This window comes from Sphingomonas metalli (assembly GCF_014641735.1).
In the GTDB taxonomy this organism is placed as follows: Bacteria; Pseudomonadota; Alphaproteobacteria; order Sphingomonadales; family Sphingomonadaceae; genus Sphingomonas; species Sphingomonas metalli.
Map to the genome: position 1 here is coordinate 225,786 of NZ_BMIH01000003.1, position 55,332 is coordinate 281,117.

The 55,332-nt window shown below is 69.2% G+C and carries 53 protein-coding genes (2 of these 53 running past the window's edge); 29 read left to right on the forward strand and 24 right to left on the reverse strand.

Annotated features, from left to right (window positions below; translation table 11 throughout):
• Positions 1–765, reverse strand: partial view of a TonB-dependent receptor gene (locus IEX18_RS11340; protein WP_229664538.1) — the start only. The gene continues 1,497 nt to the left of window position 1, outside the view; only the first 765 of its 2,262 coding nucleotides appear in the window; its start codon is at positions 763–765; the stop codon falls past the left edge of the window.
• A gap of 113 nt (positions 766–878) precedes the next feature.
• Here IEX18_RS11340 and IEX18_RS11345 point away from each other — a divergent pair, with 113 nt between their 5' ends.
• Positions 879–1,535, forward strand: coding sequence for a TetR/AcrR family transcriptional regulator (locus IEX18_RS11345; protein WP_188658885.1), 657 nt, complete (start codon positions 879–881; stop codon positions 1,533–1,535).
• A 128-nt stretch (positions 1,536–1,663) separates the two neighbouring features.
• Here the strand turns inward: IEX18_RS11345 and IEX18_RS11350 are convergent, their stop codons facing one another.
• Entirely contained in the window at positions 1,664–3,466 is a 1,803-nt protein-coding gene (locus tag IEX18_RS11350) for a DUF885 domain-containing protein (RefSeq protein ID WP_188658886.1), read from the reverse strand.
• Between the two features lie 130 nt (positions 3,467–3,596).
• Between IEX18_RS11350 and cobA the strand changes: the two genes are divergently transcribed.
• From cobA to IEX18_RS11375, 5 genes are all read left to right on the forward strand, one after another.
• The gene (cobA, locus tag IEX18_RS11355) at positions 3,597–4,388 is read left to right on the forward strand and encodes a uroporphyrinogen-III C-methyltransferase (protein ID WP_188658887.1); all 792 of its coding nucleotides are present in this window, start codon (positions 3,597–3,599) and stop codon (positions 4,386–4,388) included.
• Positions 4,385–4,681 (forward strand): DUF2849 domain-containing protein, encoded by a 297-nt coding sequence (locus IEX18_RS11360; protein ID WP_188658888.1) that lies wholly within the window; start codon positions 4,385–4,387, stop codon positions 4,679–4,681. The genes cobA and IEX18_RS11360 overlap by 4 nt, the downstream gene beginning before the upstream one ends.
• 151 nt (positions 4,682–4,832) lie before the next feature.
• Positions 4,833–6,458: a nitrite/sulfite reductase gene (locus IEX18_RS11365; RefSeq protein WP_188658889.1), complete on the forward strand. Its 1,626-nt coding sequence runs from the start codon at positions 4,833–4,835 to the stop codon at positions 6,456–6,458.
• Entirely contained in the window at positions 6,451–6,882 is a 432-nt protein-coding gene (locus IEX18_RS11370; protein WP_188658890.1) for a DUF934 domain-containing protein, read from the forward strand. Before IEX18_RS11365 ends, IEX18_RS11370 begins: the two co-directional genes overlap by 8 nt.
• Positions 6,875–7,633 (forward strand): phosphoadenylyl-sulfate reductase, encoded by a 759-nt coding sequence (locus IEX18_RS11375; protein ID WP_188658891.1) that lies wholly within the window; start codon positions 6,875–6,877, stop codon positions 7,631–7,633. The genes IEX18_RS11370 and IEX18_RS11375 overlap by 8 nt, the downstream gene beginning before the upstream one ends.
• Positions 7,634–7,679: 46 nt before the next feature.
• Here IEX18_RS11375 and IEX18_RS11380 read toward each other — a convergent pair whose 3' ends face one another.
• Together IEX18_RS11380 and IEX18_RS11385 are read right to left on the reverse strand one after the other, a co-directional pair.
• Positions 7,680–8,378, reverse strand: a complete 699-nt coding sequence (locus IEX18_RS11380) for a hypothetical protein (RefSeq protein ID WP_188658892.1) — start codon at positions 8,376–8,378, stop codon at positions 7,680–7,682.
• A gap of 166 nt (positions 8,379–8,544) precedes the next feature.
• A complete protein-coding gene (locus IEX18_RS11385; protein ID WP_188658893.1) occupies positions 8,545–10,200 on the reverse strand; it encodes an electron transfer flavoprotein-ubiquinone oxidoreductase in 1,656 nt (551 codons plus the stop codon).
• A gap of 130 nt (positions 10,201–10,330) precedes the next feature.
• Here IEX18_RS11385 and IEX18_RS11390 point away from each other — a divergent pair, with 130 nt between their 5' ends.
• The 3 genes from IEX18_RS11390 to moaB are packed head-to-tail and all read left to right on the forward strand — an operon-like array spanning position 10,331 to position 13,733.
• Positions 10,331–11,071 carry a uracil-DNA glycosylase family protein gene (locus IEX18_RS11390; RefSeq protein ID WP_188658894.1) on the forward strand — a complete coding sequence of 247 codons (741 nt, stop codon included), beginning with the start codon at positions 10,331–10,333 and terminating at the stop codon, positions 11,069–11,071.
• On the forward strand, positions 11,068–13,206 hold the full coding sequence (locus IEX18_RS11395; RefSeq protein ID WP_229664539.1) for a lytic transglycosylase domain-containing protein: 2,139 nt from the start codon (positions 11,068–11,070) through the stop codon (positions 13,204–13,206). Before IEX18_RS11390 ends, IEX18_RS11395 begins: the two co-directional genes overlap by 4 nt.
• Positions 13,206–13,733, forward strand: a complete 528-nt coding sequence (gene moaB, locus IEX18_RS11400) for a molybdenum cofactor biosynthesis protein B (protein WP_188658895.1) — start codon at positions 13,206–13,208, stop codon at positions 13,731–13,733. Before IEX18_RS11395 ends, moaB begins: the two co-directional genes overlap by 1 nt.
• A 3-nt stretch (positions 13,734–13,736) precedes the next feature.
• Here the strand turns inward: moaB and IEX18_RS11405 are convergent, their stop codons facing one another.
• Entirely contained in the window at positions 13,737–14,069 is a 333-nt protein-coding gene (locus tag IEX18_RS11405; protein ID WP_188658896.1) for a VOC family protein, read from the reverse strand.
• A 94-nt stretch (positions 14,070–14,163) separates the two neighbouring features.
• Between IEX18_RS11405 and IEX18_RS11410 the strand changes: the two genes are divergently transcribed.
• Together IEX18_RS11410 and IEX18_RS11415 are read left to right on the forward strand one after the other, a co-directional pair.
• Positions 14,164–15,234: a PA0069 family radical SAM protein gene (locus IEX18_RS11410; RefSeq protein WP_188658897.1), complete on the forward strand. Its 1,071-nt coding sequence runs from the start codon at positions 14,164–14,166 to the stop codon at positions 15,232–15,234.
• Between the two features lie 73 nt (positions 15,235–15,307).
• Positions 15,308–15,520, forward strand: coding sequence for a hypothetical protein (locus IEX18_RS11415; RefSeq protein WP_188658898.1), 213 nt, complete (start codon positions 15,308–15,310; stop codon positions 15,518–15,520).
• Between the two features lie 319 nt (positions 15,521–15,839).
• On the opposite strand, the gene dnaE is transcribed toward IEX18_RS11415, so the two are convergent.
• Together dnaE and aspS are read right to left on the reverse strand one after the other, a co-directional pair.
• Complete coding sequence (dnaE, locus tag IEX18_RS11420; RefSeq protein WP_188658899.1) at positions 15,840–19,328, reverse strand: DNA polymerase III subunit alpha; 3,489 nt, start codon at positions 19,326–19,328, stop codon at positions 15,840–15,842.
• 278 nt (positions 19,329–19,606) lie between these two features.
• On the reverse strand, positions 19,607–21,409 hold the full coding sequence (gene aspS, locus IEX18_RS11425; protein ID WP_188658900.1) for an aspartate--tRNA ligase: 1,803 nt from the start codon (positions 21,407–21,409) through the stop codon (positions 19,607–19,609).
• Positions 21,410–21,587: 178 nt separating this feature from the next.
• On the opposite strand from aspS, the gene rnd reads away from it, so the two are divergent.
• Positions 21,588–22,763, forward strand: a complete 1,176-nt coding sequence (gene rnd / locus IEX18_RS11430; protein ID WP_188658901.1) for a ribonuclease D — start codon at positions 21,588–21,590, stop codon at positions 22,761–22,763.
• Positions 22,760–23,062, forward strand: coding sequence for an I78 family peptidase inhibitor (locus tag IEX18_RS11435; RefSeq protein WP_188658902.1), 303 nt, complete (start codon positions 22,760–22,762; stop codon positions 23,060–23,062). Before rnd ends, IEX18_RS11435 begins: the two co-directional genes overlap by 4 nt.
• Positions 23,063–23,088: 26 nt before the next feature.
• Here IEX18_RS11435 and IEX18_RS11440 read toward each other — a convergent pair whose 3' ends face one another.
• The 4 genes from IEX18_RS11440 to IEX18_RS11455 are packed head-to-tail and all read right to left on the reverse strand — an operon-like array spanning position 23,089 to position 28,563.
• The gene (locus tag IEX18_RS11440; protein WP_188659414.1) at positions 23,089–24,582 is read right to left on the reverse strand and encodes a Ppx/GppA phosphatase family protein; all 1,494 of its coding nucleotides are present in this window, start codon (positions 24,580–24,582) and stop codon (positions 23,089–23,091) included.
• A 2-nt stretch (positions 24,583–24,584) separates the two neighbouring features.
• On the reverse strand, positions 24,585–26,741 hold the full coding sequence (locus IEX18_RS11445) for an RNA degradosome polyphosphate kinase (RefSeq protein ID WP_188658903.1): 2,157 nt from the start codon (positions 26,739–26,741) through the stop codon (positions 24,585–24,587).
• Positions 26,738–27,358, reverse strand: coding sequence for an HdaA/DnaA family protein (locus IEX18_RS11450; RefSeq protein WP_188658904.1), 621 nt, complete (start codon positions 27,356–27,358; stop codon positions 26,738–26,740). The genes IEX18_RS11445 and IEX18_RS11450 overlap by 4 nt, the downstream gene beginning before the upstream one ends.
• Complete coding sequence (locus IEX18_RS11455) at positions 27,355–28,563, reverse strand: heavy-metal-associated domain-containing protein (protein WP_188658905.1); 1,209 nt, start codon at positions 28,561–28,563, stop codon at positions 27,355–27,357. The genes IEX18_RS11450 and IEX18_RS11455 overlap by 4 nt, the downstream gene beginning before the upstream one ends.
• 62 nt (positions 28,564–28,625) lie before the next feature.
• Between IEX18_RS11455 and purM the strand changes: the two genes are divergently transcribed.
• From purM to IEX18_RS11475, 4 genes are read left to right on the forward strand one after another with little or no spacing between them, the layout of a single operon-like run.
• Positions 28,626–29,735: a phosphoribosylformylglycinamidine cyclo-ligase gene (purM, locus tag IEX18_RS11460; RefSeq protein WP_188658906.1), complete on the forward strand. Its 1,110-nt coding sequence runs from the start codon at positions 28,626–28,628 to the stop codon at positions 29,733–29,735.
• Positions 29,732–30,319, forward strand: a complete 588-nt coding sequence (gene purN, locus IEX18_RS11465; protein ID WP_188658907.1) for a phosphoribosylglycinamide formyltransferase — start codon at positions 29,732–29,734, stop codon at positions 30,317–30,319. Before purM ends, purN begins: the two co-directional genes overlap by 4 nt.
• Positions 30,279–30,650, forward strand: coding sequence for an MmcQ/YjbR family DNA-binding protein (locus IEX18_RS11470; RefSeq protein WP_188658908.1), 372 nt, complete (start codon positions 30,279–30,281; stop codon positions 30,648–30,650). The genes purN and IEX18_RS11470 overlap by 41 nt, the downstream gene beginning before the upstream one ends.
• Complete coding sequence (locus IEX18_RS11475; protein WP_188658909.1) at positions 30,647–31,228, forward strand: hypothetical protein; 582 nt, start codon at positions 30,647–30,649, stop codon at positions 31,226–31,228. The genes IEX18_RS11470 and IEX18_RS11475 overlap by 4 nt, the downstream gene beginning before the upstream one ends.
• A gap of 189 nt (positions 31,229–31,417) precedes the next feature.
• Here IEX18_RS11475 and IEX18_RS11480 read toward each other — a convergent pair whose 3' ends face one another.
• The 5 genes from IEX18_RS11480 to IEX18_RS11500 form a co-directional block, all read right to left on the reverse strand.
• Entirely contained in the window at positions 31,418–31,939 is a 522-nt protein-coding gene (locus IEX18_RS11480; RefSeq protein WP_188658910.1) for a GNAT family N-acetyltransferase, read from the reverse strand.
• On the reverse strand, positions 31,939–32,361 hold the full coding sequence (gene ndk, locus IEX18_RS11485) for a nucleoside-diphosphate kinase (protein WP_188659415.1): 423 nt from the start codon (positions 32,359–32,361) through the stop codon (positions 31,939–31,941). The genes IEX18_RS11480 and ndk overlap by 1 nt, the downstream gene beginning before the upstream one ends.
• A gap of 97 nt (positions 32,362–32,458) precedes the next feature.
• The gene (locus tag IEX18_RS11490; RefSeq protein WP_188658911.1) at positions 32,459–33,250 is read right to left on the reverse strand and encodes an SDR family NAD(P)-dependent oxidoreductase; all 792 of its coding nucleotides are present in this window, start codon (positions 33,248–33,250) and stop codon (positions 32,459–32,461) included.
• Positions 33,247–34,299: a phosphotransferase family protein gene (locus IEX18_RS11495; protein ID WP_188658912.1), complete on the reverse strand. Its 1,053-nt coding sequence runs from the start codon at positions 34,297–34,299 to the stop codon at positions 33,247–33,249. Before IEX18_RS11495 ends, IEX18_RS11490 begins: the two co-directional genes overlap by 4 nt.
• Positions 34,296–35,558: an acyl-CoA dehydrogenase family protein gene (locus tag IEX18_RS11500; protein ID WP_188658913.1), complete on the reverse strand. Its 1,263-nt coding sequence runs from the start codon at positions 35,556–35,558 to the stop codon at positions 34,296–34,298. The genes IEX18_RS11495 and IEX18_RS11500 overlap by 4 nt, the downstream gene beginning before the upstream one ends.
• Positions 35,559–35,684: 126 nt before the next feature.
• On the opposite strand from IEX18_RS11500, the gene IEX18_RS11505 reads away from it, so the two are divergent.
• From IEX18_RS11505 to IEX18_RS11535, 7 genes are all read left to right on the forward strand, one after another.
• On the forward strand, positions 35,685–36,950 hold the full coding sequence (locus tag IEX18_RS11505; protein ID WP_188658914.1) for a TetR/AcrR family transcriptional regulator: 1,266 nt from the start codon (positions 35,685–35,687) through the stop codon (positions 36,948–36,950).
• Entirely contained in the window at positions 36,947–37,732 is a 786-nt protein-coding gene (locus IEX18_RS11510; RefSeq protein WP_188658915.1) for a tryptophan 2,3-dioxygenase, read from the forward strand. Before IEX18_RS11505 ends, IEX18_RS11510 begins: the two co-directional genes overlap by 4 nt.
• Before the next feature lie 25 nt (positions 37,733–37,757).
• Positions 37,758–38,453 (forward strand): glutathione binding-like protein, encoded by a 696-nt coding sequence (locus tag IEX18_RS11515; protein WP_188658916.1) that lies wholly within the window; start codon positions 37,758–37,760, stop codon positions 38,451–38,453.
• Positions 38,450–39,226, forward strand: a complete 777-nt coding sequence (locus tag IEX18_RS11520; RefSeq protein WP_188658917.1) for an acyl-CoA thioesterase — start codon at positions 38,450–38,452, stop codon at positions 39,224–39,226. Before IEX18_RS11515 ends, IEX18_RS11520 begins: the two co-directional genes overlap by 4 nt.
• Positions 39,227–39,348: 122 nt before the next feature.
• Positions 39,349–39,858: an EF-hand domain-containing protein gene (locus tag IEX18_RS11525; RefSeq protein WP_188658918.1), complete on the forward strand. Its 510-nt coding sequence runs from the start codon at positions 39,349–39,351 to the stop codon at positions 39,856–39,858.
• Positions 39,859–39,949: 91 nt separating this feature from the next.
• Positions 39,950–40,669 (forward strand): response regulator, encoded by a 720-nt coding sequence (locus tag IEX18_RS11530; protein ID WP_188659416.1) that lies wholly within the window; start codon positions 39,950–39,952, stop codon positions 40,667–40,669.
• A gap of 41 nt (positions 40,670–40,710) precedes the next feature.
• Entirely contained in the window at positions 40,711–42,027 is a 1,317-nt protein-coding gene (locus tag IEX18_RS11535) for a HAMP domain-containing sensor histidine kinase (protein WP_188659417.1), read from the forward strand.
• Between the two features lie 121 nt (positions 42,028–42,148).
• Here IEX18_RS11535 and IEX18_RS11540 read toward each other — a convergent pair whose 3' ends face one another.
• The 6 genes from IEX18_RS11540 to IEX18_RS11565 all read right to left on the reverse strand — a co-directional run bounded on the left by IEX18_RS11540 (position 42,149) and on the right by IEX18_RS11565 (position 50,151).
• On the reverse strand, positions 42,149–43,201 hold the full coding sequence (locus IEX18_RS11540) for a LacI family DNA-binding transcriptional regulator (protein ID WP_188658919.1): 1,053 nt from the start codon (positions 43,199–43,201) through the stop codon (positions 42,149–42,151).
• Between the two features lie 74 nt (positions 43,202–43,275).
• A complete protein-coding gene (locus IEX18_RS11545) occupies positions 43,276–44,562 on the reverse strand; it encodes an MFS transporter (RefSeq protein ID WP_188658920.1) in 1,287 nt (428 codons plus the stop codon).
• Positions 44,559–45,152 carry a GNAT family N-acetyltransferase gene (locus IEX18_RS11550; RefSeq protein ID WP_188658921.1) on the reverse strand — a complete coding sequence of 198 codons (594 nt, stop codon included), beginning with the start codon at positions 45,150–45,152 and terminating at the stop codon, positions 44,559–44,561. Before IEX18_RS11550 ends, IEX18_RS11545 begins: the two co-directional genes overlap by 4 nt.
• Positions 45,149–45,823, reverse strand: coding sequence for an ABC transporter ATP-binding protein (locus tag IEX18_RS11555; RefSeq protein WP_188658922.1), 675 nt, complete (start codon positions 45,821–45,823; stop codon positions 45,149–45,151). Before IEX18_RS11555 ends, IEX18_RS11550 begins: the two co-directional genes overlap by 4 nt.
• A complete protein-coding gene (locus tag IEX18_RS11560) occupies positions 45,816–47,066 on the reverse strand; it encodes a lipoprotein-releasing ABC transporter permease subunit (protein ID WP_188658923.1) in 1,251 nt (416 codons plus the stop codon). Before IEX18_RS11560 ends, IEX18_RS11555 begins: the two co-directional genes overlap by 8 nt.
• A gap of 622 nt (positions 47,067–47,688) precedes the next feature.
• On the reverse strand, positions 47,689–50,151 hold the full coding sequence (locus IEX18_RS11565) for a TonB-dependent receptor (protein WP_188658924.1): 2,463 nt from the start codon (positions 50,149–50,151) through the stop codon (positions 47,689–47,691).
• 239 nt (positions 50,152–50,390) lie between these two features.
• On the opposite strand from IEX18_RS11565, the gene IEX18_RS11570 reads away from it, so the two are divergent.
• Together IEX18_RS11570 and IEX18_RS11575 are read left to right on the forward strand one after the other, a co-directional pair.
• Positions 50,391–50,864 (forward strand): Hsp20 family protein, encoded by a 474-nt coding sequence (locus tag IEX18_RS11570; RefSeq protein ID WP_188658925.1) that lies wholly within the window; start codon positions 50,391–50,393, stop codon positions 50,862–50,864.
• A gap of 95 nt (positions 50,865–50,959) precedes the next feature.
• On the forward strand, positions 50,960–51,694 hold the full coding sequence (locus IEX18_RS11575; protein ID WP_188658926.1) for a glutaredoxin family protein: 735 nt from the start codon (positions 50,960–50,962) through the stop codon (positions 51,692–51,694).
• A 330-nt stretch (positions 51,695–52,024) separates the two neighbouring features.
• Here the strand turns inward: IEX18_RS11575 and pyrG are convergent, their stop codons facing one another.
• Both pyrG and secG read right to left on the reverse strand, forming a co-directional pair.
• Entirely contained in the window at positions 52,025–53,677 is a 1,653-nt protein-coding gene (gene pyrG, locus IEX18_RS11580; RefSeq protein ID WP_188658927.1) for a CTP synthase, read from the reverse strand.
• An 86-nt stretch (positions 53,678–53,763) separates the two neighbouring features.
• Positions 53,764–54,156, reverse strand: coding sequence for a preprotein translocase subunit SecG (gene secG / locus IEX18_RS11585; RefSeq protein ID WP_188658928.1), 393 nt, complete (start codon positions 54,154–54,156; stop codon positions 53,764–53,766).
• Between the two features lie 253 nt (positions 54,157–54,409).
• Between secG and IEX18_RS11590 the strand changes: the two genes are divergently transcribed.
• The 3 genes in view from IEX18_RS11590 to argC are tightly spaced (at most 25 nt apart) and all read left to right on the forward strand, a layout consistent with a single transcriptional unit that may run on beyond the window.
• The gene (locus IEX18_RS11590) at positions 54,410–54,751 is read left to right on the forward strand and encodes a MarR family transcriptional regulator (protein ID WP_188659418.1); all 342 of its coding nucleotides are present in this window, start codon (positions 54,410–54,412) and stop codon (positions 54,749–54,751) included.
• Between the two features lie 25 nt (positions 54,752–54,776).
• Positions 54,777–55,061: an SH3 domain-containing protein gene (locus IEX18_RS11595; protein WP_229664540.1), complete on the forward strand. Its 285-nt coding sequence runs from the start codon at positions 54,777–54,779 to the stop codon at positions 55,059–55,061.
• Positions 55,058–55,332: the 5' end (the start) of an N-acetyl-gamma-glutamyl-phosphate reductase gene (gene argC, locus IEX18_RS11600; protein WP_188658929.1), read on the forward strand. The gene runs 655 nt beyond the window's last position; the window shows 275 of its 930 coding nt (coding positions 1–275); its start codon is at positions 55,058–55,060; its stop codon lies beyond the right edge, outside the window. Before IEX18_RS11595 ends, argC begins: the two co-directional genes overlap by 4 nt.

The following is a 55,332-nucleotide window of genomic DNA, read 5'->3' on the forward strand; positions in this document are numbered from 1 at the left end:
GAATTCGGCCGAGACGCGCGCCGCCAGCACGTCCTTGTCATATTGGTCGACGCCGGTGGTCAGGTTGCGGCCATAGCCGTCGCGCTTGTAGCGGGCGATGGCCCCGCCGATCGACAGGCTGTCGGTGATCGGCACCGCGATCTGGCCGACCAGATCGAGCTGGTCGTAGCTGCCATAGGCGACCCGCGCCGTGCCCGACAGCTCATGACCCAGCTTCTTGGTGACGTATTTGATCGCGCCGCCGATCGTGTTGCGGCCGTAGAGGGTTCCCTGCGGCCCGCGCAGCACCTCGACCCGTTCGACGTCGAAGATGTCCAGCACCGCGCCTTGTGGCCGTGCGACATAAACGTCGTCGATATAGAGGCCGATGCCCGGCTCGAACCCCCAGAGCGGATCCTGCTGGCCGACGCCGCGGCTGAAGGCGATCAGCGTCGAGTTGGAACCGCGCGCGATCTGCAGGGTGAGGTTCGGGGTCTTGTCCTGCAAGGCGGTGATGTCGACCGCCCCCTGCCGCTCGAGCTGGTCGCCCGAGATCGCCGACATCGAGATCGGCACGTCGATCAGCGTCTCCTCGCGGCGGCGGGCGGTGACGACGATGTCGGCCGGGCTGCTCTCTTCGGCCTGGACGCTCGCCGCATTCTCGGCTGGGCGGGCATCGGGTGTGCGCGGCGTTTCGGTGATCTGGGCCGAGGCCGGGATCGACGCCGCAAGTGCGACGGTTCCTGCACCCAGGTTCAACAGCAAACGAAGCGACCGACGGCCCATTCTCATCCTCCCTCTTCGCGACCCGGTTGCGTGGTCCCGCCCCGGCTTGTGCGTCGTTGCATCACGCTATACTGAAACCTGAACCGGGTTTCAACTTCGGAGATGACAAGAGGATGAAGGGGGAGGCAGACAGGCCGGGGCCGGACGCGTCCGCGCCGTCGTCCGATCCGAAGGCGCCGCGGACCGAACGCGGCCGGCGCACCCGGCGCGCGCTCCTCGACGCCGCGGCGGCCGAGTTCGGCGAGCGCGGCTTTCATGACGCCTCGATCAGCGGGATCACCGCGCGAGCCGGGGTGGCGCTCGGCAGCTTCTACACCTGGTTCGATTCGAAGGAGGCGCTCTTCTGTGCACTCGTCGGCGACATGTCGGAGCAGGTCCGCGCCCATGTCGCGCCCCATGTCCGCAGCGCTCCCGACGGCCTCGCCGCCGAACGCGCGGGCCTCGCCTCGTTCCTGGGCTTCGTGCGCGATCACAAGGAGATCTACCGCATCATCGACGAGGCCGAATTCGTCGATCCCGCCAGCTTCCGCCGCCACTATGCCGGCACCGCCGAGCGCATCGCCGCCCGCCTCGCCGCCGCTGCCGGACGCGGCGAGACCCGCCCGCCCGCGGATCCCGCCGAGACCGAGGTGCAGGCCTGGGCGATCATGGGCATGAACGTGTTCCTCGGCCTCCGGTACGGCGTGTGGAGCGAGGATGCCGATCTCGACGCGGTTGCCGACGCGGCGGCGGATATGCTGAAGCGGGGACTGGGGCCGGGGGAGAGTTAGACCTCCCCGCACTCCCCCGTCACCCCGGACGGGTTCCGGGGTCCATCGCGCGGTCTACGCTACGGCCCGTGCGTCCGCGACCCGGTCTATGCCGGGACAAGCCCGGCACGGCGGCCGTGGAGGCAAGCCTATTTGCGCGCCATCCAGTCACGCAGCTTCTTCTCCAGCACCGGCATCGGCAGCGCCCCGGTGTCGAGGACCTCGGCATGGAAGGCGCGGGGATCGAAGGCACCGGCCTGCCGGGTCTGCGCCTCCGCCTTCAGCTTCAGGATCGTCAGCTGCCCGATCTTATAGGCGAGCGCTTGACCCGGGATGGCGATGTAGCGCTCGACCTCCGCCGTCGCGTCCGTCTTCCCCATAGGCGAGTTGGCGAGCATATAGGCGATCGCCTGATCGCGGCTCCAGCCCTTGGCATGGATGCCGCTGTCGACCACGAGCCGCATGGCGCGCAGCATCTCGTCGGACAGGCCGCCCATCCGCTGATAGGGATCGGTCTCCATGCCCACCGGCTTCCACAGGGTCTCGGCGTAGAGCGCCCAGCCCTCGACATAGGCGGTGTTGCCGCCGAACCGCATGAAGGCGGGCAGTGCCGCATTCTCCTGCGCCAGGCTGATCTGGAAATGATGCCCCGGCACCGCCTCGTGCAGGTAGAGCGTCTCCATCCCCCAGGTGTAGCGGGTCGGCAGGTCGTAGGTGTTGTAGTAGAAGATGCCCGGCCGCGATCCGTCTGGCGTACCCTGCTGGTACGAGCCGCCGGCATCGGTCTTGGCGCGATAGTCCGGCACCGGCCGGATCTCGAGCGGGGTCTTGGGGATCAGCGAGAACTGCTCGCGCACGCGCGCGTCGATCCGCTTGCCGATCGCCTCATAGCCCGCGCGCAGTTCGGCCGCCGTCTTCGGCTGGAACCTGGGATCGGTGCGCAGTTCGTCGAAGAATTGGGCCAGCGTGCCCTTGAACCCCACCGCGGCCTTCTGCGCCTCCATCTCGCGCGTGATCCGCGCCACTTCCGACAGGCCGAGGCTGTGCACCGCCTCCGCCTGGAGCGGCAGCGTCGTGTTCGCCTCGATGTCATAGGCGTAGAGCGCCGCGCCGCCCGGCAGGGCCGACAGGCCGACCGTATCGCGCGCTTTGGGCAGATACTCCGTCTTCAGGAAGTCGCGAAACTTGGTATGCGCCGGAATGATGACATCGCGCACCTGCGCGGCATAGGCCGCCGTCAGCACCGCGCGCTCGGGCGCCGGGATGGAGTCGGGGAACATGGTGACCGGCGCGTAGAAGACCGATCCCTCGACGCCCTGCGCGATCAGCGCGTCGAACTGCGCGATCATGTTGTTCACGACGAGCTTGGGCTGGACGACGCCCTTGGCCATCCCCTCGCGCATCAGCTCGATCGCGCGATCGTAGAGGGCGGCATAGCCGGCGTTGCGCTTCAGATTGTTGCGATAGTCGGCCAGCGTCTTGAACGGTGCGCCGCCCTTGCCGCTGGCGAAGTCGGGATAGAAGGTCTGGAAGCCGCTGAAATGGTCTACCGGCATCAGCCGCGTCAGCGCCAGGATCTCCGGCGCGAAGCCGCGCAGCGCCACCTCGGTCTGATTGCGGAAGACGTCATAGGCGATTTGGTCGGTCGGGGTCAGCCTGGCGCGATCGATCGCCTTGAGCGCGGCGAGGTCCGCCTCCAGGTTGCGCTTGCTCAGCGCGGTGCGCGCGTCGGACAGATAGTCGCCGAACTGATCGGCGTAGCGCATGTCGCCCCGGAAGATCGCGCTGATCGGGTTCAGCTTCAGGTCGCGCTCGTCGCTGTCGTAGAACAGCCGCTTCAGCCGCGCATCCTCCGGCCCGTCGCCGGGCACGGGTGCGGGCGGCGGCAGCGCCTGGCCCAGCGCCGGCGTGGCGGTGGCGAGAAGCAGGGCGGAAAGCAGGATAGAACGCATGGATATCCTTTGTCTGGAAAGCGGTTACGCGGCGTGCCTATCGCCTCGGACGCCGGTGCGAAAGCAGGACTAGCGCCCTCCCAAGCTTATGTCGCTTTTGTCACGGCCGCGAAGCGCCCATCTGCTGGCCATGGCGACGTTACTCGATCCCACGGAGCGCGGCCGGGTCATCCTGGTCGGCGCCGGGCCCGGCGATCCCGGCCTCCTCACCGTTCGCGCGGTGGAGGCGCTGAAATGCGCCGACATCGTCGTCCATGACGGGCTGATCGATCCGCGCGTCCTCGATCTCGCGCCGGCGACGGCGCAGCGGATCTCGGTCGCGAAGAGCCGCTCGAAGCACACGCTGCCGCAGGAGGCGATCAACGCCCTGATCGTGGCGCATGTCCGCACCGGCGCCCTGGTCGTCCGGCTCAAGGGCGGCGATCCCTTCATCTTCGGGCGGGGCGGCGAAGAGGTGGAGGCCGTGCGCGCTGCCGGCCTGCCCGTCGAGGTCATCCCGGGCGTGTCCGCTGCCCTAGGTTGCGCGGCGGAGGCGATGCTGCCCCTCACCCATCGCGATCACAGCTCGGCGGTGTCGTTCGTCGCGGGCCAGTGCAAGGGCCTGTCCGATCAGGACTGGTCGGGGCTCGCCGGTCAGGGTCGCACGCTGGTGATCTACATGGGCGTCGCGACCGCGTCCGACATCGCGGACAAGCTGATGGCGGACGGCGTCGCTCCCGACATGCCGGTCGCGGTGCTCGAGAAGGGCACGCTCGATGGCCACCGTGCGCTGCGCACGCTGCTGGCCGACCTCGGCCCGATGGTGACGCGCGAGAAGGTGCAGAGCCCCGCGATCATCGTCGTGGGCGAGGTGGTCATGCTGTCCGACGCCCAGGACCGGCTCGGCCGCTGGGCGCGCGTCGCGGAGGGGCTGTCGGCATGAAGATCCTGACCGGCAACGATCTTCCCACCGGCGACGTGACCTGGTGGACCGGCTCCGGCTGGTCGCGCCATATCGAGGATGCGGTGGACGTCGGCGACCATGGCGAGGCGATCGCCCGCGCCGAAGAGGGCGCAAGGCGGGTCAACGTCCCCTATGTGATCGAGGCGACGGCCGGCCCGGATGGCCCGCGCCCCGCCCATATCAAGGACCGCATCCGTGCGCTCGGTCCGACCGTGCGACCCGACCTGACGCTGAAGCCAGCCGATCCGCACGCCGGCGGCTGGGTCATATGATGTGCAATCAAAGCTCCTCCCCGGCACGGGGAGGGGGACCGCGCCCGAAGGGCGTGGTGGAGGGGGATCGGCCCCAGGCGCACCATGCGTGGAGTTACCCCTCCACCATGCTGCGCATGGTCCCCGTCTCCGCTTCGGGCAGGATGTTCTGATGTACCAATACGACCAGTATGACCAGTCGATCGTCGACGCCCGCGTCGAGGAGTTCCGCGACCAGGTCGCACGCCGCCTCTCCGGCCAGTTGACCGAGGACCAGTTCAAGCCGCTGCGCCTGATGAACGGCCTCTATCTCCAGTTGCACGCCTATATGCTGCGCGTCGCCATCCCCTATGGCACGCTGTCGTCGCGGCAGATGCGAACGCTCGCCTCGATCGCCCGCGACTATGACCGCGGCTACGGCCATTTCACCACCCGCCAGAACCTGCAGTTCAACTGGATCAGGCTGGAGGATACGCCGGCCATTCTCGCCCGGCTCGCCGCAGTGCAGATGCATGCCATCCAGACCAGCGGCAACTGCATCCGCAACATTTCGTCGGACCAGTTCGCCGGCGCGGCCGCCGACGAGCTGGTCGACCCGCGTCCCTATGCCGAGCTGCTGCGGCAATGGTCGACCTTTCACCCCGAATTCACCTATCTGCCCCGCAAGTTCAAGATCGCGGTGATCGCCGCCGAGGAGGATCGCGCGGCGATGCGGCTGCACGATATCGGCCTTCGGCTGGTGCGGCGCGACGGCGTGATCGGGGCGGAGGTCTATGTCGGCGGCGGCATGGGCCGCACCCCAATGATCGCGCCGCTGATCCGCGACTTCGTGCCCGCCACCGAGCTGATGAGCTATCTCGAGGCGGCGCTGCGCGTCTACAATCGCTACGGCCGGCGCGACAACATCTACAAGGCGCGGATCAAGATCCTCGTCCACGAGATCGGCGCGGACGAATATCGCCGTCAGGTCGAGGAGGAATTCGCGCATGTTCGCACGCTGGGCATCGACCCGCCGGCGGCCGAGCTCGACCGGATCGCAGCGATGTTCGCGCCGCCCGCCTTCGCCGAAGACGCGCCCGAAGGCGTGGACCGCAGCGATCCCGACTTCGCCGTCTGGCTCGACCAGAATGTCCGCCCGCATCGCCAGCCGGGCCATAGCGTCGTCACGATCAGCCTGAAGCCGATCGGCGGCATTCCTGGCGACGCCTCTGCGGAGCAGATCGACTGCGTCGCCGATCTGGCCGAACGCTATTCCTTCGACGAGATCCGCGTCACCCATGCGCAGAATCTCGTCCTGCCGCATGTCCGGCAGGCGGATCTCCATGCCGTCTGGTCGGCGCTGCGCGAGGCCGGGCTGGCGGAGGCCAATCTCGATCTCGTGACCGACATCATCGCCTGCCCCGGCCTCGACTATTGCAGCCTCGCCAATGCGCGGTCGATTCCGCTCGCGCAGAAGCTGGCGGTGCGCCTCGCGCCGCGGCAGCATGATTTGGGCGAGCTCAAGGTGAAGATCTCGGGCTGCATCAACGCATGCGGCCATCACCATGCCGGCCATATCGGCATCCTCGGCGTCGACAAGAAGGGGACGGAGAACTACCAGCTCTCCTTCGGCGGCTCGGGCGCGGAGGATGTCAGCCTGGGCAAGATCACCGGTCCCGGCTTCGACGAGGACGGCGTGGTGGAGGCGATCGATCGCGCCACCCGGACCTATGTCGCCCTGCGCGAGGAGGGCGAGCGGTTCCTCGACACCTATCGTCGTGTCGGCATGCAGCCGTTCAAGGAGGCGATCTATGGCTGATACGGTGCTGCGCTTCCGCGACGACGCCGCGCACGAGGAGCCGGCGATCACGCTCGATGCCTTTCTCGTCCAGCAGACCAACGCCACCGCCGTGCGGCTGGAGGCCGGCGACGATGCGCGCGCGCTCCTGCCCCATCTCGATCGGCTGGCGCTGGTCGAGGTGAGCTTTCCGACCTTTCGGGACGGCCGCGGCTATTCGGCGGCGCGCATCCTGCGCGAGGCGGGCTATGAGGGCGAATTGCGCGCGGAGGGCGACGTCCTCGTCGACCAGCTGCCGCTGATGCGGCGCTGCGGCTTCGACAGCTTCGCCCCGCAGGCGGAGATCGACGCGGCGGCCCTGGAACGGAGCCTCGATCGCTATGACTATCGCTATCAGGGCGCGGCCGACGCGGCCGTCCCCGTCTGGAAATTGCGCCATGGGTGAACCCTTGCGGCAGATCGACCTGATCGACGTCACTCCGGCCTTCTCCGCCGAGGACGCCGCGGCACTGGAGGCCCGCTTCGCCGGCGTCCCGGCGCCCGAGATGCTGCGGACGCTGCTGACGGGCGAGCTGGCCGGGCGTATCGCCTCCGTCTCCTCTTTCGGTGCGGAGTCGGCGGTGCTGCTCCACATGGTCTCGGCCATCGACCCGGACGTGCCGGTGATCTTCACCAACACGCAGAAGATGTTCGGCGAGACCCTCGCCTATCGCGACGAGCTGTCCGAGCGGCTGGGGCTCACCGACCTGCGCGTCTTCCGTCCCGATCCGCGCCTGCTGGCGGCGAAGGACAAGACCGGCCTGCGCTGGTCGTACGACCCGGACGGATGCTGCGAGCTGCGCAAGGTCGAGCCGCTGGCGCGCGCCCTGGCGCCGTTCGATGCCTGGATCTCGGGGCGCAAAGGCTTCCAGTCGGGCACCCGCCTGGCCCTGCCGCGCTTCGAGATCGATCAGGGCCGGCTCAAGATCAACCCGCTCGCCGACTGGAAGAAGGCCGATCTCGACGCCTATTTCGCGGCGCACGACCTTCCCCGCCACCCGCTCGAGGCGCAGGGCTATCTGTCGATCGGCTGCGCGCCCTGCACCAGCAAGGTGCGCCCCGGCGAAGACCCCCGCGCCGGTCGCTGGCGCGGCTGGGACAAGGTGGAATGCGGTATCCACCAGCCGGTGACGCCGGGCGAGGATCCGATCTTCTGATCGCGTTTCCGGCGAACGGACCTGCGCCGTTCGCCGGAGGCGTGCCTCAGAACCGATAGCCGATCGAGGTCATCAGGATCGGATAGACCTTGTACTTGTCGACATCGTCCTGAAGGCTGCGGCGCTCGTCTTCGAGGCTCGCGCGGAAGTTGGGATCGTTGCGCAGCGTTCCGGTCGAGGTGAACTCGCGGATCCGCACCGCGCCCTGGAACAGCGCGCCCGCCTCGAAGCCGAACATGAAGCCGCGGCGGTTGCCGCCGCTCCAGCCGAGCGTCAGCGCCGGCGCGAACTTCTTCACCTCGGCGCGGCCGGACAAGGTGCCGACCTGCGCGGCGGTATAGGTCTCGCCGCCCACCTCGATCGTGCTCTGGCCGTTCGAAAGCTCGGCATCGAGCCCGGCATTGCTGCGGTTGGCGCGCGCGCCGCCGGAGATGCGGAACGAGCCGCCGAACGGGTAGATGTCGACCATCCCGCCGAACGACTTCAGCCGCAGCTTGGCATCATAATCGGTGTCGTCCGACGAGGCGCTGCCGTTGATGCTCAGGAAGGTTGCGCTGCCGCGGATGCCGATATGGTCGTTGATGCGGAAGCCCAGCTCGGGCCCGATCCCCAGCGTGCCGCCGACGATCGCCGCGGTGACGGTGGAGCGGGGCCCGCTATCCTCCGCCGCCCGCTCCTGCGCCGCGACCGGTGCCGCAAGCGCAACGATCCCCACCACCGCAAGCGCGATGTTCGTCTTCGTCATAGTCTGTCCTTTCCCCCGCCGGGGCGACCCCCCGCCCCGGCCTGTCGAAACGCCCGCCCGAGGGGCGACCGCTGCGCACGGCCATGCAATGCCGTTGGGGCGCGCGTCATGATCCATTTGGATGATGACAGGCGGAACGGCATCGCGCCGTTCGCGCGGGGAAAACTCACATATTCGGGTAGTTGGGACCCCCGCCACCCTCGGGCACCACCCAGTTGATATTCTGTGTCGGGTCCTTGATGTCGCAGGTCTTGCAGTGGACGCAGTTCTGCGCGTTGATCACGAACTTCGGATCGCCCTCCTCCACCCCGACGACCTCATAGACCCCCGCCGGGCAGTAGCGCTGCGCGGGCTCGTCGTAGAGCGGCAGGTTATGCTCGATCGGGATCGAGGGATCGCGCAGCGTCAGATGGACCGGCTGATCCTCTTCGTGGTTGGTGTTCGACAGGAACACCGACGACAGCCGGTCGAAGGTCAGCACGCCGTCGGCCTTCGGATAGACCGGCGGCTTGACGAGATCCTTGCGCCACAGCGTCTCGTTGTCGGGATGGTGGTGCAGGGTGAAGGGCATCTTCAGCCCGAAATGCTCCAGCCACATGGTGATGCCCGACAGGCCCGACCCCATGAAGTCGCCGAACTTCTTGACCAGCGGCACGACGTTGCGGACGACCGACAGCTCCTTCTTCAACCAGCTCGTTTCGAACGCCGCCGGATAGGCGGACAGCTCGTCCCCCTCACGTCCTGCCTGGATCGCCTCGAACGCCGCGTCCGCCGCCATCATCGCCGACTTCTGCGCCCCATGCGTGCCCTTGATCCGCGGCACGTTGAGGAAGCCCGCCGAGCAGCCGATCAGCGCACCACCCGGGAAGACCAGCTTGGGAATCGACTGGAGCCCGCCGTCATTGATCGCGCGGGCGCCGTAGGAGACGCGCTTGCCGCCCGCGAGCAGCTCGGCGATCGCCGGATGCGTCTTCCATTTCTGCATTTCCTGGAAGGGCGACAGATAGGGGTTGGTATAGCCCAGCCACGTCACGAACCCGATCGACACCTGCCCGTTCGCCTGATGATAGATCCAGCCGCCGCCATTGGCATCGTCGCCCAGCGGCCAGCCTTGCGTATGGATCACCTTGCCCGGCACATGCTTTGCCGGATCGATGTCCCACAGCTCCTTTACGCCCAGGCCATAGACCTGCGGATCGCTGTCTGCGGCGAGGTCGAAGGTGCGGATCAGCTCCTTGGTCAGGTGGCCGCGCACCCCTTCGGCGAAGAAGGTATATTTGGCGTGCAGCTCCAGCCCCGGCTGCCAGTCGGGCTTGTGTGTGCCGTCGCGCGCCACGCCCATGTCGCCGGTGGCGACGCCCTTCACCCGCCCGTCCTCATGGAACAGGATCTCGGCCGCGGCGAAGCCCGGGAAGATCTCCACCCCCAGCGCCTCGGCCCGCCCCGCCAGCCAGCGGCACAGATTGCCGAGCGAGCCGGTATAGGTGCCCTTGTTGTGGAGGAAGGGCGGCGTCCAGAGATGCGGCAGGTTGAACTTGCGCTTCGCCGTCAGCACCCAGTGATGGTTCTGCGTCACCGGCGTCTCGGCCAGCGGGCAGTCGCTGTCGCGCCAGTCGGGGATCAGCTCGTCGAGCGCGCGCGGATCGATCACCGCACCCGACAGGATGTGGGCGCCGACCTCCGAACCCTTTTCCAGCACACAGACCGACAGCTCCGCCCCGGCCTGTTCGGCGCGCTGTTTCAGGCGGATCGCCGCGGACAGGCCCGCCGGCCCCGCCCCCACGATGACCACGTCATAGGGCATCGATTCGCGCTCGCTCATCACACTCTCCAACCAGGCCGTAGCGTCACCGGCGGATCACTCCGCCGGGCGCGGGCCGCTGTCCGTCTGTCCCGATCGGCAGTCCGCCAAGTTGACCCGCAGGTCAACTGTCGAGCATGAAGCCGCCTGCATGGACGCGTACCCGCCCCTCGACACCGCAGACTATGCGAGCGCGCTGGACTGGTGGCGCGATGCCGGGGTCGACGTTCTGGTCGAGGACGCGCCGCGTGATTGGCTCGCGACGCCGATCGCACCGCCGCGGCCTGTTGTTGCTCCCGCCGCCGCGGATGCCGCGCCCGCGGGCACGGCGATGCCCGACACGATCGAGGCGTTTGCCGGCTGGCGGCTCGGCCCCGATGCGCCGGAGGCGGGCTGGAGCGGTGTGTCGCTCGCCGCATCCGGCCCGATCGATGCGCGCGTGATGGTGCTGGTCGACTGCCCGGAACGCGAAGATGGCGATGCCGGCACGCTGGTGTCGGGCGCGGCCGGGCGGCTCCTCGATCGGATGCTGGCGGCGGTCGGCCTTTCGCGGGAGACGGTGCATCTCGCTGCCGTCTGCGCCCGTCGTCCCGCCTCCGGCCGGATGCCACGCGACATTGAGGCGCGACTGGGCGAGGTAGCGCGCCATCACGTCGGCTTGGTCGCGCCCGAACGGCTGCTGTTGCTCGGCGATGCGACGAGCCGTGCGGTGCTGTCGGCAGAACGACCGGCGGTACGGGGCGGTTTACAGCCCTTCAATCATAAAAGGGGACAAACGGGGGTTGTCGCCAGCCTGCATCCGCGCCTGCTGCTCGAACGGCCGGCGCTGAAGGCGGAAAGCTGGCGGGATCTGCAGTTGCTGGTCGCGGGGATGGAAGAGCGGAAGGCATGATGCGAAACCTGTTGATGGCCGCGACCCTCGTCGCGCTGCCCTGCGCGGTTCAGGCGGCTCCGTCCGTTGGCGTCGGCGATGATGGCGACGCCCGCACCGTCGCGCCGCTGCCGCCGCAGCTCGAACCCGCCCAGCGCGACGCCTATCGCGCCGTCTTCGCCGCGATCCGCTCGGGCCGCTGGCAGGACGCACAGCTCGCGCTCGACGGCATGGCGCCCGGCCCCCTGCACAGCGTCGCCCGGGCCGAACTCTATACCGCCAAGGGCTCGCCCAAAGTGCCGGTCGAAGCGCTCGTCTCGCTCCTCAACGAAGCGCCCGAACTTCCGCAGGCGGAGGCGGTACGCCGCCTCGCCGCCGCGCGCGGGGCCACCGATCTGCCGCCGCTCCCAGTCGCGCAGCGCCTGATCTGGAACGACGGCGCGCCGCGCCGCGTCCGGGCCAAGGCGACCGCCAGCGACCTGATCGCGGCCGATCTCGCCCAGAAGATGCAGCCCTTCGTCAAGGCGGACGATGGCCCTTCGGCTGAGGCGCTGCTGATCTCCACCAGCGGACTTTCCGGCGAGGCGCTGACCGAATGGCAGGCGCGGATCGCCTGGATCTACTTCCTGTCGGGCAATGACGCCAAGGTCCGCGAACTCGGCGCACAGGCGGCGGCGGGCGTCGGCGACTGGGCGGTGCAGGGCCGCTGGATGGCGGCGCTGGCGGCGTGGCGACAGAAGGATTGCGCCGCCGCCGAAGAGGGTTTCGAAGGGGTCGCGGCCCGCGCCGGCGACGTCGATCTGCGCGCCGCCGGGCTCTATTGGGCGTCACGCGCGGACATGGTTTGCGCGCGCCCCGATCGCATTCAGGGCCGACTGAAGGCGGCCGCGCAATTCGGCGAGAGCTTCTACGGGCAGCTCGCGCGCCAGGCGCTGGCGATGCGCGAGCCCGCGGTCAAGGCGCCGGGGATCGGCCCGTCCGACTGGGCGCGGATCGACCGTCGCCCCAATGTCCGCATCGCCGCCGCGCTGGTCGAGATCGGCGAGAGCGACCTCGCCGACGACGTGATCCGCCAGCAGGCGAAGATCGGCAACCCGGCTGAATTCGCCAGCCTGATCCGCCTCGCCGAGGCGCTCGACCTGCCCGCGACCACGCTGTTCCTCGCGCACAACCTGCCCAATGGCGTCACCGCCACGGCCGAGGCGCGCTACCCGGCGCCGAACTGGACGCCGGACAGCGGCTGGCGGATCGACAAGGCGCTAGTCTACGCCCATGCCCTGGAGGAATCGCGCTTCCGCAAGGCGGTGACGAGCCCGGCCGGCGCCTATGGCCTGATGCAGATCATGCCCGCCGCCGCGACCGACTTCGCTCGCGAGCGCGGCACGGCGATCGACAAGGCGGCGCTCACCCGCCCCTCCACCAACATGGACATCGGCCAGCGCGACCTTGAACGGCTGCGCGACATGGGACTGACCGGCGGACTGCTGCCCAAGGTGATTGCCGCCTACAATGCCGGCCCCAAGCCGGTGGGCGAATGGAACAGCCTCGTCCATGACGGTGGTGACCCGCTCCTCTATATCGAGAGCATCCCCTATTGGGAGACGCGCGGCTACGTCACCACGGTGCTGCGCAACTACTGGATGTACGAGGCGCGGACCGGCAAGCCTGCGCTCGCCAGCCGGGCGGCGCTCGCGCAGGGCCTGTGGCCGCGCTTCCCCGGACTGTCCGGCGCGACGGCGGTGCGCATGACCCCGGCGCGCGAGGCGCGGACGATGGTCGCCGCCGTCCAGCCGCAGCGCTCTGCGCCGCGTGTCGCTGCGCCGGTCGTCGTCGCGGCGACCCGCGCGACCATGCCCGCACCGGCCGCCGCCGCCCCGCTGGTCGTCGCCGCGACCGAGCGCGCTCCCGTGGCGCCGCTGACCGTCGTGTCCGCGCGTACCGCTCCGGTCCTCGCCGCCACCCCGACCCCGCCGATCGGCACCACGGCGCGGGTCGCCGCGATCGTCAAGGCCATCCCGAGCGCCGTCAAGGCCGCAGCCGGTGCGGTGGCCGACAGCGAACTGCTCAAGGCCGCCGGCGCGGCAATGGCGATGCAGCCCCAAGCGCTGGTCGGCGCGCTCGCAGACACGATCAGCATCGGCGGCAAGCCCGACTGATGCCGATCGACGAAAGCCGCACCTTCGTGCCGGTGCGGATCGCGGTGCTCACCGTTTCCGACACGCGCGGGCTTGCCGAGGATCGCTCCGGCGACGCGCTGGTCGCGCGGCTGACCGAGGCCGGGCATATGCTGGCCGATCGGGCCATCCTGCGCGACGATGCCGACGCGATCGTCGCCCATCTTCATCGCTGGATCGACGACCCGGCGATCGACTGCGTCCTGACCACGGGCGGCACCGGCGTCACCGGCCGCGACGTCACACCCGAGGCGGTCGAGCGTGTCGCGGACAAGATGATCCCCGGCTTCGGCGAGTTGTTTCGCTGGCTCAGCTTCCAGACGATCGGCACCTCGACCATCCAGTCGCGCGCCTGTGCCTGCGTCGCGCGCGGCACCTATGTCTTCGCGCTGCCCGGATCGACCGGCGCGGTGCGCGACGCCTGGGACGGCATCCTGCGCGATCAGCTCGACAGCCGTCATCGCCCCTGCAACTTCGTTGAGCTGATGCCCCGCCTCACCGAGCGCTGACCGTCAGCCGCTCTGCATGGCCGCCAGCTCGTGTCCGTCGACGTCGCGGAAATGGAAGCGGCGTCCACCGGGAAAGGCGAAGATCGGCACCACGATCGTTCCGCCCGCCGCCTCGACCGCGCCGAGCGTCGCCTCCAGATCGGCGACCCGGATGACCGGCAGCGGCGCGCGGACCTTGTCGGGCGCGGCGTCGAGGCCGAGATCGGTGTCCCCGCTCGTCGTGGCGGCGTAGTCCGGCCCGAAGTCGCTGAAGCTCCAGCCGAACGCCTCCGCATAGAAGCGCTTCGCCGCTGCCCGATCGCCGACAGGCAGTTCCAGATACTCCAGACGTCCCATGTCTCGCCTCCCTTGTTCGAACTATGTTCTAGCGTTGATTGGGGCTCGTCGCAATGTTCTTGAACTGTTCCACGTGGAACAATAGGACCGCGATATGGCGAGTCCCCGGCCCCAGCGCGGCGCGACGCAGAATGCGGAAAGCACGCGCTTCAATTTACCCCAGACCGACTCGGATGGTGACTGGCTCGATGCGCGCGAAGCGATCGACGGCGCCCCGCCGCCGCTCCGTACGACCGTGACGGTCGAGCGGCCGCGGACCATCATCAGCCGCAACGCCTCTCCCGATGTGCCGTTCGACCGGTCGATCAATCCCTATCGGGGATGCGAGCATGGCTGCATCTATTGCTTCGCGCGTCCCAGCCACGCCTTTCACGACCTCTCGCCGGGGCTCGATTTCGAGAGCCGGCTGTTCGCCAAGCCCGACGCCGCGGCGCTGCTCCGCGCCGAACTGGCCAGGCCGGGCTATGTCGCGCGGCCGATGGCGCTCGGCACCAATACCGATCCCTATCAGCCGATCGAGCGCGAATGGCGCATCACGCGGTCGGTGATCGAGGTTCTGGCGGAGACCGAGCATCCACTGACTATTACCACCAAGTCCGACCGGGTGACGCGCGATCTCGATATCCTCGCGCCGATGGCGGCGAAGGGACTGGCGGCGGTATGCCTGTCGGTCACCTCGCTCGATCCGAAGATCGCGGGCACCGTCGAGCCCCGCGCTCCGCATCCGGAACGCCGGCTCGCGGCGGTGCGCAGGCTGGCCGATGCCGGCGTAGCGACCTATGTCTCCATCTCGCCCGTCATCCCCGCCATCACCGACCACGAGATCGAGCATCTGGTCGAGCGCGCCGCCGAGGCTGGCGCCCGCCACGTCTTCTTTCTCCCCGTACGCCTGCCCTGGGAGGTCGCGCCGCTGTTCCGGGCTTGGCTGGACACGCATTTCCCGGACCGTGCAGGCAAGGTCATGGCGACGATCCGCTTCATTCGCGGCGGGCGCGACAATGATCCCGACTTCTTCACGCGGATGCAGGGTTCCGGACCCTGGGCAGAGCTGATGCGCACCCGCTTCCAGATCGCCGTCCGCAGGCATGGGCTGAACGCGGAGCGGATCGCACTGCGCTCCGACCTCTTCCGTCCGCCCGCCGGTGCGCAGGGCGAGTTGTTCTGACGCAGCCATCGCGGCTGCCGATCGTTCTGCTTCTATCGCCGGCCTCAGCCGGGACGATCGAAGGAGAGCCACGATGCACGAGACTCCGAAGGGCGCGAACCCGATGCAGGATCGCGATCAGCAGCAGGGCATGGATCGCCAGCAGAACCAGCAGGGCGGACAGGGCAATACCCAGCAGGGCGGCGGCAGCGCCGGCGAGGGCGCGTCCGGACTGCAGGAAGAATCCGGCGCGGGCTATGGCAACAATGCCGGCACGCAGGGCAGCGAGGGCGAGCGCGGACGGTAAGATCGTCCGTTTCGATTTCCCGGCGCAGGCTGGAGCTTTGGTACATGGCACCCTGCCGTCCGCCAGAAAGCTCAGCCTGCGTAAAACCTTTGCGAAAGTCGCTTCGTCATGCCGGGCTTGTTCCGGCTTCCACGGTTCCGCACAAGATCAAGCCATTGACTTGTGGCACGGTGGATCCCGGAACACGTCCGGGATGACGCGTGGAAGAGGACGTTTTGCGACTTTTGCAAACGTCCCGCCTGCGCTGGGATGACGTCGGGATAAGGGCGTTGCTGCCTTCTCACCGGTCGCGCTGATCCGGCCAACGCACTGCAATGCATCACCCCACCAAGGCCAACCGCGTCTCCGAGGCCTTCAGCTCCGCCCCCGCCACCCCCGGCAGCGCCTCGACATGCTCGACCAGCTCGGCATCCAAGCGGAAGTCTCGCCCGAGCAGCAGCGCATAGCCGCCCTCGGCCACCGCCCGCACCTCTCCGCGCGCGCCGCGATGCGGCTCGAGCAAGGCCGCCAGCGCAACGAAGGCCCGCGCATCCGACACGGTCACGTCCAGCACGAAGCGCGCCGCGTTGGCCAGCGTCTCGAAGGGCTGCACCCGCTTGATCGAGACGCGCGGCGCTTCCTCGCCGGGGCGGCGATCCAGCTCCACCGTCATCAAGGCACAGCCGCCGATCCGCGCGGCGTCTTCCAGATCCTTTGCCACCGCATCGTCGAAGCAGGTGGCGAGGAACTGGCCACTGGCGTCCGAACACTGGATCATCATGTAGCGCTTGCCCCGCGCGGAGGTGCGCCAGCGCGCCTCCTCGACCAGGACCGCCATCGTGGCGCCCGCGCGCGTGCCGTCGTCCGGAATGGTCAGTTCGGACAGCGAGGCATAGCTGCGCGCGCCATGGATGCGCGCGAGATGCGCGTGGCGATCGACCGGGTGCGCGGAGAAATAGAAGCCGAACGCCTCCTTCTCCTGCTCCATCCGCTCCGCCAGCGTCCATCTGGCGGGAGGGATCTTGATCGCGTCGTGCGCGCTGCCGGCGTCTCCGAACAGTCCGCCCTGCCCGCTCGTCCGCTCGGCATGGGTGCTCGCCGCCACCGCCAGGATCGTCTCCGCCGCGGCATGGACGCCGGCGCGATTGGGATCGAAGCCATCGAACGCGCCCGCCGCCGCCAGCGTCTCCAGCTGCCGCTTGTTGAGCAGCCGCGGATCGACGCGCCGCGCAAAATCGTCGAGCGAGGCGAAACGCGCCGACCTGCGCTCGGCGACCAGCTTCTCCATCGCCCCCTCGCCCACCGACTTGAGCGCGCCGAGCGCATAGCGGACGGCGAGTCCGTCCTCCCGCACCTCGACGTCGAAATCGGGCTGGCTGGCATGAATACAGGGGGGTAGCAGCGTCACGCCGCTACGGCGCGCATCCTCCACGAACACGCCCAGCTTGTCGGTGAGCGCCATGTCGAAGCACATCGAGGCGGCGTAGAATTCGTGCGGATGATGCGCCTTGAGCCATGCCGTCTGATAGGCGAGCAGCGCATAGGCGGCCGCGTGCGACTTGTTGAAGCCATAGCCGGCGAACTTGTCGATCAGGTCGAACAGCTCGTTGGCCTTGGCCTTGGCGATGCCGTTCGCGCTCTGGCAGCCCTCGACGAAGGTCGCGCGCTGCGCGTCCATCTCCGCCTTGATCTTCTTGCCCATCGCGCGGCGCAGCAGGTCGGCGCCGCCCAGCGAATAGCCCGCCAGGATCTGCGCGGCCTGCATCACCTGTTCCTGATAGACGAAGATCCCGTAGGTCTCCTTCAGGATCGGCTCCAGCAGCGGGTGTGGGTAGACGATTTCCTCCGTCCCCTGCTTGCGCCGGCCGAAGCTGGGGATGTTGTCCATCGGACCCGGGCGATAGAGCGACACGAGCGCGATGATGTCGCCGAAATTGGTCGGCCGCACCGCCGAGAGCGTCCGCCGCATCCCCTCCGATTCGAGCTGGAACACGCCGACCGTGTCGCCGCGCTGGAGCAGCTTGTAGGTTGCCTCGTCATCCCATTCGAGCGCGTCGAGCTGGATCGTGACGCCGCGCTTGGCGAGGAGCTGCACCGCCTTCTGCAGCACCGACAGGGTCTTGAGGCCGAGAAAGTCGAATTTGACGAGGCCCGCCCCCTCGACGAACTTCATGTCGAACTGGGTAACCGGCATGTCCGAGCGCGGATCGCGATAGAGCGGCACCAGCTGCGCCAGCGGCCGGTCGCCGATCACCACGCCCGCGGCATGGGTGGAGCTGTGGCGCGGCAGGCCTTCCAGCTTGGTCGCCAGATCCCACAGCCGGCGGACCTGATTGTCGTTGGCATATTCCTTGGCCAGCTCCGGCACGCCGTTCAGCGCCCGCTTCAGGTCCCAGGGATCGGTCGGGTGGTTGGGGACGAGCTTCGCCAGCCGGTCGACCTGGCCGTAGCTCATCTGGAGCACGCGGCCGGTATCCTTCAGCACCGCCCGCGCCTTCAGCTTTCCGAAGGTGATGATCTGCGCGACCTGGTCACGGCCATATTTCTCCTGCACGTAGCGGATCACTTCGCCACGTCGGGTTTCGCAGAAGTCGATGTCGAAGTCGGGCATCGACACGCGCTCGGGGTTCAGGAAGCGTTCGAACAGCAGGCCGAGCTGAAGCGGATCGAGATCGGTGATCGTCAGCGCCCAGGCGACGACCGAACCTGCGCCCGAACCACGGCCCGGACCCACGGGAATGTCGTGGTCCTTCGCCCATTTGATGAAGTCGGCGACGATCAGGAAGTAGCCGGGGAAGCCCATCTGGACGATCACGTCCACCTCGAAGCGCAGCCGCTCGCGATACACGTCGCGCCAGCCCGGCTCGCCCTCGGGCTCGCCCTTGGCCAGCCGCAGCTCGGCGATCCGGTCGAGCCGCGCCTCCAGCCCCGCCTCGGCGTCCCGGCGCAGCATCGCCGCTTCGCCCTCGCGGTCGCCGGCGAGGCTGGGCAGGATCGGCTTGCGATACGGGGCCATCACCGCGCAGCGCTGCGCCACGACCAGCGTATTGGCGATCGCCTCCGGCACGTCGGCGAACAGCGTCTTGAGCGCCTCGGCCGGCTTCAGCCAGGCATCGGGACAGCTCTTCGGCCGATCCTCCGTCTCCACATAGGTCGAGTTGGCGATGCACAGCATCGCATCATGCGCGTCGCCGAAGCTCTGCTCGGCGAAGCAGCAGGGATTGGTCGCGACCAGCGGCAGGTCGCGCGCATAGGCGAGATCGATCAGCGCCTCTTCGGCCTGCATCTCGGTCGCGTCGCCGCGGCGGCACAGTTCGATGTACAGCCGGTCGCCGAAGATCGTCTGGAGCCGGTCGCAAAACGCCTCCGCCCGGCCGGGCTGGTCTTCGGCGAACAGGCGGGCGAGCGTTCCCTCCCCGCCCGCGGTCAGCGCGATCAGCCCCTCGGCATGGCGGGCCAGCACCTCGATTGACACATGCGGCGCCTGCTCGATCGGCCGTTCCAGATGCGCGGCCGACACGAGCGCGCAGAGATTGTCGTAGCCGGTCGTGTTCTGCGCATAGAGGGCGATCCAGTCGAGCGGCGCAACGACGCCCTCGGGCATGTCGGGGCGGCACAGGCCGAGCAGCGTGCCGATGACCGGCTGGACGCCCGCCTTCTTCGCCGCATCCGAAAAGGCCATGGCGGCATAGAGGCCGTTGCGATCGGTCAGCGCCGCGGCGGGGAATGCCTGTTTCTTGGCCTGCGCGGCGATCGCCTTGGGATCGATCGCGCCGTCGAGCATCGTGTAGGAGGAGAAGATGCGGAGCGGCACATATCCGGAATGCATCGGCCCAACCTAGGGGTGCGGGGATGATTCGGCCAGCGTTGTGGGCCGGGGTTGCGACGGGGCGTTTTGGGTCCGGGAGATGCGGCGGGTCAACCGCAGTGGGCAGTCGCTCGATGGACAGGAGCGCAGCCGCACACGGGCGTCACCCCGGACTTGTTCCGGGGTCCACCTCGCCGCGAGACCGTCGGCGTGAGCGTTTGCGGGACGGTGGATGCCGGAACAAGTCCGGCATGACGGAGGGCGAGGCGACGTCAGACGGCGAAGTCTGTCGCTGGCGATTACCCCGCCGCAACGACCCCCGGCTTGGGCGCATCCGCCGTCGAGCGCAGGTGCAACTCGCGCAGCTGCCGGTTGTCCGCCGGCGAGGGCGCGCCCATCAGCAGGTCCTCGGCGCGCTGGTTCATCGGGAAGAGCGTGATCTCGCGCAGGTTCTGCGCCCCGCAGATCAGCATGACGATCCGGTCGACGCCGGCCGCCATGCCGCCATGCGGCGGCGCGCCGTACTGGAAGGCGCGGTAGAGGCCGCCGAACCGCTCCTCGACATCGGCCTTGGAGAGGCCGACCAGTTCGAACGCCTTGACCATCAGCTCCGGCGACTGGTTGCGGATCGAGCCGGAAGCGATCTCATAGCCATTGCAGACGAGATCGTACTGATAGGCCTTGATCGTCAGCGGGTCCTGCCCGTTCAGCGCGTCCATCCCGCCCTGCGGCATCGAGAAGGGATTGTGCGCGAACTCGACCTTCTTCTCGTTTTCGTCCCATTCGTAGAAGGGGAAGTCGACGATCCAGCACAGGCGGAACGCGCCCTGTTCGATCAGGCCGAGCTGGTCGGCGACGCGGGTGCGCGCCGCGCCGGCCAGCTTGGCGGCCTGTTCGGGCTTGCCGGCGGCGAAGAACAGCCCGTCGTCCGGGCCGAGGCCGAGTGCGGCGTAGAGCGCCTCCATGCCTTCGGAACCATGGTTCTTGGCGATCGGGCCGCCGAACTCGCCGCCCTTGCGGGTGACATAGCCCAGTCCCGCATGGCCCTCGGCGCGGGCCCATTCGTTCATGTCGTCGAAGAACTTGCGGCTCTTGTCCGCCGTGCCCGGCGCGGGGATCGCGCGGACCACGCCGCCGCCGCCCACGATCCGCTCGAACAGGCCGAAGCCGCTCGTGGTGAAGTGCTCCGATACGTCGGTGATGATCAGCGGATTGCGCAGGTCGGGCTTGTCGCTGCCGTACTTCAGCATCGCCTCGTCATAGGGGATGCGCGGGAACTGGCCGGTCGGGGTGACGGTGCGGCCGTCCGCGAACGCCTCGAAGATGCCGCCGATCACCGGCTCCATCGTCTCCCATACCTCTTCCTGCGTGACGAAGCTCATCTCGAGGTCGAGCTGGTAGAATTCGCCCGGCAGCCGGTCGGCGCGCGGATCCTCGTCGCGGAAACAGGGGGCGATCTGGAAATAGCGGTCGAAGCCCGCCACCATCAGCAGCTGCTTGTACTGCTGCGGCGCCTGCGGGAGCGCGTAGAACTTACCGGGATGAATGCGGCTCGGCACCAGAAAGTCGCGCGCGCCCTCGGGCGAGGAGGCGGTGAGGATCGGGGTGGAATATTCGGTGAAGCCCGCGGCCTCCATGCGGCGGCGCATGTCGGCGATCACCTTCGTCCGGCGCACGATGTTCGCGTGCAGCGTCTCGCGGCGCAGATCGAGGAAGCGATAGCGCAGCCGGATATCCTCCGGATATTCCTGCTCGCCCGCGACCGGCATCGGCAGCTCGTCCGCTGCGGACAGCACCGTCGCGGCGCGCGCGAACACCTCGATCGCCCCGGTCGCCAGGTTGGGGTTCACCGTCGCGTCCGACCGCGCCTTCACCGTGCCGTCGATCGTCACGACCGATTCGACGCGCACCCCTTCGAGGATCGGCAGCGCCGGCGAATCCGAATCGGCGACGATCTGGGTGATGCCATAATGGTCGCGCAGGTCGACGAACAGCACGCCGCCATGGTCGCGCTTGCGATGCACCCAGCCCGACAGGCGGACGGTCTCGCCGACGGCGGCAGCGTCGAGGGCGGCGCAGGTGTGGGTGCGATAGGCGTGCATCGGGTTCTTCTTTTCAATCCGTCATCCCGGCGCGGGCCGGGATCTCGTGAGGCAAGGGTGCCGCCAGCCACCGAAAGATGCCAGCCTGCGCTGGCATGACGATGGAGGAGATGGGGTTGCCCCTCCCCCTCTCACCCCCTCTTTGTCAACCCGTGCGCGTCGGTCTATGGGCGGTCGGATGCACGTCCATCCGCTTATCACCGACAGCGCCACGCTCGCCGATCTCTGCTCCCGCCTCGCCCAGGCCGATTTCGTCACGGTCGACACCGAGTTCATGCGCGAGAGTACCTATTGGCCCGAACTCTGCCTGATCCAGATCGCCGACACGCAGGAGGCGGCCGCGATCGACCCGCTGGCGCCCGGCCTCGACATGGGTCCGCTGCTCGACCTGCTGGTGAACAACGAGGATGTGCTGAAGGTCTTCCATGCCGGCGGGCAGGATATCGAGATCATCTACAATCTGACCGGCAAGACCCCGCATCCGCTGTTCGACACGCAGGTCGCGGCGATGGCGCTGGGTCAGGGCGAGCAGATCGGCTATTCGAATCTGGTCGACAGCTGGCTGGGCATCAGCATCGACAAGGGCGCGCGCTTCACCGACTGGTCGCGTCGGCCGCTCGATGCGCGGCAGATCGAATATGCGATCGGCGACGTGACGCACCTGTCGCGCATCTTCCCCAAGATGCTCGAGCGGTTGAAGAAGACCGGCCGCGGCGCATGGCTGGACCAGGAGATGGAGCGACTCGCCGATCCCGCCAACTATGCCAACGATCCCGATCTCGCCTGGAAGCGCGTCCGCATTTCAGGCCGCAAGCCCGAGGTGCTGGGCCGGCTCAAGGCGCTGGCGCGCTGGCGCGAACTGGAGGCGCAGGCCAAGGACCTGCCGCGCGGCCGGATCGTCAAGGACGAGACGCTGGGCGACCTCGCCGGCAATCCGCCGCGCAAGCAGGCCGATCTCGCCAAGGTGCGCGGCCTGTCGGCGACCTGGGCGGGGAACGACATCGGCGCGCGGCTGATGGCGGCGATCGAGGCTGCGGTGCCGCTGTCCGCCGACGAACTGCCGCCCCGCGACGACCGCAAGCCGGGGCTGGGCAAGGACGGCGCGCTGGTCGCCGATCTGCTGAAATTGCTCCTCAAGATTCGCGCGCGCGACATCGACGTGGCGTCGAAGCTGCTGGCGCGCAGCGAGGAGCTCGAGGCGCTCGCGGCGGGCGTCCGCAAGGGACTGCCGATGCTCGAGGGATGGCGCTACGATCAGTTCGGGCGCGATGCCGTGGATCTGGTCGAGGGGCGGCTGGGTTTCACCGTCAAGGCCGGACGGCTGATGATGACCCGAGCAGAGGAGCCTGCATGACCACGGTCGCCACCTATGGCCTCACGGCCGCCGCGATGATCGCCGCTCTGGCCGGCTGTGCGACGACGCCGCCGCCACGCGAGCCCGCCGGCCCCTGTCGGGTCGATGAGGCTGTACGCATGCGCTACGTCGGCACCCGCTTCCGCCTGCCGATGCGCGACGAGATGCGCTACGCGACCGACAGTCGCATCGCGCGCGTGATCCGCCCCGGCGACATCACGACGCAGGACTTCCGCGAGGACCGGCTGAACATCCTGGTCGATGATGCCAGGCGGGTCGAGGGCCTGCGCTGCGGGTGATCGCAGCACCCGCCTGAGGTACGTCCCTATCCGATCAGCACCGGCTTGCGCGCAAGCGCGGTCGCCAGAGCCGAGTGTCGCTTCTCCACCGTCTCGGCATAGAGCGACCGGTCCTCCGGTCGCAGGGCCAGCGCCACCGCATCGCCGTGGAGCGCGAGCGACGAACGGGTGAGCGGGCCCGCCAGCCCACCCGACAGCCGCTGGCCGAGCCGCATCGCCAGTCCCCAGTCGACCGCGCGGCGCAGCGCCTCGGGCGGGGCGAGGCGGGGGAGCGGCGCGGGATGGCCCATGCCGCCGCCCAGGCTGGTGAACAGCGCCTGCGCCAGCATCGCGCGCTCCTCCGCCTCGATCGCCACCCAATTGCCGTGGAGCGCGATTTCCAGGCCACGTTCCGCCCGGAACTCGGGATTGGCGCGCCAGCCCACATCGGCGAGGAGGCACGCGGCATGGCGGATACGGCCATGGGAGGGCGCGTCGCTGGCAAAGAGCGGTGCGATCCACCGGTCGAGCAGGTCGCCATGTTCGGGAAAGCGGCCGAGCACCCGCCCCTCTTCGCGCGCGCCGACGATCAGCGGATCGAGCGCGCGCGTCTCCGCATCCATCGCCGCATAGAGCAGCCCTTCGCGCAGGCCATAGGCGGAGACGATCGTCGTGCGGCTCTCCAGCCGGCGCAGCAGCACGCCGAGCAGCGCGGCGGCATCGGCCAGCGTCGCGGTGCGGCCCGACGACAGGCCGGGGATCGCGCGCAACTGCGCCTTGTCGAGATGCGAGATGCTGCGGGCCAGCCGCGCGATCGCGGCGGGCTCCAGCGCATATTGGTGCGCGATCGGCAGCGGATAGACGTTGCGCACCATGTCGAGCCGCGCCAGCGCCCGCCACGACCCGCCGACGAGGTACAGCGGCAGGCCCTTGCCGCGACCGGCCCAGCCGGCCTTCGCGATCAGCTTGCCGACATGGGCGTCGAGCGGCTTGCCGCGCATGCCGGCGATCCGCAGCACGCCGAGCGGGAAGGACACGCGATCCGCGATCCGGCCACCTGTTACCCGCACGAGCTCTAGGCTGCCGCCCCCCAGGTCGCCGACGATCCCGTCGGCATCGGGGATGCCCGACAGCACGCCATGGCCGGCACCCGCCGCCTCCTGCTCGCCGCTCAGGATCTCGACGGACAGGCCGAGCGCCTGCGCGGCCTCGATCAGGTCCCGGCCATTGGCAGCGTCGCGCACCGCGGCGGTGGCGACGGTGCGGACGGTCGCCACATCCATCTCGCGCACGACCGCGGCGAACCGGGCGAGCGCCTGCCGCGCCAGCGCCAGCGAGGCGGAGTCGATCGCGCCCGTCGCCGCCAGCCCTCGGCCGAGGCCCGCCATCACCTTCTCGTTGAACAGCACCGCGGGTAGCCGCGGATGCCCTTCATAGACGACGAGGCGCACCGAGTTGGAGCCGATGTCGATGATCGCGACGCGGGCGCGATCGACGAGGGGCTCCGGTCGCGGCCCGGACGGGGACTTGCGCGGGAACAGGCTCACGAAATCGTCCGCAGCAACAGTGTCGGCACCTTCTCCAGCGCCGCGCCGCGGCCCGACAGCGACGGATTGGTCATGAAGTAGCGGTGGAGGTTGAAAGGCCGTTCGCCGGGGATCACACGGACATATTCCCCGTCCGGCCCCAGGATCCAGCTCTGCTCGTCGTCCAGGAGGTTGGCCACCATCACCTGGTCGAGGATCTGGTCGTGGACGGTGGGATTGGTGATCGGCAGCATATATTCGACGCGCCGGTCGAAGTTGCGCGGCATCCAGTCGGCCGAGGAGATGAACAGCTTCGCGCCGTCGTTCGGCAGCGCCTTGCCGTTGCCGAACGCCCAGATGCGGCTGTGCTCCAGATAGCGGCCGACGATCGACTTCACCCGGATATTCTCCGACAGGCCGGTCACCTGCGGGCGCAGGCAGCAGATGCCGCGGATGATCAGGTCGATCTGCACCCCGGCGCCGCTCGCCTCGTAGAGCTTGTCGATGATCTGCGCGTCGACCAGCGAGTTCATCTTGGCCCAGATCGCCGCGGGCCGCCCGGCACGCGCATGGGCGATCTCGTCGTCGATCAGCCGGGTCAGCCGCTGGCGCAGGTCGAGCGGCGACAGGCCGATGCAGTTCATGTCGCGCGGTTCGACATAGCCGGTGATGTAGTTGAACATCTGCGCCGCATCGCGCCCGATCGCCTGATCGGCGGTGAAGTAGCTGAGGTCGGTATAGATGCGCGCGGTGACGGGGTGGTAGTTGCCCGTTCCGAAATGGCAGTAGGTGCGCACGCTGCCATTCTCGCGGCGAACCACCATCGACACCTTGGCATGTGTCTTCCAGTCGATGAAGCCGTACACGACCTGCACCCCGGCGCGCTCCAGCTGCGAGGCCCAGAGGAGGTTCTGCTCCTCGTCGAAGCGCGCCTTCAGCTCGACCACCGCGGTCACCGACTTGCCCGCCTCGGCCGCGGCGACCAGCGCCGCGATCACCGCCGACTGCTTGCCCGCGCGATAGAGGGTCTGCTTGATCGCGATCACATCCGGATCGGCCGCCGCCTGCTTCAGGAAGGCGATCACCACCTCGAACGTCTCATAGGGGTGGTGGACGACGATGTCCTTGGCGCGGATCGCGGCGAAGCAGTCGCCGTCGAACTCGCGGATGCGTTCGGGGAAGCGCGGGGTGAGCGGCGGGAACTTCAGGTCCGGCCGGTCCTCGTCGACCAGCATCGCGAGGTCGGCGATCCCGAGCAGCTGGCCGCTCTCGGTGATGATCGCCTCGGCCCCGCCCAGCTCGCTCTTCAGCAGCGCGGCGAGCGGATCGGGCATGCCCGTCTCCAGCTCCAGCCGGATCACCCGTCCCCGCCGGCGGCGCTTGATCGCCTTGGCGAAGTAGCGGACCAGGTCCTCCGCCTCTTCCTCGATCTCGATGTCGCTGTCGCGCAGCACCCGGAAGGCCGCGGCGCCATGGACGACATAGCCGGGGAAGATCAGCGACGCGAAGCGCTTCACCACCGCCTCCACCGACACATAGCGTGCCTCCGTGCCCGGCAGGCGAACGAAGCGCGGCGTCGTCGCGGGCAGCATCAGCACCTCGCGGATCGGCTCGCCGTCGGCGATCCGCTCGAGGTCGAAGATGATCGACAGCCCCTTGTTCGGAATGAAGGGAAAGGGGTGCGCGGGATCGAGCGCCTGCGGGGTCAGCGTCGGGAAGATCTGGTCGCGAAAATGATCCTCCAGCCAGCCACGCGCCGCCTCGTCCACGCCGTCGCGGCGCAGCACCCAGATGCCCGCCTCGTCGAGCAGGTTGCGCAGGTCGGCCCAGATATGCTGCTGGCTCTCCATCAGCCGGTCCGCCTCGGCGACGATGCCGGCGAGCTGCTGGCCCGGGGTCAGGCCGTCGACGGAGCGGCGATCGACGTCCTGCGACTGCTGGCCCTTGAGCCCGGCGACGCGGACCATGAAGAATTCGTCGAGGTTCGACCCGCAGATCGACAGGAAGCGCAACCGTTCGAGCAGCGGGTGCGAATCGTTGCACGCCTCCTCCAGCACGCGGCGGTTGAAGGCGAGCCAGGACAGCTCGCGATTGAAGTAGCGGTCGTTCGGCTCGGGCGCGCTGGCATCGTCCTCCGGCTGGGCGAGCGGGGCGATGTGGGCGGGGCGGGTCATGCGTCCTCCGGTAGGCCGGTCAGGAAGCCGGCTTCGATCAGCAAGGTTCGGGCCAGCGGAATTGTCAGACGACGGCGACGTTCCCATGACAGTCGGTCGAGGGCGATCGCGATCGCCTCGATCCGGGCGTGCGTGCGCTCAACGCGCGCGACCAGCCATTCGACCAGATCGGGGGGCGCGGGCAGGCCGCGGCGTTCCAGATGCCGTGCGATCAGCGCGCGCGACAGAGCATCGTCGGGCGCGCCGATCGCCGCATGCGGGCTCGCTGCCAGGCGGGTCCGCAGGTCGGGCAGCGACACCGGCCAGGCCGGCGGCAGGGCATCGGCGACGATCAGCAGCGGCTGAGCGTCTTCCTGCGCGCGGTTCCAGGCGTGGAACAGCTCGACCTCCGGCACCGTCGCGGCATCGTCGATCACCCGGGCGCCGCTCTGCCGCGCGAACAGTCCCGCCAGCAGCGAGCGGCCGCTGCGGGCCGGGCCGGTCAGCAATGCGGAGCGGACCGGCCAGTCCCGCCAGCCCTCCAGGGTGCGGACCGCCGCCTCGTTCGATGCGGTGAGCAGGAAGGCCTCGTCGCGCGGGTCGGTCGGCCAACCAAGAGGCAAGGCCATCTGGTTCATCCGGCCGGCGCCGCGGGCTCGCTGCGGCGGATGCGCAGCGTCGTTCCGGAGACCGCGACCTGATAGCCCCGCGCCTCCAGCGCCGCCTGGAGTGCGGCGAGATCGCCATCGGTGACGACGCGCATCAGCGAGACCCCGCCCAGCGCCAGGCTGGTCGTCGCGACGGAGCGGACGCCGGGGATGGCGCGAACCAGCGCCTCGCTGTTGGCGACGCTCGACACGCCGGGCGTATCGTACTGGATCGTCAGGGTGGTGCCGGTCGACACCGCGACCTCGCCGCTCTCCCCCTCGACCGGCGCCGCCTCGGGTTCCGGCGTCGGCGTGGCATCGGGATCGGGCGGCGGCGTGAGCGCCTGGTCGGGCGCGAGCCGACCCTGCCGCAGCGCCTGCTGGTAGAGGCCGTCGAGCCGCGCCACGCCGACGTCGAGCAGCTGTGCGATCCCCTCGGCACTGCCGACCCGCAGGGTGAAGCGGCCGAGCAGCGTGTCGTCCGGCCCGTGCCGCGCCTCGAACACGCCGATCACCGGCCCGCCCGGCCACTGGCGATAGAGGCGCACGGCCGGGATCAGCACGTCGGCCGCGCCATATTGGTCGAGGATCCGCCGCCACCAGCCACGTCCCGGACGCGAAACCTGGCCCGCGTTGAGCAGCAGGGGATCGGCGCCCGTACCGGCGGGCCGGACATAGTCGATGCTGCTGTTGCCCGTGCGGAACCGGGCCCAGGCCTGCTGCCACTCACTGCGCGCCTCGAACACCTGGCCGACGCCCGCAGACCATTGCAGCGGCACCACCAGCATCGGCACCGAGCGACCCTGATCGGGTGCGATGCCCAGGATCGCGCCGGCCCGCGTCCGGTCGAACAGGACGCCCAGCCGGGCGATGTAGCGGGTCGGCCCGATCTGCTCGTTCTCGACGACGATGCCGGAGACGAGCTGGTCGAGCGTCGCATCCGAAAGGAGCGCGCCGCCCCCGCCCAGCCGCTTCGACAATTGCACCCACGCCTTGCGCTGCGCCAGCCGCCAGCCGCCGAGCCGCGCGGCCTCGGCGGTCTTGCCGCCGACATCGACCGTCAGCCCGCTGACCTCGAAGGCGCCGCCGCCATCGACCGGGGCGACGCCGCGGCCGGCCCCCTCGATCTGGGCGAGCACGGCCGTGCCGGCCAACAGGGCCGCGGCGGCGGCGAGAACGATCGACGGGCGAGCCATGCAATCCCGCTTTTGCAGAAGCGGGCGTGGAAATCCAAGCGCGATATGGCTAGTCGACACGCATGAGCGAGACAGAGCAGCCGTCCTCCACCCCCTATACCTATGCCGATGCCGGCGTATCGATCGCCGCGGGCAATGCGCTGGTGCGCGCCATCGCCCCCCTCGCCCGGTCGACGCGGCGGCCCGGGGCGGACGCCGATCTAGGCGGCTTCGGCGGCATCTTCGACCTGAAGGCGGCGGGGTTCACGGATCCCCTGCTGGTCGCCGCCAATGACGGCGTCGGCACCAAGCTGAAGCTGGCGATCGAGTGGGACCGGCACGAGGGGGTGGGCGTCGATCTGGTCGCGATGTGCGCCAACGACCTGATCGTCCAGGGCGCCGAGCCCCTGTTCTTTCTCGACTATTATGCCAGCGGCAAGCTGGAGGCGGGGGTCGCCGAGCGGGTCGTGGCCTCGATCGCGGAGGGCTGCCGGCAGGCGGGCTGCGCGCTGATCGGCGGCGAGACGGCGGAGATGCCGGGCATGTACGCACCGGGCGACTATGATCTTGCCGGCTTCTGCGTCGGCGCGGTCGAACGCGACCGGCTGCTGACGGGCGACAGGATCGCGGCGGGCGACGTGATCCTCGGTCTCGCCTCGTCGGGGGTCCATTCCAACGGCTTCTCGCTGGTTCGCCGACTCGCCGCCGACAAGGGCTGGCGGCTCGACCGGCCGGCTCTGTTCGACCAGGACCGACTGTTGATCGACGCGCTGATGGCGCCGACCCGCATCTATGTCGCCAGCCTGTTGCCGCTGCTGCGCGAAGGGGCGATCCACGGACTGGCGCATATCACCGGCGGCGGCCTGCTGGAGAATGTGCCGCGGGTGCTGCCGGTCGAGACGCATGCGGTGATCGATGCCGATGCGTGGCCGCTGCCACGGGTGATGGCCTTCCTGCAGGCGCAGGGGCAGATCGAGCCCGAGGAGATGGCGCGCACCTTCAACACCGGCATCGGGATGGTCGCGATCGTCGCCGAAGCCGAAGCGTCGCGCGTTGCGGCGGCGCTGGAAGCCGCGGGCGAGACGGTCTTCGCGATCGGGCGGGTCGAGGCCGGCGCGCGCGGCTGCACCGTGCGCGGCGCGACCGAGACCTGGAGCGCGCGGGCGGACTGGACGGCGACCCATCACGCATGACGCGGGTCGGCATCCTCCTGTCAGGGCGCGGCTCGAACATGCAGGCGCTGGTCGAGCGGGCGCGGGGCTATGAGGTCGCGCTGGTCGCGTCGGACAAGCCGGACGCGGCCGGCATCGCCTGGGCCAGGGCGCGCGGGCTGAACACCTTCGCGCTCTCGCCCAAGGGCATCGGCAAGCCCGCCTATGAGGCGGCGCTGGATGCGGCGCTGCGCGACGCGGGGGTCGAGGTGATCGCGCTGGCGGGCTATATGCGGCTGCTGTCGGACGATTTCGTCGCGCGCTGGCGGGGGCGGATCGTCAACATCCACCCCTCGCTCCTGCCGAAGTACAAGGGACTCGACACGCATGCGCGTGCGATCGCGGCGAAGGATGCAGCGGGTGGCTGTTCGGTCCACATCGTCACCGAGGAGCTGGACGGCGGCGCGGTGCTCGGGCAGACGGCGGTGCCGATCCTGCCCGGCGACACGGCGGAGACGCTCGCCGCCCGCGTCCTCGAGGCCGAACATGCGTTATACCCGCATATCCTGACGGAGTTCGTGGCCGATGAGCGAAATCGTGGCGTCCCCCCTGTCGCGCGTGCGTGAGATCGCGCTGCTCCTGCCGGAGACGGAGGAGCGGACCAGTCATGGCCAGCCGACCTTCTTCGTCGCCGGCCGCCAGTTCGCCCAGCTGCGCGACGATCATCACGGCGACGGGCGCACCGTGGTGTGCGTGAAGACGAGCGGCAGCGACGAGCAGGCGATGCTGCTCGACGGAGCGCCCTCCACCTATAGCCGTCCCGCCTATCTGGGGCCGGCGGGCTGGGTGGCGATCGACCTGGCTGGTGACCCCGACTGGGCGCTGGTGGAGGATCGGATCGCACGAAGCTGGGAACTGGCGGCGCCCGCGCGGCTGCTGGAGGCGGGCGGGCGATGAGCGAGACGCCGGATCAGGCCACCCGCCGCCGCTGGGTCAGCCTGGCCGAGGCGGTGGCCGTCGCCGGGCTGGTGATCGGCGCGCTGACCCTGTGGCTCAGCTGGTCCGACAAGCGCGACGAGCGGATCGACAAGGCCAGCGAGCAGGCCAGCGCCGCGCGCGAGCGGGCGCGGGTGGAGCTGGTCGCCTCGGTCGAGGATGGCGGCCGGACGCTGACGTTGAAGGACGAGCGCCACGACCTGTCCGACGCGGCGATCAGCTTCCCCGGAGCGCTGGGCGTCGAGACCCAGCGCCCGCCCGGCGATCCCGCGATCGATGCGGGATGGTTCGAGGAACCGCTGCTCAAGGCGACCGACGGCGGAGCCGATCGCCGCACCGGCCGGCTGCCGGTGCTGATCCGCCTGCGCTATTGGGACGGGGATACCGAGCGATCGAGCAGCGGGATCTACGACATCGTCTGGCGGACCGAAGGACGCCTGCTGCGCGGACGCACGGTGCGGATGGAAGGCTTGCGGCTGCGCGCGCGAGGCGGGGATCAGGCGGCGCTGGATGCAGCGTGGTTGCGGGTGAAGCCTTAACCGCTGACGTTGCGTAGGCAGCGAGGAAGGACAGGGCTTCGACAAGCTCAGCACGAACGGTTTGGGAGTGGGTTGGCGCGCCCTCTCACCCGTTCGCCCTGAGCCTGTCGAAGGGCTGCTTTCCTCCGGGCGCCACGCTGGTGGCGAAGAAGAACAGCTCAGCACCAACGGGAGGGCGGGTGGCGCACCTCACAACTCCAGCGCGTAGACGAAATCGTCGTGGAGCGTGGCCCCGACCTTGAACCGCCGCTCCGCGATGGCGACGAACCCCTCGCGCTCGTAGAAGCGCCTCGCCCGCAAGTTGCCGGCGAACACGCCGAGCAGCATCCGTCGCGCGCCCCGATTCCTCGCATCGGCCACTGCCTGCGCGAGCAGCGCCGCGCCGAGGCCGGTGCCGTGCATCGTCGACAGCGCATAGATACGGCGCAGTTCGATATCGCCCGGGCGGGTCTCCCCCACCTCGTCGGGCGGGGTCAACAGCGTGTAGCCGACCGGCGCGCCGCCACGGATATGTTCGGCCAGCGTCAGCACGGCCGCGTCATCCGCGGCCCAGCGCGCGAAGACGTCTGCGCTACTCTTGCCGGCAAGATGGGCGAGGATGTCCGGGCCGGCCAGCACCCCGGCGAAGGTCGCGAGGAAACAGGCCTGCGCGACCAGGGCGACCGCGGCGGCATCGTCGACCGACGCCTGCCGCAGCCGCCAGTCGGGCATCAGCCGACGATCTCGTCGGGCTGGAAGAAATAGGCAATCTCGATCGCCGCATTCTCGTCCGAATCCGAGCCGTGCACCGAGTTCGCCTCGATCGATTCCGCCAGCTCCTTGCGGATCGTGCCGGGAGCGGCGTTCTCGGGATTGGTCGCGCCCATGATGTCGCGGTTGCGCTGGACGGCATTCTCGCCCTCGAGCACCTGCACCACCACCGGGCCGGAGATCATGAAGCTGACCAGATCGTTGAAGAAGGGCCGCTCCTTGTGGACGGCGTAGAAGCCCTCGGCCTGCTCCTTGGTCATCTGGATGCGCTTCGAGGCGACGACGCGCAGGCCGGCCTCCTCCAGCATCTTGGTGACCGCGCCGGTCAGGTTGCGGCGGGTCGCGTCGGGCTTGATGATCGAGAAGGTACGGTTCGCGGCCATGACGGTCACGGGCTCCTGTCTATGGAATAGGGGGATAGATGGCGCGCCGCCCTAGTCGGCGGGCGGCGCATTGGCAACAGGGATGGCCGCTGGCGGCTCAGGCAGCGGTCTGGCCGTAATCCTGCCGCGTCACCGGGTGGCTCGACGACAGGCCGCCGTCCGCCGCCAGCGCCTGTCCGTTGACATAGCTCGCCTCTGCGGAGGCGAGGAACAGCGCCACCTTCGCCAGCTCTTCCGGCTGGGCCGCGCGGCGAAGGGGATTGAGACGGCCGATCCGGTCCAGCTTGTCGACGGCGCGGGCATGGTCGAACACGGGCGCGGTCATGCCGGTCTCGGTCAGGCCGGGTAGCAGCGCGTTGACGCGCACGTTGCTGCCGGACAGCTGCTGCGCGGCGACCTGCGCGAGGTTGATCACCCCCGCCTTCGAGGCCGAATAGGCCGGCGATCCCGCCCCGGAGCGGAGGCCGGCGACGCTGGCGGTCAGGACGATGGCGCCGCCGCCTCGCCGGGCGATCCGCGGCGCAGCGTGCTTGATCGCGAGGAAGGGCCCGAGCAGGTTGACGCGCAGGACCTCGGCGAAGAGCGCGGCGTCGGTGTCGAAGATGCCCGGCAGCCCGCCCGAAATGCCGGCATTGGCGAACATCACGTCGATCCCGCCATGTTCCGCGACGGCAAGCTCGACGGTGCGGATCACGTCCGCCTCGCTGCCCGCGTCCATGCGGATCGCGCGGGCGGCCGGGCCGATCGTCGTGGCGGTTGCCGCAGCACCATCGCTGAGGTCGGCGCACACCACCCGCGCGCCTTCCGCGGCGAAGGCGATGGCGGCCGCGCGGCCGATCCCGGACCCGGCACCGGTCACGATCACCGACTTGCCCTCGAACCGCATCATGCCCCGGCCCTTTCCGCGAATGTCCACGCCGCCTCGGCCAGGCCGTAGACCCGCGCCGCGGTCGCCTCCGCCTGCGCACTAGAGGCGGTGCCGTCGATGATCCGGCGCTTGATGCCCTGGACGATCCCGGTCAGGCGGAAGAGGTTGTAGGCGAAGTACCAGTCGAGCTGCGGCACGCCGGCCCGGCCAGTCGCGGCGCAATAGCGCTCCACCATCTCGTCCAGCGTCGGGATGCCCGTCTTCGGCCCGGTGAGGCCAAGCACGCCCGACCGTCCCTCCGGCGCGGTGACCCAGTTCATCATCAGGTAGGAGAAGTCTGCCAGCGGATCGCCCAGCGTCGACAATTCCCAGTCGAGCACCGCCAGCACCTGCGGCCCCTGCGCGGCGTAGATCAGGTTGTCGATCCGGTAGTCGCCGTGGACGATCCCGGTCGCGGTCTGCGGCGGCAGGGTTCGGGGAAGCCAGTCGATCAGTCGCTCGACGGGCTCCATCCGCTCGGTCTCCGACGCGCGATATTGCTTGGTCCAGCGCGCGACCTGCCGCTCGAAATAATTGCCCGGCCGGCCATAACCGCCAAGACCGACCGCCTCCGGATCGATGCGGTGGAGCGCGGCGAGCGTGTCGACCAGCGCATGGTAGTGCGCGCGGCGCTGCTCGGGCGCCAGCTCCGGCATCGACCCGTCCCAGATCGTCCGCCCCGCGACCCGCTCCATGACGTAGAAGGGTGCGCCGATCACCCCGTCATCCTCGCACAGGCCCAGCGGCTGCGGCACGGGGAAGCCGGTGGGATGGAGCGCCGCGATCACGCGATACTCGCGTTCGACGGCATGGGCAGATGGCAGGATCGGCCCGAACGGCTTGCGCCGCAGCACATAGGCGGCGGCCGGCGTCTCGAGCAGATAGGTCGGGTTGGACTGGCCACCCGCGAAACGGCGGTAGGAGAGCGCGCCCGCATAGCCATCCACATGCGCGGCCATCCACTCGCCGAGCCGAGCGAGGTCGAGCCGGTCCTTTGCGGCAACGGGGACGGTGCCGTCGTCCGCGGTCATCGCGCCGGCGCTTCCGCTTGCGCGTCGGGGTAGCGGCCGAACTCGGCGCGGGCGATCGCCCGGTTGTGCACCTCGTCCGGCCCGTCGGCGAAGCGCAGCGTGCGGACTGAGGCCCAGTCATGCGCCAGGTGGAAGTCGCCGCTGACCCCGCCCCCGCCATGGGCCTGGATCGCATCGTCGAGGATGCGCAGCGCCATGGTCGGCGCCTGCACCTTGATCATCGCGATCTCGAGCTGCGCGGCCTTGTTGCCCGCCCGGTCCATCATGTCGGCGGCCTTGAGGCACAGGAGCCGCGTCATTTCGATATCGATGCGGGCGCGGGCGATCCGCTGCTCCCAAACGCTGTGGTCGGCGATCCGCTTGCCGAAGGCGGTGCGCGACAGCAGGCGCTTCGCCATCGCCTCGATCCCCGCCTCGGCGACGCCGATCGTGCGCATGCAGTGATGGATCCGCCCCGGCCCCAGCCGGCCCTGCGCGATCTCGAACCCGCGCCCCTCGCCGAGCAGGATGTTCTCCGCCGGGACGCGCACGTCCTTCAGCACGACCTCGCCATGGCCGTGGGGCGCATGGTCGTAGCCATAGACCGACAGCATCCGCTCGATCGTCACGCCCGGCGTATCGAGGTCGAGGATCAGCATCGACTGCTGGCTGTGGCGCGATCCGTCGAACCGGGTCTTGCCCATCAGGATCGCCACCTTGCAGCGCGGATCGCCCACCCCGCTCGACCACCATTTGCGGCCGTTGACGACATAATGGTCGCCGTCGCGGACCATCGCCGTCTCGATATTGGTCGCGTCCGACGAGGCGACCTGCGGCTCGGTCATCAGGAAGGCGGAACGGATCTCGCCGTCCATCAGCGGGCGCAGCCAGCGCTCCTTCTGCGCATAGGTGCCGTAGCGGTGGAAGACCTCCATATTGCCGGTGTCGGGCGCCGAGCAGTTGAAGCATTCGCTCGCCCAGCCGATCCGCCCCATCTCCTCGGCGCAGAGCGCATATTCGAGGTTGGTCAGCTGCTCGCCCTCGAAGACGAAGCGGTCGTCGACCGGCGGCGCACCCGAATGGGGCGGCATGAACAGGTTCCACAGGCCCGCGGCGCGTGCCTTCGCCTTGACCTCCTCGATCACCGGAAGGACCTTCCACCGCTCGCCCTGCTGCGACTGACGATGGTATTCGGCGTCGCGCGGCCGGATCTCCGCGTCGATGAAGGCCCGCACCCGGTCGCGAAAGTGCGCCTGGCGCTCGTCCAGCCTGAAGTCCATCGCCGCCTCTCCAATACTTGGTTCTGGCCTCGGCTTAGACCGTACCGGTTTTTCGGTAAAGGCGTTGTCCGCGCGCGCCGTCACAACGCACTGTACCTTCAAAAATGAGATGATAGACGTTGGAGGATGGACCAGAGACAAGAGGCGGCGGGGACGGCCGCGGGGGGAGAGACGGGAACGCGGCGCTTCCGCGCGAAGCGCGACGCGATCCTGGCCGCGGCGGCGGAGGCGATCAACGAGCAATCGGCCAAGGGCATGACCTTTGCCGACGTCGCGCGCCGGGTCGGGCTCAACACGACCAGCGTCACCTATTACTTCCGCCGCAAGGAGGATCTGGCCGCCGCCGCGTTCGAGAACACGCTGGAGCGGCTGACCGAGATGGTCGCCGACGCCGCCACCCGGCCCGACCCGCGCACGCGGGTGGCGCGCTATCTGTCGCTCTACATGGCGCGCCTGCAGCGGATCGCGGCCGGCGAGGACAGTGCCTTCGCCGTTCTGTCCGACCTTCGCGCGACCGAGGAACCGATCAAGAGCCGCCTGCTCGCCGGCTGGCAGCGCGTGTTCCGCGAGACGCGCGCGCTGTGGGGCGAGCCGACCTCGCGGGCGCAGAAGGACCTGAACGGCGCGCGGGCGCACGTCATCCTCGAGAATACCTTCTGGCTGCCGATCTGGATCAACCGCTACGATCCCGACCAATATGGCCGGGTCGAAGCAAGGCTGATGGACGTGTTCGCGCACGGCATCGCCGCACCGAGCGCGGAATGGGCACCGCGGCTGCTCGACCTCAGCCATGACGAGGCCGAGCCGGGGCGCGCCGCCTTCCTGCTCGCCGCCACCCGGCTGATCAACACCCTCGGCTATCGCGGCGCATCGGTGCAGCGGATCGCGTCCGAGCTCAACGTGACCAAGGGCAGCTTCTACCATCATCTCGACGCCAAGGACGAGCTGGTGCTGGCCTGCTACCGTCGCAGCTTCGACACCATCTCGGCCGCGCAGGCGCTCGCCGACGAACGGGGCGGCAGCCACTGGCAGCGACTGGCGAGCACGATCGCGACGCTGATCGACGTCCAGTTCGCCGAGTCCGCGCCGCTGCTGCGCACCACGGCGCTGGCCGGGCTGCCGCCGGGCGAGCGCGAGGCGATGGTCGACCGGTCCAACCGGATCGCCCGCCGCTATGCCGGCACGATCATGGACGGGGTGGCGGAAGGATCGTGCCGCCCAGTCGATGCGCTGATCGCGGCCCAGACGCTGACCTCGCTCCAGAATGCGGCGTTCGACATGCGCAAATGGGCCTCTGCCATGCCCCGCGAGCGGGCGGTGGCGATGTATGCCTCGACCCTGCTGTTCGGCCTGTTCGACGACCGGATGGCGGCCTCGTCCGTCCTGCCATGACGATCACCTATCGGAGCTATCTGCGCCTGCCCGAGCTGCTCGACTGCCAGACGCCCCTGTCCGAGGCGCATGACGAACTGCTCTTCATCGCGATCCACCAGGCGTCCGAGATCTGGCTGAAGCTGTGCCTGCACGAGCTGTCCGCCGCACGCGCGCGCATCGCCGCCGACGACCTGCCGCCCGCCTTCAAAATGATGGCGCGCGTCGGGCGGGTGATGGCGCAGCTGATCCAGAGCTGGGAAGTTCTGGCGACCATGACGCCGGCCGACTACGCGGCGATGCGGGGGCGGCTCGGCACCAGTTCGGGCTTCCAGTCGGACCAGTATCGCCGCATGGAATTCCTGCTCGGCAACAAGAATCCCGCGATGCTGGGTTCGCACCGGGACGAGCCGGAGGTGCACGCGACGCTCGCCGCCGATCTCGCCGGCCCGAGCCTGTATGACGAGGTCCTGCGGCTGCTCGCGCGGCGGGGCTTTGCCATGCCGGCCGCACATCTCGACCGCGACTTCGCGGAACCCTATCGGCCCGAGCCCGCGGTGGAGGCGGCCTGGGCGGCGATCTATGCCGATACGGCGCGCTACTGGGACCTGTACGAGCTCGCCGAAAAGCTGGTCGACCTCGACTATCGCGTCCAGCTCTGGCGCTTCGGCCACCTCAAGACAGTGGAGCGGGTGATCGGCTTCAAGACCGGCACCGGCGGCACGGCGGGCGTCGGCTATCTCGCCAAAGTCCTCGAATCGCCGTTTTTTCCTGAACTCGCGACGATGCGTACCCGTTTGTGACCCTCCCGATACGGAGCCATCACCGATGATCGACCTGCATTACTGGCCGACGCCCAACGGCCACAAGATCACGATCTTCCTGGAGGAGGCGCAGCTTCCCTATCGCATCCATCCGGTGAACATCTCCAAGGGCGAACAATTCGCGCCCGACTTCCTGAAGATCGCGCCGAACAACCGGATGCCCGCGATCGTCGATACGGCACCGGCAGACGGCGGCGCGCCGCTCAGCGTGTTCGAGAGCGGCGCGATCCTCCTCTATCTCGCGGACAAGGCCGGGCAGTTCCTGCCGACCGACCCGCGCGCCCGCATCGTGGCGACCGAGTGGCTGATGTGGCAGATGGGCGGCCTCGGGCCGATGCTCGGCCAGAACCATCACTTCACCCGTTACGCGCCGGAGAAGATCCCCTATGCGATCGACCGCTACGTCCGCGAGACGGCGCGCCTCTATGGCGTGCTCGACCGCCGGCTCGCCGATCGCGACTTCATCGCCGGCGACTATTCGATCGCGGACATGGCCTGTTATCCGTGGATCGTGCCGCATGAGGCGCAGGGGCAGCGACTGGACGACTTCCCCCATGTGAAGCGCTGGTTCGAGGCGATCGCCGCCCGGCCTGCGGTCGTCGCCGCCTATGCCAAGGGACAGGCGATCACCGAGCGCACGCAGATCGACGAGGAAGAGGCGAAGCGCGTGCTGTTCGGCCAGGGCCGGCAGTCCGCATGACCAGCCTGCCCGCGCTGATCGCCGCGACGAGGCCGGACGGCGATGGCGAGTTCCACGCGCTCGTGCCGGACAACTGGCTGCAGGGCCGCACCTGCTATGGCGGGGTCAGCGCGGCGCTGGCGGTACATGCGGCGCGGCAGGCCCATCCTGACCTGCCGCCGCTCCGCTCCGCGCAGATCGCCTTTGTCGGACCGCTCGCGGGGGCGATAGCGCTGCGGCCGACCCTGCTGCGCCAGGGGCGCAATGCGGCCTTCGTCCGGGTCGAGATCGTCGGGGAAGCCGGGCTGGGCCTGTCCGCCACCTTCGTCTTCATGCGCGAGCGCGAGTCGGTCATCGTGCAGGAGGCGGACCCCGCGCCAGTGGCAGCACCGGCCCCGGACGATGTCGTCACCGGCGGCCTGGCCGAGGTCGCCTTCACGCAGAACTTCCGCTTCCGCGATCATAGCCCGGCCGAAGCCCGGCCCCCGCGCTGGCTGCGCTGGGTCCGGCTCGACGCGCGGGAGGCGCTCCATCCCGAGGTCGAACTGATGGCGATCGGCGACGCCCTGCCCCCGGCGGCGCTGCGGCTCGCGCCCGCCCGGGTGCCGCTCAGTTCGCTGACCTGGCAGGTCGACCTGCTCGGCGCGATACCTGCCAACGAAAGCGGTTGGTGGCTGCTCCACGCCGCGGCGGATCAGGCCGGCGCGGGCGGCTCCAGCCAGCGCATGGCGATCTGGGACGGAGCCGGGCGCCAGGTCGCCACCCAGATGCAGAGCGTCGCCCTGTTCGGCTGAGCCTCTCCGACAATCTTTGCGACAATTTTCCAGCGGCGCGACACACGGCCGCGACGGACCGGCGTCAGAAGGGCGATCATTCGGACGGGACAGGGACCCGGCCCGAATCGGAGATCCGTCGCATGGAACCCTTTGCTTTGCTGCTCGCCGCCGTCCTGACCCAGACCGAAGCGGCGGCACCCCCGCCCCCGCCGCCACCGATGATCACGACCGGGCGTCGGGCCGACGCCGATGGCGACGGCGTCGTCACCCGCGAGGAGGCGATGGCCGCCTTCGACCGGCTCGACACGAACCATGACGGCCGGCTCACCGCCGAGGAACGTCGTGCGGGCCGACCGGACCGCGCCGGCTTCGCGATGCGCGGCGGACGGGATGGCGAGGATCGGCGCGAGCGCTGGGGTGACCGGCGGGGTGGCCCGGACGGCGAGCGCCGCGGTCCACCGCCGGGTGGCCCGATGCCCGATCGCGAGATGACGCGTGCCGATTTCCTCGCCCGTGCCGGCGACCGCTTCGACCGTCTCGACACAAATCATGATGGCCGCATCGATCGCGCCGAGATCGCCGCGGCGCGCGCGCACGGACCCGATGGCGGTCCGGACGGCGACGGCCCTCCCCCTTCCGCCGGGCGCTGATCCGGCGGAGCGCCGCCGTCCGCTCTCCTCCCCTCCCATTTGGGCGGGCGGCGGCTTTCCCGGAAGGAGCAACATGCTAGAGCCCGACGTCATGGGAGATCAGCCGCACCTGCTGCTCGTCGACGACGAGCGTTCGATCCGCGAACCCCTGGCGGTCTACCTGACCAAGCAGGGCTTTCGTGTCACCCAGGTGGGCGATGCCGAGAGCGCACGGGCGCGGCTCGCCGCCTATGCGATCGACCTTGCCATCGTCGACATCATGATGCCCGGCGAAGATGGCCTCAGCCTGTGCCGCCACATCGCCGCGACCAGCGACGTGCCCGTCATCCTCCTCACCGCCAAGGCGGAGGAGACCGATCGGATCGTCGGGCTGGAGATGGGCGCGGACGACTATGTCGTGAAGCCCTTCTCGCCCCGCGAACTCGCGACGCGGGTCAAGGTGGTGCTGCGCCGGACCCAGGCAGGCGGCACGCGCCAGCATGCGCCGGAAAGCGGCTCCTATGCCTTCGCGGGATGGGTGCTGAAGTCGGGCGAGCGGGCGCTGGTGGACCGCGAGGGGGTGTCGGTGCCGCTGTCGACCGGCGAATACAGCCTGTTGCTCGCGCTCGTCACCCGGCCGCGGCAGGTGCTGACCCGCGACCAGCTGCTCGACCTGACCCAGGGACGCGAGGCCGCCGCCTTCGACCGGGCGATCGACAACCAGGTCAGCCGCTTGCGCCGCAAGATCGAGGCGGATCCGCGCAATCCCGAGATCATCAAGACGGTTTGGGGCGGCGGCTACACGCTCGCCACCGGCGTGACCAAGCTGTGAGCGTCAGGCTGCGCCCCTGGCCGCACAGCCTCGCCGGGCAAATGGCGCTGCTGATCGCACTGGCGCTGTTCGTGGCGCAGGCGATCAATTTCGGACTGATCCTGCGCGACCGCGCCGGCTTCCGGCTGGCGCAGGCAACCCGGCCCGTCGCCACGCGTCTCGCCGATGCGCTGGACCGCGAGGCGCGGGGCGGTCGGGCGATCGAGTCGGGACGCGGCCGCGTCCGCCGGGTCGCCGCGGACCCGATACCGCTCGGGCTGGAGCGCCACCCCGAGGTCGCGACCGAGCTGCGCAGCCAGCTTGCCGAACAGGGCGTGACGGTGGGTCGCATCGATACCGGCTTCCGCAGCGGCGACGGGCGACCGGCCGATGCCGAGGAGCGCAGCCGCCGGCGCGGCCGCGTGCACGAGGAACATGCGGGCGACGAATTGCTGATCGCGGTCGAGCAGCCCGGCAAGGGCTGGCTGACCGTGAGCGTGCCCTGGCCGCAGAACAGCCGCCGGCTGTTGCTGGCGCTGCTCAGCCAGACGCTGATCCTCTACATCATCGTGCTGCTGCCGGTGCTGTGGATCGTGCGACGGCTGTCGCGGCCGCTGCGCGACCTGCGCCGGGCGGCGGAGCGGTTCAGTCCCGGCGATGCCGGGCCGCCGCTCGCGGTGGCCGGGCCGGACGACGTCGCCGCGCTGATCGAGGCCTTCAATGCGCTGCGCCGCCGCGTCGGGGCGATGCTCGACGAGAAGGACCGGATGCTCGGCGCGATCGGCCACGACCTGCGCACGCCACTGGCCGCGCTGCGGGTCCGCGTCGAGTCGGTCGAGGACGACAATGACCGGTTGCGCATGGCCGACACGATCGCGGAGATGAACCGGACCCTCGACGACATCCTGTCGCTGGCCCGGCTCGGTCGCCCCAGCGAGCCCGAAACGGAGGTCGACCTCGCCGCGCTGGTCGATGCGGTGGTGGAGGATTTCCGCGACCTCGACGCTCCGGTCGCGTTCGAGGAAGCCGACCGGCTGCGCATGCGGCTCCGCCCTGCCCTGATCCGGCGCGCGGTGCGCAACCTGATCGAGAATGCGGTCAAATATGGCGAGGCGGCAGAGGTCCGGATCGCCGCCTGGACCGACCGGGTGGCGATCGTCGTCGCCGATCGGGGGCCGGGCATCCCGGACGACCGGCTCGCCGACGTCTTCGATCCCTTCACCCGGCTGGAGACCTCGCGCAACCGCGAGACCGGCGGGATCGGGCTCGGCCTGGCGCTCGCCCGCGCCATCGTGCGCGAGGCAGGCGGCGACATCAGCCTCGTCAACCGCGCTGGTGGCGGGCTCGATGCGACCATCACCCTGCCGCGGCGGGGCTAAAGTTCGAACCACTCCGTCAACTCCGGTGCCCTTCGCGCAGTCGTATCCCCGACAGGAAGTGGACCTTCGACGTCGCCCGGCCCCAACGGATTGACCCGGATCCGGAAAAGCGACCTAGCCTTTACCCCCGCCGGCGCTCGCCCGAGGAGCCGCGCACGACCAGCCGCGCCGGCAGGATGCGCGGCGGGGCCGGGACGCCCGCGATCTGGTCCAGCAGCGTCTCGACCATGACCCGCCCGGCCAGCCCGGCATCCTGCGCCACCGTCGTCAGCGGCGGGTTGGCGAGCGCGGCGGCCGGGATGTCGTCGAACCCCACGACCGCGACGTCCTGCGGCACGCGCCGCCCCGACTCCGCCAGCACGCGCATGGCGGCGAGCGCGATCAGGTCGCTGGCGGCCACGATCCCGTCAAAGTCCATGCCGCTGTCGAGCAGCCACTGCGCCGCGCGCGCGCCGTCCTCGCTGGTCGACACCGCGTCCACCGTCAGCCGCGGGTCGCGCTCCAGCCCGGCCGCGGACAGTGCCTCGGCATAGCCGCGGTGCCGGTCGTGGTTCTCGGGATAATGGTCGCTCGAATGGCCGAGAAAGGCGATGCGCCGCCGGCCGCCCGCGATCAGATGCGCGGTCGCGTCGCGCGCGCCGGCGACATTGTCGCAGCCGATCGTCACGCCCGGCTGGCCGGGCTGGACCTGCCCCCAGCACACGAACTGCGCCCCGCGTTCCTCCAGCGCCTGGAGCCGGGGGCGATATTCCGCATAGTCGCCATAGCCCAGCAGGATCAGTCCGTCGGCGCGGGCATGGTCGGCATAGTCCGCCTCCCACTCCTGCGCCTGTTGCTGGAACGAGACGAGCAGATCGTAGCCCGCACCGCCGCAGGCCGCCATGACCGGGCCGAGCATGGCGAGGAAGAAGGGGTTCACCGTCGTCCCGTCCGGCGTGGGGTCACGGAAGATCAGCATCGCCAGCGTGCGCGACCGGCCCGACCGGAGGTTCGAGGCGGCGCGGTCGACGGTGTAATGGAGTTCGCGCGCGATCGCCTCGATCCGCTGCCGCGTCGCGGCGCTGACCGTCGGGCTGCCGCGCAGCGCGCGCGACACGGTCGGCTGCGACACGCCCGCCAGCTGCGCGATATCGAAGGAGGTCGCCCGGCCCGGCGGCCGGCGCTGGCCTGTCATGCTCTCTCCCTTGGCAAGCGCGAGCGTCGACCCAAGCCGATCGACGGCGTCGCGTCAACGGGCGGCGGGGCCGCTCAGGGCAACAGTTCGGCCGCCCCGCCGTCGGAGCGCGAACGGACCAGCAGCAGCGCAACGAGGCTGATCGCCGCCGCGGCGCTGAGATACCAGCCGACCGCCGCGAGTCCGCGCTCCATCGCCAACCCCTGCGCGATCAGCGGGGTGAGTCCGCCGCCGATCACACCGGCGACGTTGAACGCGATCGAGGCGCCGGTATAGCGCACCCGCGCCGGAAAGAGCGACGGCAACCATGCGCCCAGCGGCCCGTAGACGAAGCCCATCGCCAGCAGGGTCAGCGACAGGAAGGTGAAGGCGCCGGCCGCCGATCCATTCATCAGCGGCGCGATGGTGAAGCCGACCAGGATCGTCGCGACGCAGCCGCCCGCCAGTACCCGCCGCTCGTCCCAGCGCCGGTCCGCCAGCCACGCGGCTGCATAGATGCCGATTGCCATGAACAGGATCGCGCCGAGCTGCATCAGCAGGAACTGCTGCATGGCGAAGCCCAGCGTCTTGGTGCCATAGCCGAGCAGGAAGGCGGTGCCGACATAATAGGCGGCGAAGCAGGCGATCGCCCCCGTCGTGCCCGCCAGCGTCGCAAGGCCATGCCGGCCGAGCAGCTCGGCGATCGGAACCGCTGGCGGCGGCGCCTCGGCCAGCGCGGCGGCGAAGGCGGGCGTCTCGGTCAGCTTCAGCCGGATCCACAGGCCGAGCAGCACCAGCACCGCGCTGATCGCGAACGGTATCCGCCAGCCCCAGTCGCGGAACTCGGCGGGCGACAGCCACAGTCCGAGGAGCAGGAACAGGCCGTTGGCGGCGATGAAGCCGGCGGGCGCCCCGAGCTGCGGGGCGCTGCCATAGCGCGCACGCCATCCGGGCGGCGCATGCTCGACCGCGAGCAGGGCCGCCCCGCCCCATTCCCCGCCCAGGCCGAAGCCCTGGCCGAAGCGCAGCGCGCACAAGGCCACCGGGGCGATCCAGCCGGCATCGGCATAGGTCGGCAGCAGGGCGACCAGCGTGGTCGACACGCCCATCGTCAGCAGCGAGGCGACGAGCGTCGACTTGCGTCCGATCCGGTCGCCGAAATGGCCGAAGACGAGGCTGCCCACGGGCCGCGCGAAGAAGGCGACGGCGAGCGTGGCGAAGGCCGCCAGCTGCTGGGTGCCGGGTGCGCCCTTGGGGAAGAAGATCTCCCCGAACACCAGCGCCGCCGCGGTGGCATAGACGTAGAAGTCGTAGAACTCGATCGTCGTTCCGACGAAGCTCGCGAGCAGCACCCGCCGGTGCGAGGGGGCGGCCGTCGTCATGGGTGCCGGGCCAGCAGATAGTCGAGATTCTGGCGCACCGCGGGCCACTCCCGGTCGAGGATCGAATAGACGACGCTGTCGCGCAGGCGGCCGTCGGCCATCACCTGATGCCCGCGCAGCACCCCGTCCCGCGTCGCGCCGAGCCGCTCGATTGCCCGCTGGCTGCGCAGGTTCAGCGCATCGGTGCGGATCTGGACGCACTGGCAGCCGAGCGTCTCGAAGGCATGGCCCAGCAGCATCCGCTTGGCCTCGGTGTTGACCCCGGTGCGCTGCACCGCGACCGCATAGAAGGTGCCGCCGATCTCCAGCCGGCGGTGCGCCGGCGCCATGCGCATGAACCGGGTGGTGCCGACCACCCGCCCGTCCGCCGCCTCGACCGCGAACAGGCGGGCGCGACCGACATCCTGTTCGTGCATCGCCGCCGTCCACCAGCGCTCCGGCGTCTTCATCATCGCGACATTGGCGTAGAAGATGTTCCAGAGGTCGCCGGTCCGCGCCGCCTCGACCAGCGCCGGCAGGTCCGCCTCCGCCAGCGGGCGAAGGGTGACGTGACGCCCGATCAGCGTCGGCGTCTCCGTCCAGCCCGTCATCCCAGCCGGCCCTCGTGCAGGCGGACGACCCGGTCCATCCGCCGCGCCAGCCGTTCGTTGTGCGTAGCGACGAGCGCGGCCGAGCCTTCCTCGCGCACCAGCCGCAGGAACTCGGCGAGCACGATATCGGCGGTCTGCTCGTCGAGATTGCCGGTCGGCTCGTCGGCGAGCACCAGCGCCGGCCGGTTGGCGAGCGCGCGCGCGACCGCCACGCGCTGCTGCTCGCCGCCCGACAGCTGGCTCGGCCGATGGGTCAGCCGGTGGCCGAGACCCAGCGCGCTCAGCAGCGCCCGCGCCCGCACCTCCGCCTGCGCCGGTCCGATACCGTGCACGAGCTGCGGCAGCACGACATTCTCGGTCGCGTTGAAGTCGGGCAGCAGATGGTGGAACTGATAGACGAAGCCGAGCCGGTCGCGGCGCATCACCGTGCGGCCATGCGCGTCCAGCCGCGCCGCCTCGGTCCCCGCTATCATGATCGATCCCTCGAACCCGCCCTCGAGCAGACCCACCGCCTGCAACAGCGTCGACTTGCCCGAACCCGAGGGGCCGAGCAGGGCGACGATCTCGCCCGGCGCGATCGCCAGATCGACCCCGCGCAGGACCTGGATCGTCTCCTCGCCCTGGGTGAAGCTGCGGGACAGGCCGGTCAGCTGGAGGACGGGCTCACTCATAGCGCAGCACCTGCACGGGATCGGTGCTCGCCGCCTTCCACGCCGGATAGAGGGTGGCGAGGAAGGAGAAGACCAGCGCCATGGCGGTGATCACGATCACCTCGACCGGGTCAGTCTTGGCGGGCAGCTCGGTCAGGTACCGGATCGACGGGTCCCAGAGATTCTGGCCCGTCACGAGCTGGACGAAGTTCACCACCGCCTGGCGGTAGAAGAGGAAGACGAAGCCGAGCGCCAGCCCGGCCACCGTGCCGAGCGCGCCGATCGTCGTGCCCACGGTCATGAAGATGCGCATCAGCCCGACCCGCGTCGCCCCCATGGTGCGCAGGATAGCGATGTCGCGGGTCTTGGCGCGCACCAGCATGATCAGCGAGGACAGGATGTTGAACACCGCGACCAGGATGATGATCGACAGGACGGTGAACATCGCCACGCGCTCCACCGCCAGCGCCTCGAACAGTTGGGCGTTCATCGTCCGCCAGTCGCTGATCACCGCCGCGCCGCCGATCCGGTCGGCGAGCGGCTGGAGGATCGGGCCGACCCGGTCGGCATCCACCGTCTGCACCTCGACCATCCCCGCCGCATCGCCCATCAGCAGGAGCGTCTGCGCATCCTCGATCGGCATGACGATATAGGCCTTGTCATAATCGTAGATCCCGATCTCGAAGATCGCGCCGACGCGATAGCTGACGATCCGCGGCACGGTGCCGAACGGGGTCGTCTGCCCCTGCGGGCTGATCAGCGAGATCTCGCTGCCCACCGTCGCCCCCAGCGCATCGGCGAGCCGGCTGCCGATCGCCACCGTATCGCTGCCCGGCGTGACGCTGCCGAGCGAGCCCAGGATCACCTTGCCGCCCAAAGTGCCGTTCGAGCGGATGTCCTGCGTGCGCATGCCGCGCACCAGCACCCCTTCCACCCGGCCGTTATAGCTCGCCATCAAGGGCTGTTCGATCAGCGGCACTGCGCTGGTCACGCCGGGGGTGCGCCGCGCCTCCTCGACGATCTGTCGCCAGTCGGGCAGGCGCCCGCCGACCCCCTGCACCACGGCATGGCCGTTGAGCCCGACGATCTTGTCGAACAGCTCGGCGCGAAAGCCGTTCATGACGCTCATCACGATGACCAGCGCGGCGACGCCCAGCATCACCGCGACGAGGCTGATCGACGCGACCAGGAAGATGAACGCCTCGCCCTTGCCCGGCAGCAGGTAGCGACGGGCGATCATGCGCTCATAGTTGGACAGGATCATTGCGGAAACGGCTCTACGAAGCTCCGCGCGCCGACGCAACCGGATCGGTATTGTTGCATCGAATCCACAGCGTCGCGGCAATCGTAGCGCCGCCGCCACGTTCCCCCGTGACAAAGGCCATGGGCTTACCTAGCACGTCCTTGCTGAACACAGGCATGGCCGTGGTTCGGGGATACTCTGAACGCCCGCCCAACGAGGCATGCGGCGAAGGGTGAAAATGGGGGCTGACGAGCGATCGTCACGCAGGCGCCCGGATCGGAAACGGTCCGGGCGTTTGCCGTTGGGGCGGTGCGCGAGGTTTTGGACAGCCTAATGACTTACCCCACCGTTCGCACTGAGCCTGAGACTCACCTGTGCTTCGACTTCGCGCAGCCCGGACGGGTCAGCGCCGCAGCCCACGCTGGATGCCGTGCATGGAAAGCAACGCACGTCCGCCGATCGGTGTCGATCCAGGGGACCGCTCGGGACAGGCGACCGGCGGACGTGCCCGCCTTTCGTGTCTCCGACTGGCCGGGAGCTTCCGACTGCGACCCGTCGTCGACGCACCTGTCTATCGCATCGCGAGGCTGAACGACAGGTGAGCGGGGCGCCGGCCGCCCCGCCCAACCGGCCGTTCATCGTGTCAGAAGCTCGCCCCGACGGTGATGCCATAGGTGCGCGGGTCGCCGACGTTGCCGGCGATCAGGCCGGTGTTGCCCGGCGTGGTCGCGAGCACCTCGTAATAGTTCACGTCGAACAGGTTGCGCACCCAGCCGAACACATTGACACCCGCATCGGTGCGGAAGCCGAGCCGCGCGTTGACCAGCGTATAGCCCTGGATGTCGGTGTAGATCGAGCGCGAGGCGTTCGACGAGAACTTCGTGCGCGAATTGGCGTCGATCCCGACATAGGCCTCGCCGGCCTTGCCGAAGACCTGGGTCGGAAGATTATATTCGCCGCCATAGGACACGGCGAAGCGCGAGATGCCCGGCAGCCACTGGCCCGAGATGTCGCAGACGAGCGGGCTGTTGGTGCCCGGCGCGCCGGGCGCGCCGATGGTCGGATTGGCCGCGGTCGGGGTGCCGCCGCCCGACAGTTCGGGCGGGCACGGCGCATTGTTGAAGTCGACATATTTGGCGTCGGTGAAGGCGGTGTTGACGTAGAGGTTGAACCGGTCGCTCGGCCGGATCGCGAAATCCGCCTCGATGCCCCGCACCCGGACCTTGCCGGCATTGGCGAGATAGCCGCGCAGCGACGAGGTCGAGCTGTCGTTGACGATCGCCTGATAGTCGCGGATGTTGGTCCAGAAGCCGGTGACGTTGAGCGTCGCCTTGCGGTCCCAGAACTGCGTCTTGGCACCCAGTTCGAAATGATCGACCTTCTCGGGCTTGATCTGGGCCAACTGGGTCTGGACGACGCCGTTGACCACCGGCACGCCGTTGAGGTTCAGGCCGCCCGATTTGAAGCTGTGCGCATAGGTGCCGTAGAGCAGCACGTCCCGCGACGGCTTGTAGGAGGCGGTGAAGTCGTACGAAGCATTCCAGGCGCGGTAGGCCTCGTCCTGAAAGGCCTGGGGCTGGATCGCGTCGCGCTGCGCCGCCTGGCGCGCGGTGCCGCCGCTGTACGGCACGAGATTGCCCTGCCCGTCGCGGACGATGCTGACATAGCTGCCGACCTTGTCGTCGTAATTCAGGCGGAAGCCGGGCGACAGGGTGACGCTGTCGGTGACCTTGTAGTTGAGCTTGCCGAACACCGCGCCGGAGAAGTTCTTCAGCCGGATGTCGTTGTTCGCGGTCAGCCCGTTGAGGACCGACGGATCGTTCGCCAGCGCGCTGGTCGGGTTGATCAGCCAGCGGCTCGCCGACCGCCCCTGCTGCTGGATGCCGGTAGTGTGGATGTCCTGGTAGAAGCCGAACAGCCCCAGGACATAGTCGAACCGCCTGCCCTCGCCGGCGTAGCGGAATTCCTGCGTATACTGGTCCTGACGGGTCGGGTTCTGCGACCGGGTGGTGATCGGGAGGCCGGTGAAGTCGCGGTCGTTGGCCGGCTGCCAATCCCAGAAGCGCCAGGCGCTGACCGAGGTCAGCGTGCCCGAACCGAGCTGGTACTCGGCGCGCAGCGACAGGCCGCCCAGCGTGTTCTTCGCCTGCAGCGGGGCGTCGAGATCGGTCAGCCGGTCGAAGGCGTTGCGGCTGGGCGGCTCATAGCCCTGAGCGCGGGCCAGCGCGTCGAATTGGCGGGCAAGCGGCCTTTGGGTTGAGCCGACGCGCACGAAGATCTGCGCGCAGCAATTCGGGTTCTGCCGGGTATAGTCACCCGACAGCGTCAGGTTGAGGTCCTCGGTCGGCTTGTACAGGATCGCCGTGCGCAGACCGATATTGTCCTGCGAATTGACGTAGGTGCCGTTCGCGACATTGTAGATCGTGCCGCGCCGGCTGGTCGTCGTCAGGCCGATCCGGATCGCGACGTCGTCCGCCAGCGGCCCCGTCACCGCGGCCTTGGCCTGCTTGAACTCGAGATTGCCCAGCGTCACCTCGGCCCTGCCGCCGAAGGTGAAGCTCGGCGCCTTGCTGGTGATGTTGATTGCGCCGGCGACGGTGTTCTTGCCGTACAGCGTCCCCTGCGGGCCGCGCAGCGTCTCGATCTGCTGGACGTCGAGGAAGTCGAGCGTCGCGGCGGCGACGCGGCTGAGATAGACCTGGTCGATATAGACGCCCACACCCTGGTCGATGCCGTCGTTGGTCAGGCCGAGCGGCGCACCGAGGCCGCGGATGTTGACCGAAGAGTTGCGCGGATTGGTCGAATAGAATTGCAGCGTCGGCTGCAGCTGCTGGAGCCGCGCGACGTTGAAGCTGCCGGTGCTGTCCAGCTCCTTGACGCCGACGACCGACAGCGGGATCGGTACGTTCTGCGCCTGCTCGGAGCGGCGGCGCGCCGTGACGTAGATGTCGCGGCTCGCCGCGGTCGCGGCGGAGACGTCCTCGCGATCCTCGGTCTGGGTCGCCGCGCCCTCCACGTCCGGGGCGGCGGCAGCGGTCGTCGGCGGCGCGGTATCGGCAACCCCGGCGGTCTGGGCGGCCAGCAACAGGGCGAGCGTGATCGTCATTCGAAGTTTCCCCTTTATCGGGGGTAAACTCCATCATTTTGGTGGGTGTTCAATCAAGCTTCGCCTTTGGCATGGGGAAGATGAGCTTTATCACCGGCCTGGGGGCCGGTGCGCGGGTCTTGAAACCGCTTTTGTTCTTCCCAGATAGGTCGCGTGCGGCGCCGTTTCCGGGCCGCACATGAGGCACCGCGCCGAGTGCGGGTGCCGATCGCCAACTCGCTTCTGACGGAGGTTTTGACATGCGACTCGACCTGACCCCTTATCGCCGCTCGACCATCGGTTTCGACCGGCTCTTCGACCTTCTCGAGACGAACGCCCGCGCGTCCGCAGCCGAGAATTATCCTCCCTTCAACCTCGAGCGCGTCGCCGACGACCGCTATCGCATCACGCTTGCGGTAGCCGGCTTCAGCCGTGACGAGATCGAGATCACCGCGCAGCAGAACCTGCTGCTCGTCGCCGGCAAGAAGGACGACAAGGCGGCCAACGCCAACTTCCTGCATGTCGGCATCGCGAACCGCTCGTTCGAGCGCCGCTTCGAACTCGCCGACTTCGTGTTCGTCGAGGATGCGCGCCTGTCCGACGGCCTGCTCGTCATCGACCTCGTCCGCGAGGTGCCCGAGGCGATGAAGCCGAAGACGATCGCGATCAAGACGGGCGCTCCGCTCGCCGCGGTCGAAGCGCAGCCCGCCGCCGATACGGCGCAGGCGGCGTAACCAGCTCGGCGCCTGTTGCTCCCTTTTCCAGGCGCCGTGGGGCGTCCGGGCCGTCCGGCCCGGGCGCTTTCTTTTTTCCCGTGGAGGAGGCGGACATGGCCAGGACGGCGACGCTCTATCGCATGGCGACCCCGCAGCATCTCTGCCCTTTCGGGCTGAAGGCGCGCGATCTGCTGCGGCGGCAGGGCTATGAGGTCGACGATCACTTGCTCACCAGCCGCGCCGCACAGGATGCGTTCAAGGCCGAACATTCGGTCCAGACGACGCCGCAGGCCTTTATCGATGGGGTGCGGATCGGCGGCTTTACCGACCTGCTGCGCCATTTCGGCAAGCCCGTGCCCGATCCCCGCGCGACGGCCTACGTCCCCGTGATCGCCATCTTCGCCATGGCGGCGGCGATGGCCGCGGCGATGAGCTGGGCGTCGCTCGGCGCGCTCGTCACCGCGCGCGGCGCGGAATGGTTCGTCGCCGTGGCGATGTGCCTGCTCGCGCTCCAGAAGCTGCGCGATGTGGAAGGCTTCACCAACGGCTTCCTCGGCTATGATCTGCTCGCCCGCCGCTGGGTACCCTATGCCTATGTCTACCCCTTTGCCGAAGCGCTGGCAGGCGTACTGATGCTCGCGGGCGCCCTGCTCTGGCTCGCGGTCCCGGTGGCGCTGGCGATCGGCACGATCGGCGCATGGTCGGTGATCCGCGCGGTCTATGTCGAGCGGCGGGAGCTGAAATGCGCCTGCGTCGGCGGCGGCAGCAACGTGCCGCTCGGCTTCGTGTCGCTGGTCGAGAACGTGATGATGGTGGGTATGGCGCTGTGGATGGCGGTGCGGGGTTAGGTAGAGGGTGACAAGACCCTGTCCCCGTTCGTCATCCCCTCGGAGGCGAGATTTCTGCGAGCGTCCGAGTGTCCAATAATCCACGTCCACCCCGGCGAAGGCCGGGGTCTAGTTTGGCGAAGCTTCGCGTTACCTTACTGCCGTCTCCCAACTGGGCCCCGGCCTTCGCCGGGGGGACGGAGGACTTTGGCAGCAATCTTGCTCACGTGGTGGTGCCGGGCAAGGATGTCAGCCTCCACAACGGCCTTCCGCTGCCCAGCACCCCTCCCTTCGACGGAGCCACCCCCCGAGCGTGTCTAGCGGTCATCGCGGGCCATCGGCCCCCGCCGCTCAGACCAGCCGGCTCTGCTTCACCGCCGCCGCGATGAAGCTGGCGAACAGCGGGTGCGGGTCGAACGGCTTGGACTTCAGCTCCGGGTGGAACTGCACCCCGACGAACCAGGGATGGTCCGGCCGCTCGACGATCTCGGGCAGCATCCCGTCGGGCGACATGCCCGAGAAGACGAGCCCGCCCTTCTCCAGCCCCTCGCGATACTTGGTGTTGACCTCGTAGCGATGGCGGTGCCGCTCGCGGATCGTGGTCGCACCATAGATCGAGGCCACCACCGAATTGCCGGTGAGCCGCGCCTCATAGGCGCCGAGCCGCATCGTGCCGCCCAGATCGCCCTGCTCCTCGCGCTTCTCCAGCCCGTCGCGGCCCATCCACTCGGTGATCAGCCCCACCACCGGCTCGGGAGTCGGGCCGAACTCGGTGGACGAGGCTTCGGCGATACCGGCCAGGTCACGGGCGCCCTCGATACAGGCCATCTGCATGCCGAAGCAGATGCCGAAATAGGGAACGTGCCGCTCGCGGGCGAAGCGGACCGACTTGATCTTGCCCTCTGCGCCGCGCTCGCCGAACGCGCCGGGGACCAGGATCGCATGGCACGGCTCGAGCTGCGCGGCGATCTCGCTGTCGTCGTCGCCCTCGAACAGTTCGGCGTCGATCCAGCGGACGTTGACCTTCACCCGGTTGGCGATGCCGCCATGGACCAGCGCCTCGTTGAGCGACTTGTAGGCGTCCTGCAGCCCGACATATTTGCCGACCACGCCCACCGTCACCTCACCCTCGGGATTGGTCAGCCGGTCGACGATGTCGGTCCAGCGCGACAGGTCGGGCGCGGCGCCCGGTTCGATCCCGAAGGCGCGCAGCACCTCCGAATCGAGCCCTTCGGCATGATATTGCAGCGGCACGGCGTAGATGCTCTTCGCGTCGAGCGCCGGGATGACCGCGGAAGCGGGCACGTTGCAGAACAGCGCGATCTTCGCGCGTTCCGAGGCGGGCAGCGGCTGCTCGCAGCGGCAGACCAGCACGTCGGGCGCGACGCCCAGCGCCGCCAGCTCGCGCACCGAATGCTGCGTCGGCTTGGTCTTCAGCTCGCCGGCCGCGGCGATATAGGGAACCAGCGTGACGTGGATCGAGATCGACTGGCCCCGCCCCAGCTCGTTGCGGAGCTGGCGGATCGACTCGATGAAGGGCAGCGACTCGATATCGCCGACCGTGCCGCCGATCTCGCAGAGCACGAAGTCGAGCTCCTCGCCGTCCTCGTCGACCGTGTCCGCCTTGGCGAAGGCCTTGATTGCATCGGTGACGTGCGGGATCACCTGCACCGTCGCACCCAGATAGTCGCCGCGCCGCTCGCGCTGGATGATCGTCTGGTAGATCCGGCCCGAGGTGACGTTGTCGGACTGATGCGCCGCGACGCCGGTGAAGCGCTCGTAATGACCTAGATCCAGGTCCGTCTCCGCCCCGTCGTCGGTCACGTAGACCTCGCCGTGCTGATAGGGGCTCATCGTGCCCGGATCGACGTTCAGATAGGGATCGAACTTGCGGATGCGCACGCGATAGCCGCGCGCCTGGAGGAGAGCCGCAAGCGAGGCTGCCATGAGCCCCTTGCCGAGCGACGAGACCACGCCGCCGGTGATGAAAATATACCGCGCCATGGGAAGAACCGCCTAGCTTGGATGATGGGCATAGGACAAGCGCCCCCGAACGCGCGGAGGCCCCTGTCGATCGAAATGACAGCGAATCAGTTGGCGAGCGGGACCGACGAATTGTCGGCGGGGCTGCCGGGGCCGACCGCGGCGGGCTTGCCCGCACCGGTGGTGACCGGGCCGTCGGCGGGCGTGTTGGGCACCGCATTCTGCTGCGGCGCCGGCACCGACCGGGCGAGCGACGTATCGATCGTCTGCGTGCCGCGATGGCTCGCCGCGACGAAGGCGAGGACGATCGCGAAGGCGATGAAGGTGCCGGCCAGCACGCCCGTCGCGCGGGTCAGGAAATTGGCCGCGCCGCGCGCCGACATCAGCCCCGACGGGCTGCCGCCGGTGGTGAGGCCGCCCCCCTCGGACCGCTGCATCAGGATCACCGTCACCAGGGCGGCGGCGATGATGGCGTGGACGACGAGCAGGAAGGGGAACATGGGCCGGCGAATGTCCGATACTGAGAAGATGTCGGGGCGCACATAGGCGAGCGATCGCCCGCGATCAACTCATGCCCCCGTTCGCCGCCGACCGCCATGTTGCGAATCGCTCTGAAAAGCGCCTGAATCCGGGAAACCCGCCGGGCACGAGGGCGTTAAGCTCTCGTAACGAAGCCCGTCGCGTCCGGCGGGCGCGGACCGACGGAATTGCACGCCCGTGGCTACTGCCGATCCCCATTCGCTGACGACGTGGATGAGCGTCCTGGTCGATTACGTCCGGTCCGGCGAGCCCGACCTGACCAATCGGCAGATGGCGCTGCTGCTGCTCGTCTACCTCAAGCCCGGGCCGCATACGGTGCGCGGACTGGCGCGATCGCTCAACGTCTCGAAGCCCGTCGTGACGCGCGCCTTGAACAGGCTGGGCGCGCTCGGCTATCTGCGCCGACAGCGCGACGATGCGGACAAGCGCAACATCTTTGTCGCGCGCACATCCGAAGGGGCAGATTTTCTTGAAGAGTTCGGGCACTTCATCGGCGACGGAGCCCTCGCCCCCGGTCACGCAGCCGGCCACGGATCGCCGCGCGCCTTCGCGTAAGTCATTTGCGCTGAGCGGCCGTTCGGTGGATATCGATCCACGGACCCAGGCGGTGCGCCCCGACCTCGCCGACGTGCGCCTCGCCGACCAGGTGTTCGCTCCGCACTATGCGGCGCCGGTCGTGCGGCGGCTGTCGGTCGACAGCGCGCTGCGGGCCGACCGCGGGCCCGAGGGCGAGGTGCTGGCCGAACTCGGCGCAGGCGATCCGTTCGAGTTGCTCGACGTCACCGGCGGCATCGCCTGGGGCACCGCGCCCGGGGTCGGACTGGTCGGCTATCTGCCCGCCGCCGCGCTGGAGCCGGCGGCGTGAGCGTCGGCGTCTTCATCGATGGCGGGGCCGGCACGACCGGGCTGGAGATCCGCGAGCGGCTGTCGGGCCGCGCCGAGATCGCGCTCATCCTCCTCGACGAGGCGCGGCGCAAGGATCCGGCCGCCCGGGCGGAGGCGCTCAACGATGCCGACTTCGTCATCCTCTGCCTGCCCGACGACGCCGCGCGCGAGGCGGTGTCGCTGATCCGCAACGATCGGACGCGGGTGATCGACGCCTCCACGGCCCATCGGGTCGCGGCCGGCTGGACCTA

Bases quoted from the DNA above. Each gene is read 5' to 3' on its own strand.
- IEX18_RS11345 (WP_188658885.1), top strand. From the start codon at position 879: ATGAAGGGGGAGGCAGACAGGCCGGGGCCGGACGCGTCCGCGCCGTCG.
- IEX18_RS11350 (WP_188658886.1), bottom strand. From the start codon at position 3,466: ATGCGTTCTATCCTGCTTTCCGCCCTGCTTCTCGCCACCGCCACGCCG.
- cobA (WP_188658887.1), top strand. From the start codon at position 3,597: ATGGCGACGTTACTCGATCCCACGGAGCGCGGCCGGGTCATCCTGGTC.
- IEX18_RS11360 (WP_188658888.1), top strand. From the start codon at position 4,385: ATGAAGATCCTGACCGGCAACGATCTTCCCACCGGCGACGTGACCTGG.
- IEX18_RS11365 (WP_188658889.1), top strand. From the start codon at position 4,833: ATGTACCAATACGACCAGTATGACCAGTCGATCGTCGACGCCCGCGTC.
- IEX18_RS11370 (WP_188658890.1), top strand. From the start codon at position 6,451: ATGGCTGATACGGTGCTGCGCTTCCGCGACGACGCCGCGCACGAGGAG.
- IEX18_RS11375 (WP_188658891.1), top strand. From the start codon at position 6,875: ATGGGTGAACCCTTGCGGCAGATCGACCTGATCGACGTCACTCCGGCC.
- IEX18_RS11380 (WP_188658892.1), bottom strand. From the start codon at position 8,378: ATGACGAAGACGAACATCGCGCTTGCGGTGGTGGGGATCGTTGCGCTT.
- IEX18_RS11385 (WP_188658893.1), bottom strand. From the start codon at position 10,200: ATGAGCGAGCGCGAATCGATGCCCTATGACGTGGTCATCGTGGGGGCG.
- IEX18_RS11390 (WP_188658894.1), top strand. From the start codon at position 10,331: ATGGACGCGTACCCGCCCCTCGACACCGCAGACTATGCGAGCGCGCTG.
- IEX18_RS11395 (WP_229664539.1), top strand. From the start codon at position 11,068: ATGATGCGAAACCTGTTGATGGCCGCGACCCTCGTCGCGCTGCCCTGC.
- moaB (WP_188658895.1), top strand. From the start codon at position 13,206: ATGCCGATCGACGAAAGCCGCACCTTCGTGCCGGTGCGGATCGCGGTG.
- IEX18_RS11405 (WP_188658896.1), bottom strand. From the start codon at position 14,069: ATGGGACGTCTGGAGTATCTGGAACTGCCTGTCGGCGATCGGGCAGCG.
- IEX18_RS11410 (WP_188658897.1), top strand. From the start codon at position 14,164: ATGGCGAGTCCCCGGCCCCAGCGCGGCGCGACGCAGAATGCGGAAAGC.
- IEX18_RS11415 (WP_188658898.1), top strand. From the start codon at position 15,308: ATGCACGAGACTCCGAAGGGCGCGAACCCGATGCAGGATCGCGATCAG.
- dnaE (WP_188658899.1), bottom strand. From the start codon at position 19,328: ATGCATTCCGGATATGTGCCGCTCCGCATCTTCTCCTCCTACACGATG.
- aspS (WP_188658900.1), bottom strand. From the start codon at position 21,409: ATGCACGCCTATCGCACCCACACCTGCGCCGCCCTCGACGCTGCCGCC.
- rnd (WP_188658901.1), top strand. From the start codon at position 21,588: ATGCACGTCCATCCGCTTATCACCGACAGCGCCACGCTCGCCGATCTC.
- IEX18_RS11435 (WP_188658902.1), top strand. From the start codon at position 22,760: ATGACCACGGTCGCCACCTATGGCCTCACGGCCGCCGCGATGATCGCC.
- IEX18_RS11445 (WP_188658903.1), bottom strand. From the start codon at position 26,741: ATGACCCGCCCCGCCCACATCGCCCCGCTCGCCCAGCCGGAGGACGAT.
- IEX18_RS11450 (WP_188658904.1), bottom strand. From the start codon at position 27,358: ATGAACCAGATGGCCTTGCCTCTTGGTTGGCCGACCGACCCGCGCGAC.
- IEX18_RS11455 (WP_188658905.1), bottom strand. From the start codon at position 28,563: ATGGCTCGCCCGTCGATCGTTCTCGCCGCCGCCGCGGCCCTGTTGGCC.
- purM (WP_188658906.1), top strand. From the start codon at position 28,626: ATGAGCGAGACAGAGCAGCCGTCCTCCACCCCCTATACCTATGCCGAT.
- purN (WP_188658907.1), top strand. From the start codon at position 29,732: ATGACGCGGGTCGGCATCCTCCTGTCAGGGCGCGGCTCGAACATGCAG.
- IEX18_RS11470 (WP_188658908.1), top strand. From the start codon at position 30,279: ATGAGCGAAATCGTGGCGTCCCCCCTGTCGCGCGTGCGTGAGATCGCG.
- IEX18_RS11475 (WP_188658909.1), top strand. From the start codon at position 30,647: ATGAGCGAGACGCCGGATCAGGCCACCCGCCGCCGCTGGGTCAGCCTG.
- IEX18_RS11480 (WP_188658910.1), bottom strand. From the start codon at position 31,939: ATGCCCGACTGGCGGCTGCGGCAGGCGTCGGTCGACGATGCCGCCGCG.
- ndk (WP_188659415.1), bottom strand. From the start codon at position 32,361: ATGGCCGCGAACCGTACCTTCTCGATCATCAAGCCCGACGCGACCCGC.
- IEX18_RS11490 (WP_188658911.1), bottom strand. From the start codon at position 33,250: ATGATGCGGTTCGAGGGCAAGTCGGTGATCGTGACCGGTGCCGGGTCC.
- IEX18_RS11495 (WP_188658912.1), bottom strand. From the start codon at position 34,299: ATGACCGCGGACGACGGCACCGTCCCCGTTGCCGCAAAGGACCGGCTC.
- IEX18_RS11500 (WP_188658913.1), bottom strand. From the start codon at position 35,558: ATGGACTTCAGGCTGGACGAGCGCCAGGCGCACTTTCGCGACCGGGTG.
- IEX18_RS11505 (WP_188658914.1), top strand. From the start codon at position 35,685: ATGGACCAGAGACAAGAGGCGGCGGGGACGGCCGCGGGGGGAGAGACG.
- IEX18_RS11510 (WP_188658915.1), top strand. From the start codon at position 36,947: ATGACGATCACCTATCGGAGCTATCTGCGCCTGCCCGAGCTGCTCGAC.
- IEX18_RS11515 (WP_188658916.1), top strand. From the start codon at position 37,758: ATGATCGACCTGCATTACTGGCCGACGCCCAACGGCCACAAGATCACG.
- IEX18_RS11520 (WP_188658917.1), top strand. From the start codon at position 38,450: ATGACCAGCCTGCCCGCGCTGATCGCCGCGACGAGGCCGGACGGCGAT.
- IEX18_RS11525 (WP_188658918.1), top strand. From the start codon at position 39,349: ATGGAACCCTTTGCTTTGCTGCTCGCCGCCGTCCTGACCCAGACCGAA.
- IEX18_RS11530 (WP_188659416.1), top strand. From the start codon at position 39,950: ATGGGAGATCAGCCGCACCTGCTGCTCGTCGACGACGAGCGTTCGATC.
- IEX18_RS11535 (WP_188659417.1), top strand. From the start codon at position 40,711: ATGGCGCTGCTGATCGCACTGGCGCTGTTCGTGGCGCAGGCGATCAAT.
- IEX18_RS11540 (WP_188658919.1), bottom strand. From the start codon at position 43,201: ATGACAGGCCAGCGCCGGCCGCCGGGCCGGGCGACCTCCTTCGATATC.
- IEX18_RS11545 (WP_188658920.1), bottom strand. From the start codon at position 44,562: ATGACGACGGCCGCCCCCTCGCACCGGCGGGTGCTGCTCGCGAGCTTC.
- IEX18_RS11550 (WP_188658921.1), bottom strand. From the start codon at position 45,152: ATGACGGGCTGGACGGAGACGCCGACGCTGATCGGGCGTCACGTCACC.
- IEX18_RS11555 (WP_188658922.1), bottom strand. From the start codon at position 45,823: ATGAGTGAGCCCGTCCTCCAGCTGACCGGCCTGTCCCGCAGCTTCACC.
- IEX18_RS11560 (WP_188658923.1), bottom strand. From the start codon at position 47,066: ATGATCCTGTCCAACTATGAGCGCATGATCGCCCGTCGCTACCTGCTG.
- IEX18_RS11565 (WP_188658924.1), bottom strand. From the start codon at position 50,151: ATGACGATCACGCTCGCCCTGTTGCTGGCCGCCCAGACCGCCGGGGTT.
- IEX18_RS11570 (WP_188658925.1), top strand. From the start codon at position 50,391: ATGCGACTCGACCTGACCCCTTATCGCCGCTCGACCATCGGTTTCGAC.
- IEX18_RS11575 (WP_188658926.1), top strand. From the start codon at position 50,960: ATGGCCAGGACGGCGACGCTCTATCGCATGGCGACCCCGCAGCATCTC.
- pyrG (WP_188658927.1), bottom strand. From the start codon at position 53,677: ATGGCGCGGTATATTTTCATCACCGGCGGCGTGGTCTCGTCGCTCGGC.
- secG (WP_188658928.1), bottom strand. From the start codon at position 54,156: ATGTTCCCCTTCCTGCTCGTCGTCCACGCCATCATCGCCGCCGCCCTG.
- IEX18_RS11590 (WP_188659418.1), top strand. From the start codon at position 54,410: ATGAGCGTCCTGGTCGATTACGTCCGGTCCGGCGAGCCCGACCTGACC.